Genomic DNA, 56,725 nt, shown 5'->3' on the forward strand with positions numbered 1-56,725 from the left:
ATGCCGCGGAGCGCACACGAGGCCAGGCTGACGAGGACGTGTTCGAGCCATCGGTCGGCCGGTCCGCGAGCAGGCTGGCCAATCTCGACGCCGGCCTTGCGCTCGGCCGGGCCTACACGGCGCACCTGCGAGGCGATGGCGAGGCCACGATCCGGTACGCCTCCCGGGCTATCGCCAGACTCCGACCCGACGAGTGGATGCTCCACGGGCTCGCACAGGTGAATCTGGCCTTCGCCGCCTGGATACGCGGCGAGGTTGGGGAGGCCGAACGGGCCATGGCGTCGAACGTCGCGCACTGGCGGGCGGTCGGTCAGCGTGACCTGGTCGTGTACATGTCGTCCTACCTGGGCCGCATCCAGTGCGCGCGAGGCCGGCTTGATGCGGCCTCGAGCACCTACCGGCATCCTCTGGAGGCGAGCTCGCTCCCCGCGTGGGAAGATCCGCCGGCCGCCGGCGTGTCGTACGTCGGCATGGCGGAGCTCTCGTACCAACGCGGCGACCTCGATACCGCCATGGATCACCTCGCCAGGGCTCTACCACTGTGCAGGATGTTCGTCTATGCCCAGTCTTTGGCTGCCGGTCTGGTGACGCTGGCGTGGATCCGGCAGGCCCGGGGTGACGCCGCGGGTGCGCGGGAGGCGATGGACGAGGCCGTCGAGTTCACGGATCCGGCGGTGACCGATCTGTTCAATCCGGTGCCCGCTCAACGCGCCCGCCTGCTACTCGCCCAGGGTGACCTGAGAGCGGCCGCCGAATGGGTAGCCAGCCGAGGCATTCGTGCTGACGACGAGCCCAGGTACGTGTACGAAGCCGGGTACCTCGTTCTGGCGCGGATCCTGATCGCCGACGACGAGCCCGGCCGCGCCCTGGAGCTGCTGAACCGCTTGTGGGCCGACGCGGCAACCCAGGACAGGACCGGCAGTGTGATCGAGATCCAGGCACTGAAGGCGCTGGCTCTGGCCGCGACGGGGAACGAAGCCGCAGCCGTGGATACGCTGGGCGACACCGTCGAGTTGGCTTGGCCGCAGGGCTTCGTCCGGGTGTTCGCGGACGAGGGAGCGCCGATGGCGATGTTGCTCGACCGGCTCTCGGCGGACCGGCCACACAGGCAGAGCAACAAAGTCCCCGCGTCTTATCGCCGCCGGTTGATCCACGCGTTCGGGGTCTCCGCAGACCGCCCGGTGACCGGATCTGGTCCGGCCGATCGGTTGAGCCCTCGTGAGCTCGAGGTCCTGCGCCTCCTCGCATCCGGTAAGCCGAACCAGGCGATCGCCGAGGATCTGTTCGTCACGCTCAATACGGTGAAGAAGCACGTGACTCATATCCTGCGCAAGCTCGGCGCCGGTAACCGCACTGAGGCGACCGTGCGGGCGAGGGATATCGGCCTGTTGCCATAGGACTCTCGGGTCCGCCTAGTGCCGGCCGGCCAGATCCGCTGTGAAGCCGTCTCGCCAGGACGGGTAGGTGGGGCGCCAGTCCAGCTGCGATCGGGCGTGGCGATTGTCGGCGCCACGAAGGCTCGTCATGAACGCTACGCCCCAGCCTCCGACGGCGGTGCGAGCCAGCCAGGCCGGTGCCTTCTTGGGTGCCGGGGCACCGAGCATCTGGGCCATCTGCGGCAGCCAGATCCGCATGGGGGTGGGATCGTCGTCGACCACGTTGAACGCACCCGTGGCCGGAGTGCTCAGAGCGGCGGCGATGGCGCTCGCCGCGTCGTAGGCGTGCGTGAACGAGAAGACAGACTTTCCACCGCCGACGATCGGCACTTTTCCACCCCTGACCTGCCGAGTGAACTCTCCGTCAGGTGCATAGGAACTGCCTGGCCCGTACAGGTGGCCGAAGCGCAGGACCAGACCGCCTGCTTCTCTGGTGAGCCGCTCGTGTTCGAGCAGGGCAGCGACAACTGGACGGAACTGCTTCGGTCCGTCCGTCCAGAACGCCGCGTCCTCGTCCGCGAGCTGCGCGCCCGCGGGGCGGTACGCATATGCCAAGCCCTGCGCGATCACGCGGATGGAGCCTGCCGGGCGCATCGCCTCGATCAGGTTCCTCGTGCCCTCCGTGCGGAGCCGGTTCGTCACCGCGAACTCCGAGGCCAGCCGTTTGGGATTGAGCTGTTTCGGAATGGCCGTGAGCAGGTGGACCACCGCGTCCGGTTCCGCCTTGTCCACAGCTGACGCGGTCGCCTTCGGGTCCAGCGCGTCAGCGACGACCGTCTCGTAGCCGGCATCCGGACCGCCGGGCGCGCGGGTGAGTGCCACCACATCGTGCCCGATCTCCTTGAGCATCGGGATCAGCTGGCGTCCGATGACACCAGTGGCTCCGGCGACTAGCACTCGCATGTCAGCTCCTCAATGGCGATCCGATCCGGTGCGCCGATCGTATGGCGCTGGTGGGCCGGGCCGAATCCGTCACGTGACTGGACCTCGTCGCGGTGCCGGACCGTGACAATCGTCATCGCCAGCACGCGACATTCGCGTCTACCGTGGCTGTGGCCCGGTTGTCCACACTGAAACCGTGATGCTCCACGGACGGGTGGCAGAGGCGGCTGAGATCGCCCGGGTCCTGGCAACCGCCGCTGCGGGCCACGGTACGGCGCTCGTCATTCGCGGCGAAGCGGGCATTGGCAAGAGCGCGCTGCTTGATCACGTCGCGCGGTCGGCCTCTCACATGCGGGTCCTGCGGGCGGGATGCGTCGAGTCGGAGGCGGGCATGCCTTACGCGGCGCTCCATCTGCTGCTTCGCCCAGCCTTGGACCGCATCGATGGTCTGCCCGAGCCGCAGGCCGCTGCCTTGCGCGCAGCGTTCGGGCTCTCCGGCACGGTGGTTCCTGACCAGCGGCTGGTCGGGTATGCGATCACGACCTTGCTGTCCCGGCTGGCGACAGAACGCCCCCTGGTGTGCCTGATCGACGACGCACACGGATTGGACCGGGAGTCGGCCGGCGCTCTTGCATTGGCCGCGCGGCGGTTACACACCGAAGCCGCCGCGATGGTTTTCGCCGCTGACGACGAGTGTCCAGGTTTTCCCGCCACAGGCCTGCGTGAGCTGCGGTTGGAACGGCTCGACGGGAACGCGGCGCGCGAGCTGCTCGCCCGATGCCCGAGCGAACTGAGCGCGCACACCCGTGAGCGGATCCTCGACGAGTCCGACGGCAATCCGATGGCGCTCCTGGAACTCGCCGCGGCCCTGTCACCGCGTCAGCGGTTCGGCCATCTTCCTCCGGAGGTGATCGGACTCGGTGCGCTTCCGGTCCGTGGCGATGCCTACGCACCGTTCACCAGTCGGATCGGCCGTCTGCCGCCCTCCACCCGAACGCTGCTCGGTGCCGTCGCAGCAGACGGCCGAGGCGAACTGACCGTGATACTCCACGCTGCGCACAGCCTGGGGACGTCTATCGACGATCTGGCGGTGGCGGAGCGGGCCCGGCTGGTCGTCGTCGCCGACGGCCGGGTCGGATTCCGGCATCCGCTGATCCGCCCCGCCGCGTACCACGGTGTGACGATCACCAGCCGAGTAGTTGCGCACACGGCTCTCGCTCAGGCGTACGAGGCTTTTGGTGACGAGCCGGCATCGGTCTGGCACCGGGCAGCGGCCGCCACAGGACCGGACGAGCGGGTCGCCGAGCACCTCGAGCAGCTTGCCGAATGCCGGCCGGCGGATCATGGGCGTTCCGTGGCTGCGGCGGCTTACCAGTGCGCCGCCGAGCTCAGCTCCTCCATGCCGAACCGCGGTCGCCGGTTGGCCGCGGCGGCGGTCGCCGCATCCGCGTCCGGGGATCTCCGGCGAGCGGCGGCATTGGCCGATCAGGCGTTGTCCATGACCGGCGACGACGGTGTGCTCGCGCGGCTCGCGATGATCCGGGCAGCGGCCGAGGCCGAGGCAGGCTTGCTAAGGGACGCGGCGTGGATTCTCCTTCAAGGTGCCGCCGTCGTGGCCGAGGCCGCACCGGACCTCGCTGCCGCCATGCTGATGACCGCCGCCCGGCACGCCTGGGCATGCGACTACCGCGAGGCCTTGGGCCTGGCGGCGACCAGGGTAGCGGTCCTCCGGACATCGGACACCGTCCGCGTCTGCGCGGCTGGGATTCGAGGCCTGGCCGGCCTCGCTGGTCATGACGCCGCACGGGGGATGGCCTCCCTCCGCCGAATGATCCTCGCCGCTGCGGATGGCCGGCCGTCACTTCCGATCGAGGTCCGGCTGCACGTGGCGGAGGCGGCTCTGCTCGTCGGTGACGACGGCACGGCGCGCGACCTCCTGACGCGGCTGGTCGCGACGTGCCGTGCACAGGGGCGCGACGACGTGCTTCCGCACGTGCTCGGTCTGCTGGCGCAGGCACAGCTGTTTCTCGGCTTGCACCAGGAGGCGCGGATCAGCGGGGAACAAGCCCTCGAGATCGCGCGGAGGACGGGCATCCGCCAGTTGCCCGGGCAGGTCCACGCGACGTTGTCCAGGATCGCCGCCGTTGAAGGCGACGAAGAGAACTCCCGCGACCTGGCGCAACGGGCCTTGTCCGAGGGTCCGACCTCGATACGCCAGTGGGCCGTGGGATCACGGGCATTGCTCGACCTCGGCCTCGGACGGGCCGAGGAGGCGATGGAACGGCTCAGCGAGGACGCACCAGGATGGCGCACCGTCGTCGGGCCCGCTCTCCTGGCAGATACGGTCGAGGCTTGCGCGAGGTCGGGTCACCGTAGCGCAGCCCGGGTACCGCTGGAGCGGCTCGACGAAGCCGCCACGCACTCGGGTACGGAATGGATCCGCGCTGTCGCCCTACGTTGCCACGCCATGACAAGCGACGACGGAGCGGCGGGCGACCTGTTCGCGCAAGCGGTGTTCCTGCACCGGCAAGCGCCCACGCGTCCGTTCGAACAGGCGCGCACGGAGTTGGCCTACGGAGAGTGGCTCCGGCGGAGCCGGAGGCGAACGGACGCGCGGGTGTACCTGCGTTCGGCGCTGGGTATCTTCGACCGGATCGGCGCGGCACCGTGGACGGATCGGGCCCGGGCGGAGTTGCGGGCTACGGGTGAGTCCCGGCCGCAACCACGGGGCGAAGAGGTGGGAGGCCTGGCGACCCTCACCGCGCAGGAGCGCATGGTCACGCAACTGGCGGCCACCGGGCTGAGCAATCAGGAGATCGCGGTCCGGATGTCCATCAGCCCGCGGACCGTCGGCTACCACCTCTACAAGGCCTATCCCAAGCTCGGGATCACCAAGCGGATCGAGCTGGCCAGGCTGGATCTCGCCGCGTCAGCATGATCGCCTGTCACCAGCGTAACGGCCGAGTACAACGAGCTCAGCGGGGGTGCGCCCAGACGATGCAGGCCGGGCTCGGCGTACTGAACGGGGAGCCCACTTGCTGGGGCACACCGGAGCCCGGGTCGATCTCGAAGGATGTGATGGTGTCGCCGAACTGGTTGGCGGAGTAGAGGTACGCGCCGTCCGGAGAGAGGACGATGTCCCGCGGGTGGTCCCCACCGCACGGCACTCCCGTCACGAGACTGAGCTCCGGTCCGCTGACGGCCAGGACGGCTATCTCGTCGACGAAGCGATTGGCCACGTACAGGTACGAGCCGTCCGCCGAGATCCGGATGGCCGACGGGTGGCTCGCTTCGCCGGCGCCGTCCGGTCGGGTGGAGACCGTGGACAGCACCGAGCCAGCGGCAAGATCGATGACCGTCACCGTCGAGTCGAGTTCGTTGGCCACGTAGGCGTACTGGTCCCGGATCACCAGGTGGCGTGGGCCGGCTCCGGGCGGGGCGTGCAGTTCGTCGACGAGATCGAGCGTTCCGGTCGCTTCATCTAGGGCGTATCTGTACACGGTGTCCGTTCCCAGGTCCGCAGCGAGCACGTGCCCGCGGCCAGGGCCGGTGCCGGGATCGGTGACGATCATGTGCGCGTGCGCCCTCTCCTGGCGCTCGCTGTTGGGTCCCGTGCCGGTGTGCTGGATCGTGTCCGACGCGGGGGCCAGCGCTCCGTCGGCGAGAATCGGGTGCACGGCCAGCGTGCCGGAGCCGTAGGAGGCGGTGAGCAGGTAGCGCCCACTGGAATGGACGGACAGGTGGCACGGTCCACCCCCGGTCTCCTGCGGTTCCCCGAGCGCGGTGAGGCACTCGCCGTCGATCTTCCATGCCCGCACCTGCCCCTGGGCACGCTCCGCGAGTGAGTACAGGACGGTGCCGTCGGCCGAGAGCGCGAGATACATGGGGTCCGACGTCTCAGCGACGCCCACCGGCGTGAACGTCGCGCCATCGATGTCCATCACGGTGATGCCGCTGGCTGGACTGCCTGGTCCTGTGGTCGAAGCTGCTCCCAGATATGCGCGCATGGCACGTATCCTGCCCGATGCGGGGCTCGCGGAGAACACTCGGGTCCGTGCCCGGGCAGGGACGTGACGGCCCGCGTCTACCGTCGTGCATTAGGGTCGTGGACGGCATGTGCCGGCGAACGAACGGTGAACGCATCGGCAGCCGAGCGCGTGGCCGCGACGCAGCCGAACGAGGGGAAGAGAGACCGTGACAACGGCCCGAGATCATATGGTCCGGCAGGCTGTGATCCTGGCCGGGGGCCAGGGATCGCGTCTCAAACCGCTCACCGACACCATCCCCAAGGCGATGATCGAGATCGATGGACGGTGCATCATCGACCATCAGATCGGGTGGCTCGCCGAGTCAGGCGTCACCGACGTCGTCGTGTCGGCAGGTCACCTGCATGAGCGTCTCGCCGAGCACCTGGCGGCCTCGTCCCAGCCCTTGCGCACCCAGACCGTCGTCGAAGAGGAGCCGCTCGGGCGAGGCGGCGGGCTGAAGTACGCGGGCAGGCACCTGCCGGACCATGACGCGCCCTGGTATGCCCTCAACGGCGATATCTGGACCCGGTTCAACCTCCTCGACATGACGGCCTACCACGCCGAGCGTGGGGCTACGGCCACCATCGGACTGGCTCGCCCACGTATCCCGTGGGGTGTCGTGGACCTCGACGAGTTCGGGCGGGTCACGGACTTCGTGGAAGCGCCGCCATCGCCCTACCCGGTGAACGGCGGTGTCTACGTCTTCTCCCAGGAGATGCTCGAGCTCTTGCCCGAGGTCGGAGACCATGAACGGGCGACGTTCCCCATGCTGGCCAAGCAACGCCGGCTGGCCGGATACCCCATCGAGGGATACTGGCGTGCCATCGATACGGCCAAGGACGTGTCCGAGGCGGCGAAGGAGCTGAGGTCCTCGCAGCCGTGAGGGCTACCGCACCGGCCCGGCGTAAGGTTCGCCAAACCTTGTGAAGGCTAGTCATGGCTTCGTGGAAATCGCAGGTGAGCTGGGCTAACGTCGGCTCTATGATGCTTAACGACACGCTAGCCAAAGCCTTTTCCGACCAGATCACCCTCGAGATCGAGTCCTCGGTCGCCTACCTTCAGCTGGCCATCGCTCTGGAGGATGCCAACTTGCCGGGTATGGCCTCCTGGATGCGGATTCAGTCCGACGAGGAGCGAGTCCACGCCGCGAAGTTCATCGACCACGTGACGGCCCGTGGCAACCGGCCGCAGATCGGTGACATCTCGGCTCCGCAAGACCCTGGCGCCGAGGTTGTCACCGCCTTCGAAGCGGCATTGGTCCACGAGCAGAAGGTGTCCGAGTCGATCCGTGCGCTCTACCGGTTGGCGCAGGCCGAAGGCGACATCGACAGCTTGCCGTTGCTGAGCTGGTTCATCGAGGAGCAGATCGAAGAGGAGTCCACCGTCTCGGAGATCCTCGGCCGGCTGCATCTTATCGGTGACGACGGCCCGGGCTTGCTGCGCCTTGACGGTGAACTGGGCGCTCGCTCCCCGGGCTCCGACGCCTAGAGTCTCGACGTCCAGGCGGTCAGCTTCCGCATCGATCGCACGGCGCTGGCCGTGACTGCTTCCAGCGGCCCGCGGCCGGCGTACCGACGCCACGGGACGGCTATGGCCAGCGCCACCGCCATGTGCAGCCCCGCCGCATACTCCACGTTCCCCGGGATAGCGGTGGCGAGCAGCAGCACGTGGACCGAGTAGAGGGTGAACGTCATACTGCCGACGGCCGCGAGTGGCGAGAGCAGACCGCTGAACCGGCTGGCGAGGAGCAGCGTCAGACCGAGGACGGCTGCCGCTGTGCCGATGGTGTGCAGCATGTCGAACGGCGTGGCAGTGTGGGGTGACGCCACCGTGAGCCACCACGCCGTAGTGGTGGGCGTCGTTCCGTAGAACGACGTGTTCAGGACGCCGTCGGTGAACGGCCGGCTGGTGGGATGCCCGCCGGTGCCGGCCTCGGTCAAGCGGTCCATCACACCCTGTCGGAGCAGCACCCAGGACAGCACGTAGGTTCCGACAGCCAGGGCGGCCCCGCCGGCGAAGATCCTGGCGGCCACGCTGGTCGACGCGAGGGTCAGCCTGCCGAGCGCAAGCCCGGCGAGGACATACGCGAGCCAGGGCAGCACCGGATAGTAGCCGGTGACCGTGAGCTGCCAGAACAAGCCGACCGGATCGGCGAGGGACTCCGTCGTGACGTTGCCACTGGTTCGCGGCAGCCCCTGGAGCCTGAGGACATGGCTCAGCACAGGTGCTGTGAGAGCCCAGAATCCGGCGAGTGCGAAGAGCGCAGGCGCGCGGAGCCCGAGAAACGGTATGGCTGCCAGGAACAGGACCCCGTAGTAGACGAGGATCACGGCCACGCCGGAGTCCGGGAGCCCGATGGCTAGGCCGACTACCACGAGGAAGCCGGCGCGCACGGCCGTGGCTGCCCGTGCTTGGCGCGGCGCCGTCCCCCTGGGCTCGGTGGAGCCTCCGCTGGCCAGTGCCAGCCCGACGCCGGCGAGCACAGCGAAGAGAGCCGAGGCTCGTCCACTGGCGACTAGATGGGCGGCGGTCGATCCGCCGTCAGCACCTACGGACGGGGTGACATGGACGGCGATCATGCCGAAGAGCGCCAGCCCGCGGGCGGCGTCGACGCCGACCAGCCGCCTCGGCTGCTGGCGCGTGGCCTCGTCCACGCCCTGCCTCGCTTTAGAAGACCAGGGAAGCGATGAACGGCGCCATTGTCAGCACCAGGCAGGCAACCAGGACGATGGCGACCAGGCGCTTGCGCGGGTCGGTCGGCCGCGGGGTGTCATCGGTCTCACGCATGCGATCCACCTTATGCGGTAGGTGTGATCCGGGGGAGGGCACGCGCTGCCAGGATGTGGCCGGACGCGGGAACACGCCGGACCGGCGGGGCGTTGTCTCGTGTGTGAGAAGTTGAGTCACCTACACTCAACACAGTTTGACAACCATGACAGCAGGACCATACTTGAGTCTGAGTGACTCAAGAGTCTCAAGGTTTTCACTACGCAGTATCTAGGAGGAAGCGCCATGGCACGAGCTGTCGGCATTGACCTCGGCACCACGAACTCGGTCGTCGCCGTCCTGGAGGGCGGCGAGCCCGCGGTGATCGCGAATGCCGAAGGTGCCCGTACCACCCCGTCCGTCGTCGCGTTCGCGAAGAATGGCGAGGTTCTCGTCGGTGAGGTCGCGAAACGCCAGGCCGTCACCAACGTCGAGCGGACCATCCGTTCGGTGAAGCGGCACATGGGCACGGACTGGTCCACGGAGATCGACAGCAAGGCGTTCACGCCGCAGCAGATCTCCGCCTTCGTCCTGCAGAAGCTGAAGCGGGACGCCGAGGCCTACCTTGGTGAGACCATCACCGACGCCGTGGTCACGGTGCCCGCGTACTTCAGTGATGCTCAGCGGCAGGCGACCAAGGAAGCCGGCGAGATCGCCGGGTTGAACGTGCTGCGCATCGTCAACGAGCCCACGGCCGCCGCTCTCGCCTACGGCCTGGACAAGGGCGACAGCGAGCACACCATTCTGGTCTTCGACCTCGGTGGTGGCACGTTCGACGTGTCCCTGCTGGAGATCGGCGAGGGCGTCGTCGAGGTGAAGGCCACCAGCGGTGACAACCACCTCGGTGGTGACGACTGGGACCAGAAGGTTGTCGACTGGCTGGTCGATCGGGTGAAGTCCACCCACGGCCTGGACCTGTCCAAGGACAAGATCGCCATGCAGCGTGTCCGCGAGGCCGCGGAGCGGGCCAAGATCGAGCTGTCGTCGAGCACCCAGACGTCGATCTCCCTCCCTTACATCGCGCAGGATGCCGAGAAGAACCCGGTTCACGTCGACGAGAGCCTGTCACGCGCGCAATTCGAGCAGATGACCGCCGATTTGCTGGCGCGTACCAAGTCGCCGTTCGAGTCGGTCATCCGGGACGCAGGCGTCTCGGTCGACCAGATCGACCACGTGGTGCTGGTGGGCGGTTCCACCCGGATGCCCGCGGTGGTCAATCTGGTCAAGGAGCTCTCCGGCAAGGACCCGCACAAGGGTGTCAACCCGGACGAGGTCGTCGCCGTCGGCGCCAGCCTTCAGGCCGGTGTGCTGCGCGGTGAGGTCAAGGACGTCCTGCTTCTCGACGTCACCCCCCTGTCGCTCGGAATCGAGACCAAGGGCGGCGTCATGACCAAGCTGATCGAGCGCAACACCACCATCCCCACCAAGCGGTCGGAGATCTTCACCACCGCGGAGGACAACCAGCCCACTGTGGGCATCCAGGTGTACCAGGGTGAGCGCGAGATCGCGGCGTACAACAAGAAGCTCGGCACCTTCGACCTGACCGGTCTGCCGCCTGCGCCGCGTGGCGTCCCCCAGATCGAGGTCACCTTCGACATCGACGCGAACGGTATCGTCCACGTCTCCGCGAAGGATCTCGGCACCGGCCGAGAGCAGTCCATGACCATCACCGGTGGCTCGGCCCTGGCCAAGGAAGACATCGACCAGATGGTCAAGGACGCCGAGCAGTACGCCGAGGAGGACCGTAAGCGGCGAGAGGCGGCCGAGAACCGTAACCAGGCGGAGTCGCTGGTCTACCAGACGGAGAAGTTCCTCGCCGACAACACCGAGAAGGTGGAGACTCTCTCCGCCGAGGTCCGGGATGACGTGAACTCCGCACTGGCCGACGCTAAGAAGGCGCTCGAGGGTGCCGACGACGCTGCCATCAAGTCGAGCTCGGAGCGGTTGCAGACCGCGTTCCAGTCATTGGGCGCGGCGATCTACGCCACCGCCGAGCCGCCGAGCGGCGATCCGGGAGCACAGGCCGATGCCGGTGCCGGTGAGAGCGCCGAGCCCACCGCCGACGAGGATGTCGTCGAGGCCGAGATCGTGGACGAGGAGAAGGACGACAAGTGACCGACCACGAGCACGACTCGGAGGAGTACGTCGAGGCCCCGGTTGTCCGGGACCGGCGGCGCATCGATCCGCAGACGGGCCAGCGGCGGGAACCTGACGACGTCCCTGAGCCCGAGCCGCCGCTTGCCCATGCGGCAGCGGCGGCGCCGGAAGACTACGCGCCGTCCGGTTCCGGCGATGACGCAGAGCTCACCCAGGCTCGAGCCGAAGCGGCGGAGCGGCTGGACGATTTGCGGCGGGTGCAGGCCGAATACACCAACTACCGGCGCCGGGTGGAGCGCGACCGGGAAGCGGTGCGCGAAGCCGCGAGAGTCGAGGTGCTGTCGGGAATGCTCAGCGTTCTCGACGACATCGGCAGAGCGCGCGAGCACGGTGACCTGACCGGGGCGTTCCGTGCCGTCGGCGAGGCACTCGAGGCGGCGGTCACCAAGGCCGGCCTTGAGCAGTACGGCGAGGTGGGCGACGAGTTCGATCCCACCGTGCACGAGGCGCTCATGCACGGTTATGCGGACGACATCACGGTGCCCACGTGTACGCAGATTCTGCAGCCTGGGTATCGCGTCGGCGAGCGGATCGTGCGTCCGGCCAGGGTTGCCGTGGCCGAGCCGACCGAGGCGCTTGGGCAAGCCGACTCTGACGCCGGTGCCGGAAACGCTGGAGATGCGGCAGAGCCCAGTTCAGAGGAAGAATAGCTTCAACAGCGTGAGAAGGGAGGGGCGCAGCACGTGAGTACCAAGGACTGGATCGAGAAGGACTACTACAAGATCCTCGGTGTGCCGAAGGACGCCGACGCGGCAACGGTGAAGAAGGCCTACCGCACCTTGGCTCGCGAGCTGCACCCCGACCGCAACAAGGACGACAAGACCGCCGAGGACCGGTTCAAGGACGTCTCCGAGGCATACTCGGTGCTCTCCGACCCGGAGAAGCGCAAGCAGTACGACGAGGCGCGGACCCTGTTCGGCAGCGGCATGCGCGTGCCCGGCGGCAGTGGTGGCTCGTTCAATTTCGATCTTGGGGACATCTTCACCGGCACTGGTTCCGGCCAGGGCGGCCTGGGGGATGTCTTCGGTGGGCTTTTCGGTCAGCGCACCCGTTCTCGGGGCACCGGAGCCCGCCGCGGCGCCGACGTCGAGACGAACGTGTCGATCGAGTTCGAAGAAGCCGTCGACGGCAAGACCGTGCCGCTGCGGATGACCAGCTCGTCGGCCTGCACGTCGTGCGCCGGGACCGGTGCTCGCGCCGGCACGGTTCCGCGGGTCTGTCCCACGTGCACCGGGACCGGATACACGAGTACCGACTCGGGTGGCTTCGGGATGGCCGAGCCGTGCCGCGACTGCATGGGCCGCGGCCTGGTGGTCGACGATCCTTGCCCGGTGTGCAGCGGCTCCGGTCGCGGCACCACCAGCAAGGTCATGAACGTGCGGATTCCAGCCGGCGTGGTGGACGGCCAGCGTATCCGGTTGCGCGGCAAGGGTGCGCCCGGTGAACGCGGAGGGCCGGCGGGTGACCTCTACGTCACCGTCAAGGTGGGCGAACATCCGGTGTTCGGCCGCAAGGCGGAACACCTGACTGTCACCGTCCCCGTGACGTTCCCCGAGGTCACTCTGGGCGCCGACATCAAGGTTCCCACGCTGAACGGCGTACCTGTCACGTTGAAGCTCCCGCCCGGCACTCCCAATGGACGCACCTTCCGGGTTCGCGGCCGAGGAGCCACCCGGCGGGACGGTACTCGCGGTGACCTGTTGGTCACGGTGGAGGTCGTCGTTCCACAGCGCGTCGAGCAGCCCGCCAAGGAGGCCCTGGAGGCCTTCCAGTCCGCAACATCGGGTGACGATATCCGCGCAGAGCTGATGCGCGAGGCTTCGAAGCGAGGTTGACGTGGACGAACGCACAAGATTCGTCGTGGCGATGTCGGGCGCTGCCCGGCGGGTCCGCGACGACGAGCCGTTGTACGTGATCTCTGTCGCCGCCGAGATGGCCGGCATGCACCCTCAGACGTTGCGTCAGTACGACCGTCTGGGCCTGGTCTCCCCGCGTCGTACAGGCGGAGGCGGTCGCCGGTATTCACTCCGCGATGTCGAGCAGCTCCGTGAGGTCCAGCGCTTGTCCCAGGAGGAGGGCGTCAACCTGGTGGGGATCAAGCGCATCCTTGAACTTGAGTCGCAGGTCGAGGCGCTCCGGGCGCAGCTGGAGATTCTGATCGAAGCCCAGGAGGAGAGCGGCTATCTTCCGGGCGGGCGTGGAAGCTCCGATTACCTTCCGGTACCGGCCTTCCACACCACCGCCCTGGCGATCTACCGCACCCGTTTGGCCACCTGATCGTCGATTGCGCATCTGATCGATCCCTGATTGGTGATCAGGTGACCTGAATCGCGGCGCGAGGCCAGTGTCGGTCACCTGATCATCTCCACTATGTGGACGGGAAATGATCAGGTGACCGACCGGCGCATTTACTGGCGGTTCGCGCATCTGATCCATGGTCCGCCCAGCCGCCCAGCCGCCCAGCCGCCCAGCCGCCCAGCCGCCCAGCCGCCCAGCTCACGCTGCCAGCAGGCCGATGCCCAGTGCGACGAGACCGGAGGCCAGGACGACGGCGCCGAGCCAGACCAGCGCGATCAACCCGTTGGGCTTAGTGCGTCCGGCGCCCATGGAGGAGAAGAAGAAGCCGGCCGGCATGAGGATCGCTGCCACCGCGACGCCGCTGCGCGCCAGCCATGCCGCAAACCCGTCGAGATCCGTGGCATCGGTCAGGACGGCAGCGATGATCCCAAGTGTCAGGAACATGCCTGCGTGACCGTGACCGGCACGCGCGAACGACTGCTGGAAGTCCGTGGCCGGCACCATTCGGCGGGCGATCCGAGTGAGGTACCAGCCGCCAGTCTCCACCGTGACAAGTGCCAGCAGCAGGATGCCGATCAACCGGCTGGCTTCCGCGCTCAATTCGAGCATGGCGATCTCCTTGAAGCGGGACAATGTTTACTAACGCTGTTATAAAACACTGTTACGATACTCTGTGTCAAGCCGGTGCGGAGCTGCTGAACTCTCGCCGCTGGGAGACGGAAGAACGAATGAGGGCGACGATGGCTAGACCGCGGATACACGACGACGCGATGGCGGGCAGACTTCTTGATCATGCCGCTCAGACACTCTCCACCGAGGGGGCGCGTGCGCTGAGTCTGCGGGCGCTGGCGAGAGAGGCAGGCACGTCGACGGCTGCGGTCTACTCCCTGTTCGGCGGCAAGTCAGGCCTGCTGGCCGCTCTGTACAAGAAGGCCTTCGCCCGGCTGGGTGACGCGCAGGTGGCGGTGGGTGAGAGTGAGGACCCGCTGGAGGACATCGTGCGCCTCGGCCTGGCCTACCGGAGCGTCGCGGTCAGCGATCCGCACGGTTACCGGGTCATGTTCGGCGACGAGTTGGTTCCCTCGGATCTGGATGCGGCGGCGGCGCGGATGGGAGCTCGTACGTTCGATCCGTTGCTCGCGGCCGTGCGCCGGGCGGTGTCTTCCGGGAGCTTTCCCACGTCGCCTGCGCCGGAGTCGATCGCCACCGCTCTGTGGGCAAACGTCCATGGTCTCGTCTCCCTGGAGCTTGGCCGCTTCATGCCGCCACAGGCCGGCGAGCCGGGCATGGTATTCGAGGCGTCGATCCGCGCCATGGTCCGCGGATGGGCCAAGGCTTGATCGGCCACAGCCGCCGCCACGGTCAGCGGGCACGGTCAGTGGCATCGAATCGCGGCCTCGTGGACAGCAGGTGACTCAGATCGGTGCCCGGTGAGATGTCGCGTGGCTCGGCACCGCGCTGGAAGAGTCTGGCGCCCGCATCGATCCCGCCCAGGGTGAGCTTTGCGTCGCTACGTTCCAGCCAGGTGCCCTCGCGCAGGCCGACCACCGGCACGTCGTTCTCCTCGAGGAACTGCAGCAGCCGTTCCTCGCGTGTCTCGCCCATATGGACGCGATCCGGCGGAGGGTCGATGTAGTGCGGGTTGATCTGAACGGGCACCAGATTCAGTGTCTCGAAGCTTGGCGGCTGGACGATGGGCATGTCGTTGGTGGTGCGCATGGTCGGTCCGGCCACGTTGGTGCCCGCGCTAGAGCCGATGTAGGGCAGGCCATCGGCCACCCGGGCTTTGATGATCTCCATGAGTCCGGTTCGGTACAGCGCTTGAACCAGCCGGAACGTGTTTCCGCCACCGACGAACACCGCCTCGGCGCGACGGACGAGATCGGCGGGCTTCGCCGTGTGCGCGCCGATCACCTTTACCCCCAATGGCCTGAGCCCGGTGGCGATGATCTCGGTGTAGGCATCGTGATCCTTCAGTGCGAACGGAATGAAGGTCACGGCGCCTACTCCGCCCAGTGTCTCGGTCAGCACCTCGTGTGCATGCTCGAGGTAGCCGCGTCCAGGCGCGATGGAGTTGGACATCAAAAGCAGTCTCATCAGGATCCCCCTTGTCATCCCGGCGATCATGGTACCGAGTGCCGGACAGGGCTGCGTGCGTGTGGACGAGGAGCCCGTGTGGGAGTCAGGACCCAGAGACGACGAGTGACGCGGGCAGTGTGAACCGGCCGCTGGCGGGGCATCGTAGGTGACACGGTGGACCAGAAGAAGGGGGTGCCGGGCCGTGAAGCGCCAACCAGTGTCGTCGCAGGCGATCGTGTCGCTCGGCTACGACACGGACACCCACACCCTGGAAGTCGAGTTCCGCTCGGGCTACGTCTACCAGTACTACGACGTGCCCCCGCCCGAGTTCCTCCGCCTGGTCAACTCCCCGAGTGTCGGCGGCTACATCAACACCCGCATCAAACCGCTGTACCAGTACGAATGCATACACACCCCGTAGAGCACACCGCCCGAGAACCACCGACTCGAGTACCGTCACTTGAGTGACGTCGAGCTCCATTCATTCTGCTGCTCGACTCGTGCACCGGATGACTGGCTGCTTCAGCGGATGCCGGTGCTCGTCGGACATACTTGAGTGGAATAGACTCAACTTTAGATGCGTTGTTCTGGATGGCAGGAACGCGGACGTGAGGGGAGAAACGGACCCAGATGAATGACCAGCTGACCACCAAGGCGCAAGAAGCGCTGTCGGTTGCCGTCCGGAGCGCGGCTACCGCGGGCAATCCGGATGTCGAGCCGGTTCACCTTCTGCGGGCTCTGCTCATCCAGCAAGAAGGCCTGACCGGGCCGCTACTCGAGGCTGCAGGAGCCGATCTGGGGGCTGTTCGCAGAGATGTGGACGCCGCGTTCGACGCGTTGCCGTCCGCATCGGGATCTACCGTCGCCTCGCCCAATCTCGCGAGGCCGACCTACGCCGCGCTGTCGCATGCCGGTGAGGTGGCCCGGGAGCTCGAGGACCAGTACATCTCCACCGAGCATCTCCTCGTGGGTCTGGCCCATGCCGAGTCCCCCGTACGGGACCTGCTCACCAGGCACGGCGCCACCGCGGACAAGATCCGGGCCGCCTTCCGCGACGTGCGCGGCTCGGGCAAGGTCACCAGCCCGGACCCCGAGGGCACCTACGACGCACTGAACAAGTACGGCGTCGATCTCACCGAACGCGCCCGCGACGGCAAGATCGATCCGGTGATCGGCCGTGACTCGGAGATCCGGCGAGTCGTCCAGGTCCTGTCCCGGCGGACGAAGAACAATCCTGTACTCATCGGCGAGCCGGGCGTCGGGAAGACCGCCGTCGTCGAAGGACTCGCTCAACGCATGGTCGCCGGTGACGTCCCCGAGTCCTTGCGGGGCAAGCGCCTCGTCGCTCTCGACATCGGCGCGATGCTGGCGGGCGCCAAGTACCGCGGCGAGTTCGAGGAGCGGCTCAAGGCCGTTCTCGACGAGATCAAGGCCAGCGAGGGGCAGGTTGTCACATTCATCGACGAGCTGCACACAGTGGTCGGCGCGGGCGCGTCCGGCGACTCCGCGTTGGACGCCGGGAACATGCTCAAGCCGATGCTCGCCCGGGGTGAACTCCGCATGGTCGGGGCTACCACGCTGGACGAGTACCGGGAGCGGATCGAGAAGGATCCAGCCCTGGAGCGCCGGTTCCAGCAGGTCTACGTCGGTGAGCCCAGCGTCGAGGACACCATCGCGATCCTCCGCGGGCTGAAGGAGCGTTACGAGGCACACCACAAGGTGCAGATCTCCGATGCGGGTCTGGTGGCCGCCGCATCGCTGTCCAACCGGTACATCACCGGCCGGCAGCTGCCGGACAAGGCCATCGACCTGGTCGACGAGGCTGCCTCCCGGCTGCGGATGGAGATTGACTCCTCGCCCGTCGAGATCGACACGCTGCGCCGTCAGGTCGATCGGCTCAAGATGGAGGAGCTGGCCCTCGAAAAGGAGCAGGACGACCCGTCGCGGGAACGGCTGGCGGCGTTGCGCGCGGAACTGGCCGACCGTGAGGAAGACCTCCGCGCACTGGAAGCACGGTGGGAACAGGAGAAGTCCAACCTGAACCGAGTGGGCTCTCTCAAAGAGCGCATCGACGAGCTGCGCGGCCAGGCGGAGCGTGCCCAGCGCGACGGCGACCTCGCCGGAGCCAGCGAAATCCTGTATGGGCAGATACCTGAGCTGGAGAAGGAGCTGGCCGCATCCGAGGTGGTCGAGAGCCCCACCGCGGAGACGATGGTCAAGGATGAGGTCGGTCCCGACGACGTTGCTGACGTCGTCGCGGCCTGGACCGGTATTCCCGCCGGGCGCCTTCTGGAAGGTGAGACCGGCAAGCTGCTGCGGATGGAGGACGAGCTAGGTCGCCGGGTGGTCGGGCAGCCGAAAGCCGTGGCCGCTGTCTCGGATGCCGTCCGGCGTGCCCGAGCCGGCGTGTCCGACCCGGACCGGCCCACCGGCACCTTCCTGTTCCTCGGTCCTACCGGCGTCGGTAAGACGGAGCTGGCCAAAGCACTCGCCGACTTCCTCTTCGACGACGAGCGGGCGATGGTCCGCATCGACATGAGCGAGTACAGCGAGAAGCACAGTGTGGCACGGCTCGTCGGTGCCCCGCCCGGTTACGTCGGCTACGAGGAAGGCGGGCAGCTCACCGAGTCGGTGCGCCGTCGCCCCTACTCGGTGGTCCTGCTCGACGAGGTGGAGAAGGCGCATCCCGAGGTCTTCGACATCCTGCTGCAGGTGTTCGACGACGGCCGGCTCACCGACGGACAGGGCCGTACGGTGGACTTCCGCAACACCATCCTGATCCTCACCTCCAACCTGGGGTCGGCGTTCCTCGCTGATCCGGCGCTGGACGACCAAGCCAGAGAGAAGGCGGTGATGGACGTCGTCCGGGCGTCGTTCAAGCCCGAGTTCCTGAATCGGTTGGACGACGTGGTCATGTTCCAGGCTCTCGGCACCGGAGAGCTCGCGCGGATCGTGGACCTGCAAGTGGACCGGCTGGCCGGACGGCTCGCCGACCGCAGGCTGGTGCTGCAGGTGACCGACGGCGCCAAGGAGTGGCTGGCGTTGACCGGTTACGACCCGGTCTACGGGGCGCGACCGCTGCGGCGGCTTGTGCAGACAGCCATCGGCGACCAGCTGGCCCGGGCCATCCTGGCCGGAGAGATCAGGGACGGCGACGTCGTGGCCGTCGATCTCGACGACGCCGCCGACAAGCTCACCGTCCGCGCCGCCTAGTCCGCTCGCCGTTCGGTCACCTGATCATCGAGTTCGCATCTGATCCGCCCGTGCTGGGCGATCAGGTGACCAAACCGCAGCGTGACGACCGTGGCGGTCATCTGATCGTCTCCACGATGTGGACGGAAAACGATCAGGTGACCAAACAGGGCATCTCCCGCCGGTTACGCCATCTGATCATCCCGGACCCGGCTGGTCATCCCGCCGGTTACGCCATCTGATCCTCGCCAGGATCCGCGTCCGAGCGCCGAAGAGCGCTAGTCGGGCGATCCGGAGCGGCCGAGTCGCCAGTAACCGTACGCGTGGATATCGGGGCGGGCCACGCCGCGCTCCGCGGCGGCGAACCGGCGCACCGCACGGACCTCCGAGGCTTCCCCGGCGACCCAGATCTCGACGCGCCCCTCCGGCCACGACAGTCTCCGCAGCGCACCCTCCAACGCACCGGTGGTACCGGCGGGCGCGCCGTCGCGAGGCAGCCAACGCAGGTCGACGTCGGCCGCTGACGCCAGCGTCTGCCGCTCCGCGTCGTCGTCTATCTCGATGAACGCGTACACGCGCAGCCCGCGGGGGGCTGCCTCCAGCAACGCCGCCACCGCGGGCAGACCGGTCTCGTCGCTCACCATCAACAGCGCGTCGCCCTGGAACGACGGCACCGCGTGGGGCCGGGGACCGGTGAACGCGATGGTGTCACCAGGCTGAGCCGACGATGCCCACCGCACGAACGGTCCCTCACCGTGGAGGACGACGTCGATGTCCAGGCTGGCCGACGCCTGGTCGTACCGCCGGATCGTGTAGGTCCGGCTCGGCGGGCGTGCGCCACTGGTGGGTCCGTCCGGGATCGCTGACGGCGGTGACAGCCGCAGCACCTGGTTCGGGCACGCCGGGTCCACCGCCAGATGGGATTCCTCGACGACGAGGGTCAGCCGCAGCATCTTCGGTGTTATCGGCTCCGCGCCGACGACGCGGAGCAGCCCGGCCGTCTGGCGTGCCTCTCTCCCGGAGGCCCGTCGCGTATCCACCACGTCAGGGAGCATAGCCAGCAAGCGGCGCACGTCGCATGGCAGGCCGCCGAGCCGCCGCCCCGTCGAGCCGTGGGCCCAGAGCCGTCAGCGCAGGGGCGTGCCGACGGAGACGCGCTCAAGGGTCTCGGCCGCGGCGGTGATCCGCTCGATCGGGTACGACGTCGTCGCGCTTCCGCCGCGAACCGACTCCACACCGTGGTCGCCGAAGACGTACTCCAGCGTCTCGCCGAACGAGCCGTAGCCGATGCCCCCGGCGATGCGCAGTGTGTGATCGCCTTCGACGGTCAACGGCGCGGCGCCCTGAGTGGGATCGTCCGACGTGGGGCGCAGGAGAAAGAGCTTGTGCCCCAGGCGCACGACGTCGACGACGCCCCACAGGGTGGCGAACCGGCCGGTGAATCGGTCTAGCCCGGCAGACTCACGACCGTCCCCGGCGCGGCCCTCGCCGCCTTGCTCGACGGCGAGATTGACCAGCCGCACCAGTCCAGCCGCCAGCGTCTCGGCTGGGCCGTCGATGGCGTTGGTGAGTACCGAGACCGCAAGGCGGTCGTGTGGATCGAACAGCGTCTTCGTGATGTGCCCGGGATAGCCTCCGCCATGTCCCAGGACCAGCCGGTCACCGATCTCGACTCGGGCCAGACCCAGGCCGTACTCGCCGTCGGCGCCTTTCACAGTCCACTCGGCGCGCTGCATCAGACGCTTCGAGGCGTCCGAAAGAAGGCGGGTGTCGCCGAAGAAATGCGCCGAGACATAGCGGACGACGTCCTCCGCCGTGCTGTAGAAACCCGTGGCCGCGGCCATGGCGGCGGTGTCGACGTGATCGATCGGTACTCGCCGGTCCGAGTAGGCGAGCGCGCTGTACCCGGTGGCGTACTCGTCCGCCCGGCTCGGGTCGTACTCCGGACCGGTGTCCTCCAAGCCGAGCCTGGCCACGATCTGCTCGCTGACATAGCGGTTGTACGGCATTCCGGACGCGGCGGCGATGATCTGGCCGAGCAGCGAGTAGCCGATGTTGGAGTATTTGAAGCGCTCGTTGGCCGGCAGGACGTCTGCCCGGTCCGTGGCGATCTTGCGCAGTGTGTCGTCGTCGGGAAATGCGTGGTAAAGCTGCCAGAAGTCCCCGTCGTGGCCGTCGCGGACGACGCCGGCGCCGTGGCCGAGGAGCTCCCGGATGGTCGCGGCCGCCAGCGGCGTGCCATCGAGGTAGGACAGCCATTGCCCGGCGGTGTCGTCGAGGCGAAGCTTGCCGAGCTCGGCAAGCTGAAGCACCGCGGTAGCGGTGAACGTCTTCGAGTGCGACGCGATACGGAACAGGTGCCGCGTCGTCAGGCGAGTCCCGGCGCCGATGTCAGCCTGGCCGTGTGCCGTCGACAGCAGAAGCTCATCGTCCAGCAGCACGGCGGCTTGTACGCCGGGTACACGCGAATAGCGCTGGCGGAAGGCGAGCCACGAGTCGAAATAGGCAACGGCGCTCTTAACGGCGGTCATCGACAGTTCGGTCACGACGCCTCACCCTATGGCATGTCGCTCACGCCGAAAGCCCGGCGGTATGCCGACGGAGACGTGCGAATCGCCCGGCTGAAGTGACGGCGGAACGTGACGGCCGCTGGCACCTGGTGTGCTCGGCGCGGTGGCGCTCTCCGCCGTCACGTACGGTCCTGCCTTCATGGCCGTGTCCGCATTGCTCGCCATATGGAGCTATCAGACCTTCCCCGATCGGCCTACCGCTGGGTTCAGTGCCACTGTCTTCTTCCTCGGCGCCGGCACCATCGCCGGACCGGCCATGGTGGGGGTGATCGCCGAGCGCCACGGGCTGAGGGCCGCGCCCCTGCTGGCCGCCGTCGTCGCCCTTCTGACCGTGCTGGTGCGGATGGATAGGTCCAGGACGCCGTCTCGCTACCAGCATTTGCCGTCGCCACGATCAGTGGTCCAGCTGCCGTCCGCCCTCGTCATCGAACGCACCTGCAGGCTCTTGTACTCCTCGATGAATGGCCCAGCCACCCATCGGCCCGTACGGGCGCTGTAGTGACGGCCCCTTTGGATGCCATGCCAGGAGCGGTACTCATTTACAGACTCAGTGAGCGCGTCGAACATCCAGTCACCGAGTTTGCCGAGGTTCGTCGTGCTGTGGCTCCACGAGTGTGAGACGTTCCGCACCGTTGAGCCATTGCCCTCCCAGTACTTTTCGACCGTGAATCGAAAGAGCCTGTGACCAAGCATGTTGTTATGGTCGCGCCGGGAGGTCAGCGTGCACCCGCGGTACGTCGAGTTGATAGTGGCCGAGTCGATGTGTTTGCTCTCCACGGCATCTTCGGCCACGACTTCCACCGGAACAGTCAGCACCAGGTCTGGATCGTGGTACGCAGCCCGAGCGTCAGACTCGGAGAGACCGCCGACTTCCATGGCTCCTACAACGAACTCTTCTTCACTCATCGGGACTTGCACCTCGGCGACATCGCCTCCTTCAACCCCCGCTGCGGCGATTGGAGCTGCAACCGTGCCGACTCCGACCGTCATAACCACGGCAAGCCCACACGCAGCCATCCTGGACTTGAGTTTGTTAGACATGTGTCGTCTCCCTTGCATTGTTGGCGACCCGCCGCCTCGTGGGCCGCACGATCGCCTGACCAGCCTGAAGCCTCAGCCTGCGTCAAGATCAACAACGCCGCATCCGTCACATGACTGGTGCGTGGCGCCACTCGCGACGGGGGCCGACCAGAGCGGCCGCCGCAGTAGGCGCTCGTTCAGGAGGCTCACGAGGTGGCGACCGGCACCTTCATCGGTGCCGGCAACCCGGAGCAGCACCGGGGTGCCGGAGTTTAGGGTTGGCCCATGCCTACAGCTTTGGTGACCGGACCCACCGCGGGGATCGGGCTGGCGTTCGCGCGCAAGCTCGCCGCGCGCGGCTTCGATCTCGTCCTCGTCTCCAGAGACGCGGACCGGCTGAGCTCTGTGGCCGATGAGCTGAGGGCCGGCCACGGCACGGCGGCCGAGGTGCTGCCGGCTGATCTGGCGAGCGACACCACCGCGGTGGAGGAGCGGCTGCGCGACACCGCGCGACCGGTCGACTTCCTGGTCAACAACGCTGGTCACGGCTTGCGTAAGCCCTTCCTGGCTAACGACATCGCTGACGAGGAAGGCCTGCTCGACGTGCACGTGCGTGCGGTGCTGCGGCTGACACACGCGGTTCTGCCCGGCATGATCGAACGGCGGCGCGGCGCGGTGGTCAATGTCAGCTCGGTGGCCGCTTGGGTGCCACGCGGCACGTACAGCGCGGCCAAGGCTTGGGCCACGTCCTTCTCCGAAGGTCTTGCCTCCCAGGTCGACGGCTCCGGCGTCAGGGTGATGGCGCTGGCCCCGGGTTTCACCCGGACCGAGTTCCACGAACGAGCCGAGATGTCCATGAGCGGCCTGCCATCATGGCTGTGGCTCGACGCCGACAAGCTCGTCGACGCCGCACTGCGGGATCTCAACCGCGGGAAGGCCGTCTCCGTGCCCGGAGCGGTGTACAAAGCCGCTGCCGCGGCGCTGCCCCGGCTTCCGCGCCGGCTGGTGCGGGCCACCGGCCGGCGCCATCCGGACCGGCATCGTCGGTGACAGCAGAACACATTCGCCAGCACTAGCCCGGCAGGTGGTCGAGGCTCGCTCGGACTCCCTGCAGAGGATCAGGCTCCTCGGTCACCGGCCAGCCACGCGACCGCGCGGACCGGGCCCAGAAATCCACGTCGCCGCAGCCCGGGGCGGGCTGGCCGGTGTGCACATATGCGCAAGGCGCGTCCGGCCAGTCGATCGCCGGCGGCAGAGTCTCGGACCAGAACTGGTGGTCCCGGGGGCGAGCCTGCGGCAATCCTTGCGCCGGCCCCTGAGCTGTGTGCGGCACTGTTCCCCGCGACTCTCCTGGAAACGGCTTCTCGGAATCTGCGAGCGCCGGCCACACGCCACCAGGAGCGTGCAGATGCTCGTGCGCCAGCCGCTCCTCGTCCGGTGCTGCCGCCTTGAGGAGGTCGAGATGGCTCGTGGGTCCCGGCCGGGGGAGGGTGGCGTCGACGAAGACATAACCGGCGATGTGCCGTCCTCCGGCGCGCTGGGTTCTGGCGAGCGCGGGAAGCAGCGGACCGGCACTGCCGTGACCAACGACGACGAGTGGGTCGGCGGGCGCCGCCAGCTGTAGGTGTTGCGCCACCGAGGCTATCCACGCGACGCTGAACGGAGGCGCGTGGCAGGCGTCGACCGGAGTGATGACCGGAAATCCGGGGCGATTCGGCGAGTCTCCCTCATGATTCCACCAGTCCGCCGGATCGAGGGGTCCACTTACGAGAATCACTGCGCCAGGTTTCACGTCTCCACTCTGCCGCACATCAGTGATCACCGGCACGTCGCCTCGGCCGTTGCCGGGGCCGTCCACTTTCACCTTCCTGCGCTCCTCTACTCTCGGCGTGTGGACGCGCGCGACGAACTCAGACGGCACATCATCGACAAGGCCATCATCCGTGGCAAGATCACGCTCTCCTCGGGCCGGGAGGCCGACTACTACGTCGACCTCCGGCGAATCACTCTGGATGGCGCGGCGGCACCGCTCGTCGGGGACGTGATGCTGGAGCTCGCCGACGGTCTGCCTTTCGACGCCGTGGGCGGCCTGACGCTGGGCGCCGACCCGGTGGCGACGGCCATGGTGCATGCCGCCTACCATCGCGGGCGCCGGATCGACGCCTTCGTCGTCCGCAAGGGCGAGAAGCAGCACGGCCTGCGCCGGCAGATCGAGGGTCCCGACGTCGCAGGGCGGCGGGTACTGGCGGTCGAGGACACGTCGACCACGGGCGGCAGTGTCCTGACCGCGGTGGAGGCTCTGCGTGCCGCCGGGGCGAACGTGGTGGCGGTGGCCGTCATCGTCGACCGTGACACCGGCGCCCGGGAGCGGGTCGAGGCAGAGGGCCTGGAATATCGGGCCGCGTACGGTCTGACCGATCTCGGCCTGTAGGCGCGCTTCGACGGCTGCCGAACAAGCCGGCACCCACCTGCGACGCGCACAGGGGCACGTCAGTCGCCGATGGCTCGGCGGCAGGCCTTCTCCAGTTGACGCTGCTGGCGCAGCCGTTGCCTTACGCCGGGTACCGGCTCGAGCGTGGTCCGGCTGGGCCGGTCGGTGACCCGGATGGTTCCGCTCTCCAGGTGACCGCGCGTGACCCACGGCGTCCAGCGTTCGAGGTCCGGAACCGAGAAGTCATGTCCGAGCAGCGCGGCTGTGCCTTCGGGCAGCTCGTCGCCGGCCAGGCTGCGCAGGGTGAGCGCCGCCGCGTCGCCGGTGCTGGATGCGACGTCAACGGTGTCGACGACGAGCCGGTGGTGCGACACGACCGCGAGGACCTGATGTGTAGGGGAGACCCTCGGTGGCAGCGGCGCGGACGAGGCGTCGTCGAGGAGAATCAGCAGTCGCGGTAGATACCACCAGTGCTCACGGCGGAGCAGGGGCGAATCGGCGAGGGCGCGCGACGGTGGGTACTTCCGGAGTTCCTGGTCGAGCAGCTGCGCCGAGAACACATCGCCGTCCCGGTCCGCAACGAGACGCGGTTTACCGGTGATGGCCAGTGATCGCCAGCTCGACCCGGTCATTCTGGTGTCGGTAAGGGTCAGGGCGGCGTCCGGCGACGCGGCGAGAACCCGTGCCAGGTCCTCGTACGCAAACGGGAGAGCCAGCACCGGCTGCCCGGCGAGGACAAGGGGCGTCACCGGATGGACGTCGGGTCGGCCGGCTTCGGTCCAGGCGATCTCGGCAACGGTGGCCGACTGGATCGCCCGCTGTACTTCAACGTTGGATAACAGTATGACGTCCTAGGGTTTCGGAGCGGCGTCGTTAGGTGAAGACTCTAATCACGCAGGATAATGTGAGCCACGTCATATCGGTACGTCACAAGTCCAACCGCACGCGGCCCTGGGGAGGCCGGGTTCGATCTTGGGAGGCCGGATGCCCGCCGTCGTCGTCGCCATCACCGTGTTCGCTCTCTTCGCGCTCGGCTACATCTACTATTCGCGATATCTCGCGGAGAAGGTCTACGCGCTGGATCCCGCGTTCGTGACTCCGGCGCACGAGCTGGCTGACGGGATCGACTACGTGCCCACGAACAAGCACGTGCTGTTCGGGCACCACTTCACGTCCATCGCCGGCGCCGCGCCGATCGTGGGGCCCGCCATCGCCGTCTTCTGGGGCTGGGTGCCGGCGTTGCTCTGGATCGTCATCGGCACGATCTTCGCGGCCGGTGTTCACGACTTCGGCGCGCTCGCCGTCTCGGTTCGGCACAAGGCGCGCAACATCGGCTCGCTCACCGCCGACGTGATCAGCCCGCGATCCAGAATTCTGTTCCTCTGCATCATCTTCTTCCTACTCACACTGGTGAACGCCGTGTTCGCGGTGGTGATCGGCAACCTGTTCGTCGCCTTCCCGGGCGCCGTCATCCCGATCTTCGTGGAGATACCGCTCGCGATCGCCATCGGGCAGTACATTTACCGGACGAAGTCGCCTGCGCTCGTGCCGTCGATCGTCGGGGTCATCGCGCTGTACTTCCTGATCTGGGTGGGGCATCACAATCCGATCGAGCTCACGGCACTGGCGGATGCGCTGGGCATGGCGCCGCGAGACGTGTGGATCGTGATCATGTTCGTCTACACCTTCATCGCCTCCCGGCTGCCGGTGTGGCTCCTGCTCCAGCCGCGGGACTACATCAACTCGCACCAGCTCTTCATCGCTCTGGGCGTGACCTTCATCGGCGTGCTCGTCGGCATGGACCGGATCGTGGCGCCCGCCTTCCGCGGCGACCTTCCGGAGGGTTCGCCGAACATCTTCCCGTTCCTGTTCATCACCATCGCCTGCGGGGCGATCTCCGGCTTCCACTCATTGGTGTCGTCGGGGACCACGTCCAAGCAATTGGACAAGGAGACCGATGCTCGTCACGTCGGCTACGTCGGCGCCCTCGGTGAGGGCAGCCTGGCGATGGCCTCCGTGCTGGCGGTCAGCGCCGGTGTGGCGGCCACCCGAGTCGAGTGGGACGCCCTCTATCCCACCTACGGCGACGCGTCGGCTGGAGCTACCAGCAATTTCGTCAACGGGATAGCGCAGTTCGCCAGCAACCTCGGCGTCGAGTTCACGCTGGCGACGGTGTTCGCGGCCGTCGTCGTCGTGTCCTTCGCTGCCACCACCATGGACACCGGGGTGCGGCTCCAGCGCTATATCGTGCAGGAGATCGCCACGATCCTGAACTGGAAGCGGCTGTCGCGAAGTCTCACGGCGGCGGGATTGATCGCCGTGGCCGTTCCGCTTCTGCTCGCGCTGATGCCGGGCAGCGACGATCGAGGGTTCGCCTTCGGTACCCTGTGGCGGCTCTTCGGCACCACCAACCAGCTCACCGCGGGCCTGGCTCTCGCGGTGGTGGCCGTCTGGGTGACCAAGCGGATGCGCAACCCCATCGCCATCCTCGCGCCGATGGTGTTCTTGCTGGTGATGACCACCTGGGCTCTGATCATCCAGCTCGGCGAGTTCTGGGACGCCCCGGAACGCTGGGTTCTGGTTCCGTTGGACCTGGTGATCCTCGTCTTGGCCTTGTGGCTGATCGTCGAGGCGGGAATTGCTCTTCGGCGCTCACTGGCGGACCGGCGAACCGGCCCACGGGCCGACGCGGGCGAGGGCGACGCGATGGACACGACTCGCCCCTCCGCACGGGACGATCAGGGATGACGCCGGCGATGCCGAACTCGCCCGGGACGTCGCCGTCACACCGGATCCTGCTGGTCCGGCCGTGGAACATGCCGGATGGTGTGGGCGCCGGGTGCTGCGGCGGCGGTTCCACGAAGGGCTTGTGCGTGGCGACTGGCCACGAAGCGCCGCATGGTGACCCGCGGTTCCGTGAGCGGGCCGGATGGGACGCGTTCGCCGAGATGTACCTGGCGGTGAAGGACACCGTGCGCGGGCGGGCGGATCTGGAGGTGGTCGACCCGCGCAACCATCTCTATCTGCTTCCCGTGCTGTTCGGCGATGCTCGTCGCCGCGGCGTGGAACGGTGGCAGGCGCTGCGGTCGGCGCTGCGCTCGCCGGGCTATGCCGCGATCATCGTCGACGGTCGCACCGTCAGCTCGGGGACGCTGCGCACGCCGGAGGAGGCGGTCAGGCTCATCGAGGCGGCGTTGGCCGACGCCCTGGCAGCCGGGGACCGGCGCCGGGTCTAGAGTGCATGCTGGCGGGCGCGAGCCACGGCGCTACCGGCGATGATCGGCGGCTACGGTGTGTGCTGTGACTGTAGAACGCGAGCCCCCACCGGGTTCGAGCCGGCCGCCCGGGGCCGTCGGCACCGCACCCGAGCTCGCCGCCGACGAGCTTCCCCACGGCGTCGGCCCCTGGGCGGGACCGTGGCCCGACGATCCCCGCTACGACCCCGAGCTCCTTGCGAAGGGAGACCGGCGCAATGTCGTGGATCGCTACCGCTACTGGCGGCGCGAGGCGATCGTCGAGGATCTCGATCTGCGGCGGCACGGGTTCCACGTCGCGATCGAGAACTGGCAGCACGACTTCAACATCGGCTCGGTGGTGCGTACCGCCAACGCCTTTCTCGCCGCGGAGGTGCACATCGTCGGCCGTCGTCGCTGGAACCGGCGCGGCGCGATGGTCACCGACAGATACCAGCACGTACGCCACCACCCGGACATCGCCGCCTTGGTGTCATGGGCGCACGAGCACGAGCTGCCGGTGATCGGCATCGACAACCTGCCGGGCGCGGTTCCCCTGGAGACCTATGAGCTGCCAGCGGCATGTGTGCTGCTCTTCGGCCAGGAAGGGCCAGGATTGTCCGACGACGCGCGCCAGCAGGTCGACGTCTACCTGTCGATCGCCCAGTTCGGGTCGACGCGTTCGATCAACGCCGGCGCGGCGGCCGCCATCGCGATGCACGCCTGGATACGCCGGCACGCGACGCCCGGCGGCCGGTAACGACGACGGGCCGTGTCGTCTGAGGTGGCCGGAGCTACGCCGCCGGGTCCGTCTGGGTGACCTTCGACAGGCCACGCGGCGCGTCCGGGTTGAGCCCGAGGCGGCGAGCCAATGCCTCCACGATGAGCTGGGCCGGCACGATCAGCCCGAGGGGCGCTACGAGTTCGGGGAGGTCCGGACCAGGCACGGCCACGTCGACGGCGCCGGCGAAACCGGAGTCGCCCCCGATTCCAATCGTGGCCGCCGCGCCGCGCCGGCGAAGATCGTGGGCGAGGTCGGTCATGCCGGAGACCATCGGACCGTCAGCGGCGGACACCAGGAGCGCGACGTGGTCGGCATCGACAACGGCGATCGGCCCATGCCGGAGGTCTGCGTAGGACAGCCCGCGCACCGGACGCAGGCAGGTCTCCTCGAGCTTGAGAGCTGCTTCCAGTGCAGTTCCGAACGCGATGCCGCGCCCGCTGACCAGGGCTTCCGCTGTGGACGACAGCCGCTCGGCAGCCTCCGCCACCCCTGCCCGTGTCTCGATGAGCCGCTCGACCTCGCCGGGCACGCGGTCGAGGACCGGGTCGAGGGCCGTGGGCTCGGGGGCCAGGGCTCCGGCCAGGATGGTCATCGCGGCAAGCTGGGCGGTGTAGGACTTGGTGGCGGGTACGGCTAGCTCAGCACCGGCAGGAGTGACGAGCGCGACGTCCGCGGCGTTGGCCAGCGAGCTGCCGCCGTCGTTGGTCACGGCAACCGTCCGCGCGCCGCGCTGCGCGGCCCAGCTCTGGGTCTCGACGATCTCCTGGGTTTCTCCCGACTGCGACACACTCACGACGAGTGCATCGGTGAGGTCGAGATCGGCGTGGTAGTGCGTGGCGACGCTCGGGGCGGCGAGGCCGCTCGCCCGGCCGGCGTGCACTTCCAGCAGGTACCGGCCGTACACAGCGGCGTTGTCCGACGAACCGCGGGCGACGAACAGCACGACCCGCCGGTCTTCGGCCAGTTTGCGCAGTGCCGCGCGCTCGGGCCGCAGCGAGCTGAGGGTGCGGGCGAGGGCCGCCGGCTGCTCGGCGATCTCGCGGGCCATGGTCGTCTCGGTCACGAGGTTCCCCTTCGGGTCAGGGCGAGGTGAACGGCCGGGCAGCCGCTCACACTCCGCGCGCCTAGCCGTGCCCGGGCGGCATGGTACGGCCCGGCGGCATTGAAGTGCGCCTACATCTTGACATCGGCTGTGCGCGGACTCATCGTAAGGGGCACCTGAAGATGTCAGAACCAGTCCAGACCACTGTCTCGGCGGCCGGGTTGCGGTACTTCCGGCGGCCGCGACCTATCAGGAGGGATCCGCGAGAGGTGAACGTCGTCGACGGTCCGGTCCCCAAGCATCGCCAGCTGCGACAGATTCTCCTGGCGATGGTCGAGGGAGAGCTCGTGCCAGACGCGCCGATCCCGTCGGAGCGTGAGCTGGTCACCAGGTTCGGAGTCAGCCGGGCCACCGTGCGCGAGGCGGTCGGCCGTCTCGTCGCGGAAGGCCGCCTCTACCGAGTCCGCGGCAAGGGCACGTTCGTGGCCGCGCCGAAGGTCGAGTCGCAGATGCATCTGGCGTCGTTCACCGAGGACATGCGCCGCCGGGGGCACAAGCCCTCGACGGTGGTGCTCGGGGCGGACGAGACTGTGGCGCCGCCGCCGGCACGGGCCGCCCTGGGCATCGACGTCACCGACCGGGCGTTCCGGGTGGAGCGGCTGCGTTCCGCCGATGGCGCGCCGATGGCGCACGAGGTGTCCTGGCTGCCGGCGGCGCCCTTGCCGGGCATGCTGGAGCGGGACCTGACGAGCTCCATCTACTCGATCCTCGCTCACGACTACGGCCGTGTCCTGGACTCCGCGGCGCAGACCGTCTGGGCGGAGGGCGCCGACCCGCTGCGGGCCCGGCTTCTCCGGGTGCCGCCCGCGGCGCCGCTGCTCGTGTTCCGGAAGACGTCGTATGCCGCTGGCCGCCCGCTCGAGCACGTCACCTCCTGGTATCGAGCAGACCGATACCAGGTGCACATGACCCTGGACAGCGCCTTGCACGGTCACCGCCAGCACTGAATTCGCTCCCACCACGGCCCGCGCGGTCCCACTGCCCGCCGGCTTGCGGCTCCGCCTGCCTATGAGGCCAGGTGCGAACCGACCTGTCGGCTGCGCTCGTGCACGTGAGAGGCTTGTCTTCCATGGGCTTATTTCGACGTAGGGTCAACCGCGTCGCCGACCCACGACCGGCGATCACTCAGTTCTGGTCCTGGTGGGCCGGACACCGCGGTGACGTCGTCAAAGCGGTCGATGAGCACCGCATCGACGATGCCCTGCGGATGCTGCAGGAGCCGGTCACGACGATCGACGCCAGGCTCAACTGGGAGATCACCGGTGGTCGGGACAAGAAGTTCGGTCTGGTTGTCTCCGGCGCGGGCGAGCTGGACCTGCGATCCGTGGCCGAGCGGTGGGTCCTGGCGGCACCGGACGACCCGGAGGTCGAGTTCATCTCCTCCCGCCGTCGTGACCCTGAGTTCCTCGCGTCCGGTGTGCAGAAGGTCGACGACTACGACTTCGCCATGAGTGAGCTCGTCGCCGGGGTTCGGGCGGATGCCTCAGCCGGCAAGGTGCACGTCGTCGTGCATCACCCTCTGTTCACCCTGATCGACCATGATCATCGGCTGCACGTGGCGTTCCTCGGGCTCGACGCGGCGCTCGGCGAGGAAGGCGTACAGCGCTGGATCGGCTCCATCGAGGTGTCCGTCGACCTTCCTATCGACGCGATCCAGCTCGGCTCGTTGTACGACGTCGTGGAACAGCTACGTGCGCCCGGTGGCGGTGAGTGGGCCGCGATGGAAGGCCGTGGCCCGCGCGGGCCGGTGTTCGCGATCGTGCGCAGGGCGGCCAGCCGTTACACCCATCCGCTGGTGGACACGCACGTGGCCGTCGTGCTCGGCTACGACGCCGAGGGCAACGGCATGCCCGCCGACACGTCCATCTCGGCCGAGGTCGAGGAACTGGAATCCACGATCATGGCGGCATTCGGCGGAGACGGCCCGCATGCGGTGCATGTCGGCCACATCACCGGAGGTGGTCACGTGGTCGCGCACTTCTACGTGGACGGTTTGGAGGTCCAGCCGGAGGTGGCCAGGCCACTGCTGGACACCTGGAGCCGGGGGAAGGCCACGCTGGCCACGGCACACGACCCGGGATGGGAACACGTCGCGGCCTTCATGGGCTAGCTTCGCTTGTGTCCCGCACCGGAACCATGGGCGCCCATCCGGGCGAGTTGTGCGCCTCTGCCGGTCGCGTGCTCTAGAGTCGCCTAGAGGCCGACAATCTCGGTGAGCTTGAGCAGCGCTCCTCCTGCTCAGCTCAGCATCGGCCGCGAACAGACTGACTGAGGAACCCAAGCAACAGGAGACTCGGGATGACCACCAGGTCGACTACCGACGGCGTTGAGATGTCCACCGGTCAACTGGTCAACGCGATCAAGGACGACGTCACCGGGCTTCTCCGGGACGAAATCGATCTCGCCAAGGCGGAGTTGCGCGAGGATGCCAAGGCCGTGGGGACGGGCGTCGCGCTCGTCGCCGTGGCGGCGGTGCTCGTCATCCTCGTGGTGATCTTGCTGTCCATCGCGCTCGCGTACGGCCTGACCGCCTTGGGCCTGGCGCCCGGCTGGGCGTTCCTGATCGTCGCGGGCGTGTATCTGCTCGCTGCGGGGGCCCTCGGCCTGGTGGCCAAGGCCAGGATCTCGGGCATGAGCGGGACCACTCGAGCGAAGCAGGGCGCGCAGAAGATCGCGCAGACGATACGGACGTCATCAGAGTCGTGAGCCAGATCGCAGAAGTGTTCGACGACAGAGTCGAGGTCGCGGGGCCGTGGAGCCATCGCCGAGTCTCGGCGAACGGTGCCCAGTTCCACGTCGCCGAGCTGGGGGACGGGCCGCTGGTCCTGCTCCTGCACGGCTTCCCGGAGTTCTGGTGGGCCTGGCGGCATCAGCTGCCGCGGCTCGCGGAGGCCGGCTGGCGGGCGGTCGCCATGGACCTACGCGGATATGGCGGAAGCGACAAGCCTCCGCGTGGCTACGACCCGGCGACGTTCGCCGCAGACATCACCGGAGTCATCCAGTCGATCGGCGAGCGGAGTGCCGTCCTGGTCGGACATGGGTGGGGCGCTTTCGGCGCCTGGACGGCGGCGACCTTCCGGCCGGCGCACGTGCGCGGCGTGGCGGCGCTGTCGATGCCGCACCCGGTCACCCTGCGCAGGCATTTGATGCGCGGACACGTGATCCACGCCGGTGGTCTGCTGGGCGCTCAGACGCCATGGGTCCCGGAGCGCCGGATGATGGCGAACGAGGCGGCGGTGGTCGAGGACTTGCTGCGCAGCTGGGCATCACCCGGTAGCGGTTTCCCCGATGAGGAGGCCAGCGCCCGGTACCGCGCGGCGATGCGCATCTGGCCCGCGCCGCACTGCGCGCTGGAGTACCAGCGGTGGGCGGTGCGGTCTCTCTTCCGCAGTGACGGCAGGCGCTTCGCCAAGCGAATGGAGGCGTCGATCGACGTTCCGGTACTCCAGATTCACGGCGGTCAGGACCGTAACTTCTCCTCGGCGCTGGCGAAGTCATCGAAGCGGCGTGTGTCCGGCCCGCACCAGTGGGTGCAGCTTGAGGGCGTGGGACATTTTCCGCACGAGGAAGCGCCTGAGCTCACCAGCGACATTCTGGTGGAGTGGCTGACCCGGTTCCGCTGAGCGAGTGAGTCACCCGTCGTCGGCCACTGGTGCGGACGCTTCGCCGGTGGCGAGCTCGTCGTAATTGGTCTGTGCGGCCAGCGGGCTCTTCGATCGATACGCCGCCCGGCCGAGCGCGAACCCCCCGACGGGGGCGGTGAGGAACTGGAGCGCCGCCGCAAGAGCAAGGGTGATGAACGCGGTCCACGACGGTTTGAGAAAGAACGCGCCCGCGAGTATGAGCACGACACCCAGGGTGGCGGCCTTGGTCACCGCGCTCAGCCTGGAGTAGACGTCGGGCAGACGCAGCAGCCCTACGGCCGACATGATGATGAAGAACACGCCTAGCGCGACGAACACGCTCCCGACGACGTCCCAGCCGTTCATCGGTCCCTCCGATCCACCAGCCGCGCCAGAAACACAGTGCCGAGAAACCCGACCAGGGTGGCGATCAAGACAACGTCGAAGAGCATGGGCGTGTCCAGCCGCACTCCGAGGAGCGCCGCCACGGCGACGAACAGGAAGAAGGCGAAGTCGCCGGCGGTGGCGCGGTCCGCGTCGGTGGGGCCCCTGACGATCCGCCATATCGCGGGCAGGAACGCGAGCGCGAGGGCGGCTAAGGCCAAGTCGACAAGTGTCACGAGACCTCTCCGTTCGGCACGTGCCGGTCCTTGAGCCGGACGGCCGCAAGCATGCGCCGCTCGAACGTGCTGAGCTCTTTCCGGAAGGCCTCGGGATCTTCCGCGTACATTCCGTGTACGTAGAGGACTCCTGGATCCCGATTCACGGTGACCGTCAGCGTTCCGGGAGTCAGGGACACCAGGTTCGTCAGCAGCGTCATCTCGACCGGCGTGCGGCTTGCCAGCGGAAGCGCGACGATGCCGGGTTGTAGGCGGCTTCGCGGAGTGAGAACATCCCAGGCGACCTCCAGGCTTGCGACGACCAGCTGATAGCTGAAGTAACCGCCGAAGTAGACGAGGCGGCCCGCTCGTGCCAGCTCGGCGCCGAACCGCCGCAGAACGTTGTTCATCGCCCTATCACCGCCTCCACGTATCGAGTGGTGTCGACCAGCCCCTCCGCGGCCGTCTCGACCAGGGAGAGCAAGATCTCCGCGCCCACGCCGAGTGAGACTGTCACCAGGGCGAGGACGACGCCAGGGATGATCAGGGTGCGGCGGATCCGGGTCCGGGTGGTGGTCATGGCGCCGCCCTTGGACGCGTCGTTAATGGCCATGTCTGCGGTGCCGGCTGGAACATCCGGACCCCAGAAGGTGGAGTTCCAGATCTTGAGCATTGACAGCAAAGTGAACAGGCTTACCGCCACCGCCACTCCAGCGGCGAGGTACTCCCCGGCATCCATGGACGCCCGGATGAGCGTGAACTTGGCGAAGAAACCCGAGAACGGCGGGATCCCGGCCAACGAGAGCGCGGCGGCCAGGAAGGCGGCGGCCAGCAGCGGTTCCCGGCGAGCCAGACCACCGAGACGGTCGAGCCGGTCGGTGCCGTAGTGAGTCTCGATGGCTCCCGCGGACAGGAACAGACTTGCCTTCACGATGGTGTGGTGCAGTAGGTAGAAGATCGACGCGGCCATGCCCGCGACGCCGAAGAATCCGAGACCCAGTGCGATGTATCCGACCTGGCTCACCATGTGGAAGGCGAGGATGGCACGCATGGAGTTCTCACCCAGCGCGCCGAAGACGCCCACGACCATCGTCACCACGGTGACCGCGAGAATGATGCTCTGCACCTGGCTGGCGCCCTCGAAGTACACGGAGAAGACCCGGAAGAGGCCGTAGATGCCGATCTTGGTGAGGAGACCCGAGAACAGCGCGGTGACGGCGGGCGACGCGTGCGGATACGTCCGGGGAAGCCAGCCGTGCAAGGGAACGAGGGCACCTTTCAGCGCCAGGGCGAGCAGGATGATCCCGCCAGCGAAGGCCGCGATTCCACTCGCCTGCCCGGCACCGGCGAGTTCGGCCAGATTGACGCTGCCGTTCACCGCGTACACCAGCGCGATACCGCCCAGCAAGAGCGACGAGCCGAACAGATTCACCGTCAGGTACACCCGGCCGGCAGCGAGCGACGCGGGCCGCCCCGATTTCGACATGAGGACGTAACTGGGGATCAGCGCGACCTCGATCATGACGAACAGGTTGAACAGGTCCGTGGTCAGGAGCGCGCCGAACACCCCGCCCGACAGTACGAGGACAAGAGGTGCCATCAGAGGGTCGTCGTCGTCCCCGGCCGCGACGACGAATGTCGAGCAAACCAGCGTGAGAAGTGACATCACCACTAGAACCAGCGCGCTGAAGAGGTCGGCGGCGAACGCGATGGCGATTCCGGCTTCCCATCCGGCGACCTGTTCCACCAGGACGTCGCCGTCACGCGTCTCGATCACCAGCAGGATGCCGAAGGCCAGCACCAGGGCGGGTGTCCCCAGCAAAAGTGTCCGGCTGAGGCCTTTGCTCTCCCGGGTCAAGGGTGTGGCCGCCGCGGCCAGCAATGGCAGCGCGACGACGAAGGGGAGCAGGTTGTTCATGTCGGAGGCTCCTCTTCCGGCACGTCGTCGGCACCGGAGCGGGCCAGGCCGAGGAGATAGACGGTGATGCCGAACGTGATGACGATGGCGGTGAGCGCGAATGCCTGGGGCAGAGGATCGGCGGCCTGGTCCGGCTCGGACGTGCCGATGAACGACACGGCCCGCCAACCCATGCCGCCCGCCGCCACCAAAAGGCTGTTGAGCGCATGCCCGATCATGACGAAGCCGATGGTCACCCGGATGAGACCTGGTTGCAGAACCAGGTAAACGCCGCCGGCCACAAGAAGACCGACGATGATCGCGGCGGTCATCTCTGGTCACCTCCGTGCAGCTCCAGCACCCGTTCCGGGCCCGGCCGGTGGGATGCCTCCGCGACGCCGCGGCTGAGTCGTTCAATCGCGGCCACCGTCATGCCGAGCACCACCAGGAAGATGCCGAGATCGAAGACGAGGGACGAGGACAGCGAGAGGTCTGCGGCGCCGATGCTGAGATATCCGCGCATCGGCCGGAGGAAAGAGCCCTCGAGTAAGCCCAGGGCTCCCACCAGAACCGCGAGGGCCAGACCACTCTGGATGAGTGGAATCGCTTGCAGCCTGGGCGGGCGGTCGAGCCCGTGCGGAAGCTGGACAACGGCGACAGCGACGCCTGCTACCAGGGCCGCGATGAACCCGCCCCCGGGCATGTAATGGCCGCGCAGCAGCAGATATGCCGATACAGCGGCTATGCCGGGCAGGAGCAGACGCGAGGCGACCTGGAAGATCACCATGTTGCCTTCACGGTCTGACGGTGGGAGCGAGGAGTCGTCTCTCCCGGCTGTTTCGGGGGTGCGGGTCCCGCGGAGCAAAGCGATGAGGCCCAGGCCCGCGATCGCCAGCACGGTGACCTCCCCCAGAGTGTCGAGGCCTCGGAAGTCGACCAGGACGGTGTTCACGACGTTGCGGCCGCCGCTGTCCTCCTCAGCCTCGGACATCAGATAGCCGGCGGCGGGAGAGCGCTCGCGCCGGCCGGTGAGCAAGAACGTCGCGGCTCCAGCGACCAGACCGCTGGCGACGGCGATCGCCGCCGTGGCCAGCGTCCTGCTGCGCCGCACCTGGCGGAACACGGGCGGCAGCCGGCGGAGCACGAGGACTGCGACGACGACGGTGAGAATCTCGACTAGCAGTTGCGTGATGGCCAGATCAGGAGCACCGGCGATCAGGAACCAGATGCCCACGACGAATCCCACCACGCCGAGCAGGACGATGGCGGTCAGCCGTGATTTGGCCAGACACAACGCGAGGATGGCGGCAGCCAGGACGCCGACTACGGCCCAGTCCTCGGGCCGTGTGGTGGGCAGGGCGGGCGGCGCGACATCAGGCCACAGCGCCACACCGGTGACGCCGATTACCAGTAGTGCCCCGAGCGGCCACGCGATGTGTGCGGCGATTCCGCTGGCACGGGTGGGTGCGCCGGTCCACTCGCCCAACCTGAGGGCGCCGCCGTAGGCGGCGTCGAACACCTTCGCGCCCGTGGCGGGGAACTGGTGCCGGTAGAGCAGCCGGTCGACCGGCTCGCGGAGGAAGAACAGCAACAAGCCGGTGAGGATGGTCACCATGGAGAGCACCAGCGTGGTGCTGATCCCGTGCCACAGGCTCAGGGTCGCGTCGACATCGGTGAGCATGGTGTCTTTCACCGTGCGGTTGATCAGGGGAGACAAGATGCCCACGCTCAGGCCGAAGAGCAAGCCCAACCCCGCCGGAATCGCGGCAGGAGCGAGAAAGGACGGGCGGGGTTCGTACAGGCCTCGCTGCGTGGTGGGCCCCGCGAAAGCGCCGTAGAAGATGCGGAATCCGTAGGCGAAGGTGAGACCGGCGGCAGCGACCGCGGTGCCGGCGGCCAGCCAGCCCGTCCAATCCGCTCCGGGCGCGTCGAGCAGCGAGTCGAACGCTTCCTCCTTGCTGACGAAACCGATGAACGGCGGTATCCCGGCCATGGACATGGCAGCCAGCCCGGTGAGGGTGGCCGTGACCGGCATCACCCGGCGCAGACCGCCGAGCTCGCGGACGTCCCGGCTACCGGCCTCCCGGTCGATGATGCCGACCAGCATGAAGAGGGTGGCCTTGAACAGGGCGTGAGCGAAGGTATGCAGGGCTGCGGCGGCGAGCGCTTCAGGGGTGCCCACTCCGACAAGCGCGATAAGAAAGCCGAGCTGGCTGACGGTGGAGTAGGCGAGCAGCGACTTGAGGTCGTGTTGCTTCAGGGCGATCGCCGCACCATACACCGCCGTGACGAGGCCTACCGACATAAGTGTCGCGGTCCACAGAGCTGACTCGGCGAACAGCGGCGAGAACCGCATGAGCAGGTAGATGCCGCCCTTGACCAGGGTCGCCGCGTGGAGGTAGGCGCTCACCGGCGTGATCGCCACCATGGCGTCGGGCAGCCAGAAATGGAAAGGTAGCTGCGCCGACTTGGTGAACGCGGCGACGATGACCAGCACCGCGATCACCGGCGCCTGAGGCGAATCGATCACCCGGCTGGGGTCGTCCATGATCACGGAGATGTTCGTGGTGCCGGCAGCCAGGCTCATCAAAATGACTGCAGCCAGCAGCGAGAGTCCGCCTGCTGCGGTCACCACGAACGCGCGGGTAGCGGGCAGGCTGGACTTGCGTCCCGTACCTCCGATGAGGAGGAACGACGAGATGGTGGTCATCTCCCAGAAGACGACGAGCAACAGCAAATCCCGGGCGAAGACCAGCCCGAGCATCGACGTGGCGAAGAGGGTCAGCAGGGCATAGAACCGGCCGTGCCGCTCGTTGTCCTCCAGATACCGGGGGCAGTACGCGAGGATCAGCGAGCCGACACCGAGGACGAGCGAGGCGAACAGCAGAGATACGCCGTCGAGGTGGAGCCGGAAGTCCACGCCGATGCTGGGCATCCACGCCCAGTCCACGGCGACGGTGCCACCCGCCAGCACGCCGGAAGCCTGACTGGCGATCAGCCCGCCGACGATCAGGAAGACCGCGGCGATGGGATATCCCGTATTCCTCCCGAGACGACGGGCGAGGCCCGGTGCGATGACGGCCGTGGTCGCCAGGGCCGCAAGGGCGAAGGCGAGAATCATCGGCCGTCCTCGCGTGCGATTGCCTCGGTCACCGGGCCTTACCTTTCGTGCATGAGCGCGCTCGGGCATCGACTGGCGGACGCCCACCGATGTACCCGCAGGGTGCAGAAAGACAACGGGCGTCAGTTTCCTGACGCCCGTTGTGCTTCACGATGTGGCCACAATTCTACATGTCTGGTCAGCGGTGCGATGGCCGGTCGGCGGTGTGCGAGCGCCAGTCACGTGCACCGGCCCGTGTCCACGGCTTCCGTGGCCTCCGGGGCCTGGGTGATCAGGTCTTCGACCTCGCTGAGTGCGAGCGCGTAGCCGGTGTCCGGGTCGGTCAGCGATGCGGCGAAAATCACACCGTAGACGGTGCCGTCGGGGGAGACGACAGGGCCGCCGGAGTTGCCCGGCCGGACCCGGCCGCGCAGGCCGACCACTTCCCGGTTCACCTGCCCCTGGCCGTAGATGTCATGGCCCAGCAGCTCGTACTGACCTCGAACCCGGACGGCGGTGGCCGTGAGCGGATTCCCGCCGGGGAAACCGACCGCGACCGCGTCGTCACCCTGGCCGGGATCGTCCTCGGCGAGCTCCAGCGCGGACAGCGGAAGGTCGGGCACGGCGAGGACGGCGACGTCCGTATCCGGATCGAAGAGGACTACCTGCGCTGCCAGTGGATCACCGTCGGGAAAGGTGATCACGGGTTCGCTGACGCCGGCTACGACGTGCGCGTTGGTCATGACCCGCTCCGGGGCGATGACGAACGCCGTGCCTTCGAGCACTCGGGCACATTCTGACGCGCGCCCGGTGACCTTCACGACGCTCTGTGTGGCGGCACGGACCTCAGGATCACGCGGCAGGGTTCCTGACGGCGGATCCACGCCCTGGATGGGTTCCGGGACCCAGGGGACGACGACCTCGGGGAACCCGCCGGCAACCACTACCTCCTGGAAGGCCTGGCGCAGGTTGTCCGGCGACACGGGAACGACATCGTCGACGGCGCGCAGAATGGCCGATTCGCGCACCGACTTGGAGGCGTAGGGGATGGCGGCCGTCGAGATCGCCAGTCCGCAGGCCCACGCCGCAAGGAGCAGGCCGGCGACGGCCAGCAAGGTGCCGCCCACGGCATCGACGTGCCGTGCCGGCCGGGAGGAGACCTTCGACCGGACCCAGCCGCCTGCCCAGGCGAGCACACCCTGGCCGATGGAGGCGATGGCGAGGACAAGGAGCACGGCGAGGATCGAGACGCCCAGGCCTGGCTCGAACCCTCCCAGAAGGACAGGTACCAGGAACAGTCCCGCGGCCGCTCCGCCGACGAAACCGGCGAAGGACAGCAAGCCCACCACGAATCCGTGGACCCAGCCCGTGTAGCCGACGACGATCGCCAGGGCTATGACGATGAAGTCGACTACGTTCAATCCGAAGATCACTGCTCACCTCGCCGCTGTCTCACCAGAGCCACGTCTGGATGGATACGCGTACGATCCCACGGTTTGTCCATTCCGGCGACCTTGAACAGGCGGGCCAGAACCCCGGCCGTAAAGCCCCACACGAGCAGGGCGCCGACCTGAAAGGCCGGTCCGATCATGCCGCTGGGATGCCGGATCTGGAACCGATTGGCGGGGTCGAGGAGGTCGTCGAGGCGAATTCTGTGCACCGACGCGACCTCGGCCGGGTCCACGACCCGCACAGGAGACGGCTCGCGCCACCACGCCAGCACCGGTGTGACGGCGTAGTTGGTGACGGGTATCCATTGGGTCGGCAGCGTACCCAGAACGTGGACTCCGGCGGGCTCGAGCCCGGTCTCCTCGGCCGCCTCCCGGAGCGCGGCGGCGGCCGGTCCGTCGTCGTCCGGGTCGATGGCACCGCCCGGAAATGACACCTGGCCAGCGTGACTGCGCAGGCCACTCGCTCGCTCGGTGAGGAGGACATCCGGGGCACCGTCCGACTCACCGAACAGCAGTAGCACCGCTGACGGGCGGGCAGTGGCGCCGGGTGGCAGCGAGTAACGGCGGAACTGCTGAGTACGGCTCTGAGCGGCGATGACAGGGCGGAGCCAGTCCGGCACGGTCATCTCCGGGGGCCATCCCGGACGAGCTTTGCGGCCTCCGCGGGATCCGTGGGGCCTTCGCCGTAGGAGGGACACAGCCGGGCCAGCGGGCATGCTCCGCATGCCGGCCGGCGGGCGTGGCAACGACGCCGGCCATGCCAGATGACGCGATGCGACAGCATGGTCCAGTCCCGCTTCGGGAACAGTGCGGCGACGTCGGCCTCGATCCGGTCAGGGTCGGTGTTCTCGGTCCAGTTCCACCGCCTGACCAAGCGATTGAAATGCGTGTCGACGGTGATGCCGGGGACGTCGAAAGCGTTGCCGAGGACCACGTTGGCGGTCTTTCGGCCGACTCCCGGCAGAGTCACCAGATCCGCGAGCGTGCCGGGTACGTCGCCGCCGAACCGATCGGTCAATGCCTGCGACAGCCCGATCACCGACTTGGTCTTGGCCCGGAAGAAGCCGGTGGGCTGAATCAAGGCCTCGACCTGGGAGGGATCCGCCACGGCGAGGGCGGGCGCGTCGGGGTATGCGGCGAACAGTGCCGGCGTGACCGAGTTGACGCGCACGTCGGTGGTTTGGGCGGACAGCACCGTGGCGATCAGCAGCTCGAAGGGCGTGGAGAAATCCAGCTCACAATGGGCGTCGGGATAGGTAACCGCCAGCTCCCGATTGATCTTGCGGGCTCGTCGAACGAGCGCGGTACGAGTTTCAGCGTTGGCCGAGGACACATGGTCACCCTATGTGCACCCTCCGACATCTGCGGGGACCAGATGACACGTACGTCGCGTGAGGGCGCACATCGGTCACCGGATCCAGGGAGTTCCGGGTCCGCTGCGGCTGGGACGCGGGGGGCGAATCATGGGTCATGATGGTGTCCGGGCACAATAGGTGTCGGCATAACGTGAGACGGAACACTCAGCCTTGCGGCTGTGTTGACAGGGAGCACGGTGGACGAGTTCGACCAGCTGACTAGAAGGAGCCAGGTAGTGGTTGACGAGGCGCTGCGGAGCGCACCGCTGTTCCGGGAGCTCAACGACGAGGCCGCCGCGGCATTGCGTGCCTCCATGATCGAGGTTCACCTCGATCGGAGCGAGGTGCTGTTCCGCGAGGGTGACGAGGGCGACCGGGTGTACGTCGTCACAGCCGGCAAGATCAAGCTGGGGCGCACCGCACAGGATGGCCGCGAGAACCTGCTGGCGCTGCTGGGTCCTGGCCAGATGTTCGGTGAGCTCTCCCTGTTCGACCCTGGGCCGCGCTCGGCCACAGCCACCGCTGTCACCGAGACGAGCCTGCTGGGTCTCGGCCACACAGATCTCGTCCCGCTGCTCTCGGGCCGCCCGGAGGTGGCCCGTGGCCTGCTCCTTCAGCTGGCATCCCGGCTTCGCAGGTCCAACGACACATTGGCGGACCTGGTGTTCTCCGACGTCCCGGGCCGTGTCGCCAAGCAACTTCTGGACCTCTCCAGCCGGTTCGGCGTTCCGTCGGACGAGGGCGTGCGCGTCGTCCATGACCTGACTCAGGAAGAGCTGGCCCAGCTGGTGGGCGCCTCCCGGGAGACGGTCAACAAGGCGTTGGCGGATTTCGTCGGGCGGGGGTGGATCCGGCTTGAGCAACGCTCAGTCGTCCTGCTCGATGTGGAACGCATCCGCCGCCGGGCGCGTTGAGTCGCCGCTGTGAGTAAAAGCCGCTTTCCATGGAGCTCGGCCGAATCCGAACGCAAGAGTGCGCACGACTCCGGTATCTGGCGCACCGGTCCCATCTGGATGGCCAGCGACCGTAAGCTTGCCCGCTTCGTAGGCCGCCCCGTAGCCGCTTTCCTCCGGGTCGAGGCGTCCGGGGGGATCCTTCTCCTTGCAGCCGCGTTGATCGCCTTGTTCTGGGCGAACTCAGCGTGGGCAGAGTCCTACGAGGCGTTCTGGCACACCGAGTTCTCGGTGCAGTTCGGCACGTTCGAGCTGTCGGAGGACCTGCGCCACTGGGTCAACGACGCCTTGATGGCCATCTTCTTCTTCGTGGTCGGCTTGGAGATCAAGTACGAGATGGCCGCGGGGGAGCTTCGCGACCCCAAGGCCGCGGCTGTGCCGATCTTCGCCGCGTTCGGTGGCATGGTGGTCCCGGCGGCGATCTACTTCGCCTTCACCATGGGAACCGAAGGAGAGGCCGGCTGGGGTATCCCCATGGCCACGGACATCGCCTTCGCCCTGGGTGTCCTGGCGGTGCTGGACAAGCGGATTCCGTCGGCGGCGCGGGTCTTCTTGCTCACCCTGGCCATCGTCGACGACATCGGTGCCATCACGGTCATCGCCATCTTCTATACCGACGAGCTGTCGGTGCCCTGGCTCGGCATCGCCGCTCTGGCGATCCTCGTGATTCTGGCGCTGCGCCGGGTTCAGGTGTGGTCCGCGTACGTCTACGTCCTCCTCGGTATCTTCGTGTGGCTGGCGACCTATCAGTCCGGCGTGCACGCGACCATAGCGGGTGTGATCCTGGGTCTGCTGACGCCGGCCAAACCGCTGCTCGACCAGGAACAGGCACGCTCCTACGCCAAGAATTCGATGCCGGAACAGCTCGGGCCCGACGAGCTGAGACGCTATAGGTTCCTGCTCGGCGAATCCGTGTCCATAGCCGAGCGTCTCGAGCGGTCGCTTCATCCGTGGAGTAGCTACGTCGTCCTTCCCATCTTCGCCCTCGCCAATGCGGGCATCGACCTGCGTGGTGGCGTCCTGGGTGACGCCCTGGGATCTCCGGTGACTCTCGGGGTCGCGGCGGGCCTGGTGATCGGGAAGGCCGTCGGCGTGACGTTGACCTCGTGGATCGCGGTGAGATTCGGTTGGGGGAGACTGCCGGTCGGCGCCTCATGGCTGACTATCGTCGGGCTAGCGATGGTTGCCGGTATCGGATTTACCGTCTCCCTGTTCATCACCGGCCTGGCGTTCGGGGACGGCACGCTGCTCAGCAACGACGCCAAGGTAGGCGTTCTCGGCGGCTCGATCATCGCCGCCGCGCTAGGCGCGCTCTTCCTGGTCTTCGCGCACAAGCGGCAGCCGGTAGTGATAGGGCCGCGGCCGGTGGAATCCGGGAACCAGAGAGTGGAGTCCGAGGATCAGGCGTAGCTGAGCCGGCCGGGATGCTCGTCAGCGAATGGTCAACGCTGAGCGGCGCTGTGAGCCCGCCGGGGCGCCTAGTGTCACAACCATGGAACCAGTGATACGCCACGCGTGGCGGACAGAACGCCGTTCGGTCGGGCGGGTAACCACCCTGCTTGCCATGTCGCTGGGCCTCGCCCTCAGCTCCTGTGCCGGTGACGACGCACCGCCGTCGACCGAGTCCGTCGCCACCGCTGAATCTCCAGCAGAGACGGAAGAGCCGATGGACGACGAGCCGACGGACGACGAGCCGGCGGCCGACGAGTCGATGGATGACCAGCCGACGGACGAGTCGGCAGACGACACGGCCGACGGCGTGTATCGCGCCTATTCCGACGAGGCGGTGGCCGAAGCTGGATACCCGACGACCATTCTCTTCTTCCACGCGTCCTGGTGCCCTGAATGCCGCGCGTTCGAGCAGGCCATCGAGGATTCGGAGATTCCGGCCGGAGTTCAGATCCTGAAGGTCGACTACGACTCCGCCACGGAACTGAAGCAACGCTACGACGTCACCATGCAGACCACGTTCGTTCGCGTGGACGACGGGGGCGAAGCCCAGGGAACGTGGGTCGGCTACGGCAAGGACAGGTCCCTCGAGGCCATTCTGACCGAGCTGGGCTGATCGAGTGCCCTTCGTCGTCGTCGCGGTCGTCGCCGGCGCGGTCTCGGTCCTGGCGCCGTGTGTCATCGGTCTGCTGCCCATACTCGTCGGCCGGTCGGTCGGCCCGGAGAGCCGGTCACGGAACGCGTGGCTCGTGGTGGTCGGGCTGTGTGCCTCCATCTTCGTGTTCTCGCTGCTTCTCAAAGCGTCGACGTTGCTCATCGCGGTGCCGCAACAGGTGTGGCAGACGGTGGCCGGCGTGATCCTCGTGCTCTTCGGGGTGATCACGCTGGCACCGGGGCTCTGGGACGCCGTGGCGGGGCGGCTGCGTCTGGCCGAGCTCGGCGGCAGGGGTGCACAATACGGCTCGGAACGCAGCGGCGTCGTCGGCGACCTTGTTCTGGGCGCCAGTCTCGGTCCCGTCTTCAGCGCATGCAGCCCCACCTATGCGGTGATCATCGCCGGGATCCTGCCCGCGGAACCGTTGGAAGGCATGCTGTACCTCGCCGCCTTCCTGGCCGGGCTCGCCGCGATGATGCTGGTGGTGGTGATGGGCGGCCGGGGGATGGTGGCTCGGCTCGGCTGGGGGGTCAACCCGCACGGCTGGTTCAAGCGTGCATTGGGAGTCCTGTTCATCGTGATCGGTGTCGCCATCGCCACAGGACTCGACAAGGAGCTTCTGGGATGGTTGGTGCAGAACGGCTGGTTCGACTGGCAGCTCGACCTTGAGGACAGCCTCCGGTGACAACTGGTTGCGGCCGCGGCCCGACAGGTGGACGCTGAACGGTGATGGATACCTCTCGGGTGCTGATCGTCGACGACGACCTCACGGTCTCGTCGGTCGTCTCGGCCTACCTGCGGCGGGCCGGGATCGACTCCCGGACGGTCTCCGACGGAAGCACGGCCGAGCGGGCCTGGCAGGAGTGGAAACCACATCTGGTCGTGCTCGACGTGATGCTGCCGGGGATCTCCGGTCTCGAGTTGCTGCGCCGGCGACGGGCCGACGCCGACCACACACTGGTGGTGGTGCTGAGCGCCCGTGGCGACGAGGACCACCGCATCGAGGGTTTTGAGGTCGGCGCGGACGACTACGTCGCCAAGCCGTTCAGTCCTCGCGAGCTTGTGCTGCGTATCTCGGGGCTGCTACGCCGCGACGACCGGATGCGCAGCCCTGCCGGGCTGCCGCCGGAACTGCGAGCCGGGCCGTTGTTCATCGACACGGCCGCACGGTCGGTCCGGCTGCGCGGCGAAGCCGTGCCGCTCACCACTCGTGAGTACGACCTCCTCGTCTTCCTCGCCGCTCATGCGGGGCAGACGTTCGGCAAGCGAGAACTCCTGCGCCGTGTCTGGGGATGGGACTACGGCGACAACTCCACTGTCTTCGTGCACATCCGGCGAGTGCGCGAGAAGATCGAGCTCGATCCGTCCGATCCGCGGATGGTGCTGACCGTGCGGGGTGTCGGATACCGCTTCGCCACTCCGGACGAGATCGATGTTCCGGATGTGCCGGTGTGAACGCCGACATGTGGTTCATGCTCTCCGCCACCGCGGTGAGCTGCGTCGGCGTGGGAGCTCTGGGCCTGCTGGCCTTGCGCGCGCTCCGTCGCCACTCGATCGTGCTGTCCCTGGTCGTCTGCGCGCTGATTCCCGTGATCGCCGTCATCGTGGCGGTTCAGGTCAACGTGCGGGCGATGTTCATCTCGGACCACGATGCCGACGTCATCGCGATCGTCTCCACCACGGCCGGCGTGCTCGCCGTGCTGATAGGCGTGGTGATGGGCCGCCGGCTGGCGGCCGGCTCCCGCATGGTGGGCCGGGGCCTGAGCCGCCTGACCGAGGTCTACGAGAACGCGGACGGGGACGGCGGCCCGGCCCGTCGCCGGCGCTCCCCGGGCGGCCGGCCGGTCTCGGCGGAGATCGCTCAGCTCACGACCCAGCTCGACGACGTCCGGCGTCGCCTCGAGGAGTCGAGAAACCGTGAACGTGCCCTTGAAACCGGGCGCCGGCAGCTGCTCGTGGCAATGAGCCATGACCTGCGTACTCCGCTGGCCGGACTGCGGGCTCTTGCGGAAGGGCTCGAAGACGGCCTTCTGGACGACCCGGACGCCGCCTATGCGCAGATCCGTACCACCGTCGAACGGATGACGGCGATGGTCGACGACCTGTTCGAGCTGTCCCGGCTCCAAGGCATGCCGTCGCAACGCGCCCGGGCACGCGTGAGCGTACGCGAGATCATCGAGGACGTGACGGCCGAGGCGCTCGCGGCGGCCCGGGCCCGTGGCGTGCGCCTGGATGTCGACGCGGGCGGCCGGCTGCCGATGCGGGGAGACGGAGACGCATTGGCCAGAGCGCTGTCGAACCTGGTGGCCAATGCGGTGCGCTACACCCCCTCCGGAGGATCGGTGCGGGTCACCGGTACCGCGCGCAACGGCGAGGTGAGCGTCGAAGTGGCCGACGATTGCGGAGGCATCCCCGAGGAGCACATGCCCCGGGTGTTCGACACGGGATGGCGTGGAGAGCCGCAACGCAGCCCTGGTGAGCACGCCGGGCTCGGCCTGGCCATCGTGCGTGGGGTCGCCGATTCGCACGGCGGCACGGTCTCGGTCCGCAACACCGGGCGCGGGTGTGCGTTCGAGCTGGTGCTGCCGGCGGGATGATGACGACGGTGTCGCTCACCGGGGTTGCCCGGTCTCACGCAGGTACTCGAGCGCGGCCGCGACGGTGCGTTCGGCGGCCGGCCATACCGACCGGTCCACGTCGGCGTAGACGATCGCCACCACCTCGGCCGCGGTTCGTGCTCCGGCTACCAGCGCAGAGCGCACCTCGTCCAAGCGCGCGTACCGGTGCTCCAGGTATCCGGAGACCACGCCGGCCGCGGCGGTTCGGACCGGCCCATGGGCGGGCAGCAGGGTCCACTCGTCGGTGAGCCGGTCCCGAAGCCGCTCGAGCGTTCTCAAGTAGTCGGCGAGCCGGCCGTCCGGATGGGCCACGACCGTCGTTCCCCGGCCGAGCACGGTGTCCCCGCTGAGCAGGCCTCTCCATGGGGCGAGCCCGGTTACCGCAGGCGGCCCCGACACCTCGAAACACACCGAGTCCGCAGTGTGTCCTGGCGTGTGCAGGACCCGCAGCTCCAGCTCCGGCACATCGATGAGGGCGTCGTCGTCGGCGAGAGGCGGGGCGTCGATGCACAGCTCGGGCTCGCGAGCCCGCACGGGTGCGCCCGTCAGCTGATGGAACCGGGCCGCACCTTCGCAATGGTCGAGGTGATGATGTGTCAGGAGGGTCAGCAGCACCGGCCCGAGCTCCGCCACCGTGGAGAGATGCTCGTCGAGCAACGGACCCGGGTCGACGACGACATTCCCGCCGACGGTGGCGAGCACATAGGTGTTGGTCCCGTCGAGCGTCATCGGCCCCGGATTGGCGGCGCGTACGGTCCGGCACCACGGTGGCAGCGCCGCCCCATGATCCTCGACGATCGACCGCGTCATGGCCCGGTCCGTCGTCGACGACCATGGGAAGGGGTAGGGTCGTCGCCGGGGTATCGCGGGTCGTCGGGAGGCAGGGAGTAGACGTGTTCGCCGTCGTCGATCCAGCCCGGCGTGATCGTGTCGATGCGCCGCTCCGCCCCGAGGACGGCCCCGGCCGAGGAGTATGCGGACAGCTCCTCCAGAACGGTCCAGGTCGGTAGCAGCATCAGCCACTCGCCCCGTACAGCGCGATCAAGCGCCTCCCGCGGAGCGATCCACGCCACCGCCGACGCCTCACCAGAGATGTCCTGCGGCTCCTGGTCACGCGGTGCAGCGGCCACGAAGAACCAGGTGTCGTACCGGCGCGTCTCGAATCGCGGCGTGATCCAATGGGCCCAGGGGCGCAGCGCCGACGCGTGGAGCCGTACGCCGGTCTCCTCCGTCGTCTCCCGGAGAGCGGCGTTCACGAAACCGGTAGCCGCCTGTGGTGTGGTGCCCAGCCGTCGAGCCCAGTGGTGCTGATCGAGGTCGGCCGGAGCGACCGTGTCCGCGGGATCGACACGTCCGCCCGGGAACGCCACCATCCCGCTGGCAAAGGCCATGCTCGTGTGCCTGCGCTGGGTGTACACCTCGAGGCCTTCGGCGCCGTCCCGCACCAGGACGACGGTGGAAGCCGGCCGGGCCGGTACCGGGGCGGTGCCCGTGGCGAGGAACGCCCGGGCGCGCTTACTGGCGTCGTCCGGCAGCCGGCCGCGATCGGTCAACGGACCTCGACCACCAACTCGATCTCCACCGGCGCGTCGAGTGGCAGCACAGCCACGCCGACCGCACTGCGAGCGTGCCGGCCGGCATCACCGAAGACCTTCCCGAGCAGTTCGCTCGCTCCGTTGACGACCTGTGCCTGCGCGGTGAAGCCGGGAGCGGACGCTACGAAGCCCACCACCTTCACGACACGGGTCACGGTGGACAGCTCGCCGACCTCAGCGCGGATCGCCGCTAGGCCGTTGAGCAGGCATTGCTGTGCGCAGTCGTATGCCTCCTCCGGGCTGACTTCCGCGCCGACCTTGCCGGTGCGGATCAGGTCTCCGTCGCGTAGGGGCAACTGTCCCGACGTGTAGACGTAGGATCCGGTGCGCAGCGCCGGGACGTAGGCCGCTATCGGCGCGGCCACCACGGGCAGTTCCATCCCCAGTTCGACCAGGCGCTTCTCGGGCGTGATCGCTTCATCGCTCATGGTGCGCTCCTGTTCAGGCGGCCTTGGGACGTTTGAAGTATGCGACCAGATTCTCCGGGTTGGCGCCCGGAACGATCTGGACGAGCTCCCAGCCGTCCTCGCCCCAGTTGTCGAGGATCTGCTTGGTCGCGTGGATAAGGACAGGTGCCGTTGCGTATTCCCACTTGGTCATGGCGCCGAGCCTACTGGCGTGCCATAGGGTGCGTCTCGCGGCTGCCCTAGTCAGATCTGGCGGCGTTGGTGCGACGACCGTCCGGCACCCCGGCGTCGTGGTCTGATCAGGTGCCCCACGGCGCGCCGCGGCCGTCGTGTTCGTCGAAGATCAGCCAGGTCCTGGTACTGCGAACCCCTGGAATCTCGTGGATGCGCTCGAGGACGACGTGCCGCAGTTCCGCGTTGTCCGGAGTGCGTACCAGGGTAAGCACGTCGAAATCTCCGCCGACCAGCGCGTAGTGCTCGACGAACGGCAGCGTGGCCAGCGCGTCTGCCACCTCGCGCCAGGTGTTCTGCTCGATGGAGAGCAGGACGTAGGCGCTGGTACCCAGACCGGCTCGCTCGGCCTCGATCTCGGCGGTGAAGCCGGTGATGACGCCATCGGCGAGGAGGCGGTTGATCCGGGCGTAGGCGTTGGCTCTGGACACGTGAACGCGGTCGGCGAGCGTCCGGATCGAAAGCCGGCCGTCTTGGCGGAGTTCAGCCAGGATCGACCGGTCGATGTCGTCCAGGGCGCTCGGCGATCTGTGCCCGGTGCGCCAATTGTGACGCGTGTCATGTTGAGATGTTCGGTCGCCCATGCCCGATCTCCTCAGCCGAATGTCGTCCATTCTGCGCGAATGGCGAGAAGCCCATCTCACCGAGCAGGCGAATTGAAGTCAAGGCCAGAGCAGTGTGTGATTTTCACCGCCTTCGCGGCCGGTTACGTCCCGGGATCGCCTCCGCGCGCTTCCAGCATGGGTCCGAGCCTTGCCGCGCGCGCCGTCTGACCTGATAACGCGTGCTCTCGGGCCAGTGCAAAGGAGCTGGCGTGGCCACTCGTAAACCCACAGATTCACAAGTTTGTGAAAGTACTGTAACTTCTCCGGTATGGAGTCGGCGGCGACCGAGCAATGGCGTGGTGAAAGGATTGCCGCGTGGATGCCTGGGGGGTAGCGGTCGTGCTCTCGTTCGGCGCGGCCCTGGTTCATGCCGTCGCGGCGGTTTTCCAGGAGCGCATGGTGAGCCGGTCGCGAGGGGCCATGCCGAGACGGCTTGGGACGCTTCGCGTGCTCTGGCTGCCCCAGTGGTGGTGGGCGGTCGTACTGACGGGTCTGGCCTCGTTGCTTCACGTCGCGGCACTGAAGTTCGGGCCGCTGACGGTTGTCCAGCCACTAGGCGCCCTGACTCTGGTCCTTGCCCTGTCCCTCTCAGCCGTGCTGGCCGGCCGGCGAGTCACTCGCACGGAATGGTGGGGCTTGGCGTTGACGGTGGCCGGGCTCGCTGCCCTTCTCCTCGTGACCTCGTCCGACGCGCCGAGCGTCACGCTCTCGCCGCGTCAGGTTTTGTGGGTCAGCCTGGCGACCTGCGTGATCATGGTCGGCTTGGTCGGATCGGCCACGCGCTCACGCAGGCTGGTGTCCCGCAGCCTGCTGCACGCCGCCGCGGCCGGGGTGGCTTTCGGTGCCGCGTCGGCCCTGGTGCAGACGGTGACGTTGCGCATGTCCGCCTCCGGATGGGGGGAGATGATCACACCGGCCGCGGCCGTCGTCGTCGTTCTGGCATTCGGCGGATTGCTCCTGGCTCAGGCTGCGTATCGGGCCGGGATCGGTGCGCCGCTGGCAACGCTGACCATCGTCAACCCGATCGTGGCCGCGGCGATCGGGCTCCGGCTGCTCGGCGAGCGCCTGGAAGGCGGGGTTGGCGGCGCGATCCTGGCCGTCATGGCGGCGGCGGTAGCTGCCACCGGCGTGACCCTCCTGGCCCGCGCCCGCCAGAAGACGAAGGCGCCCGCGCCCGAGCCGGCCCTCGTCGGCACGTAGTCCGTTGCCGGAGATATCAGCGTTGGGGGCCGTGCCGGACGATCTCGATGGCGCTGTCCGCGAGAGCCAGGCCGGCCTCCTCGTAGAGGTTGAAAACCGCATGAGCACCTTGCTCGCTGAGCCGGTCGATCTCCTCCGCACGGGTCACGATGGCCGCGATGATGCCAGGGAACTCCCGGTGGCGTAGCTGGTCCAGGGCGAACACGTTCCCGGCGTGATGTGGCATGGCAAGAAGCACCAGCTCGACCCGGCCGGAAAGCAGCAGCTTCTCCCAGAAGTCGGCGTCGGTGGCGTCGCCCTCGATGACGCTGTAACCGCGTGATCGCAGATCGGAGATCTTGGCCGGATCGGTGTCGATGCCCAGCACGGCCATGCCGTGCTGATCGGTGAGCCGATCGTAGGCTCCCTGACCCACCCGGCCCATCCCCAGGATCACCGTTCGGGCATCGCCCAGCACGATCGGCTGGTCGCTGGGGTGGAGATTGGCGGGATCGCGTTCCGGAAGCAGCCCGTCGGTGCGCCGGTGCAGGGACGCGCTACGTGCGTTGAGCAGTGCCGCCACGACGAAGCTCAATGCCACCGTCAACGAGAGCACCACCAGCCATTCGTCGTCCATCCACCCCAGCCCTGCCGCGAGCACGGCGACGATCAGGCCGAACTCGGAGTAGTTGCTCAAGCTGAGCGTGGCCAGCAACGACGTCCGGTAGCGGAGCCGGAAACCGGATAAGAGGAAGAGGAACACGATGCTCTTCAAGGGGACCAGCGCCACCAGGATCGCCGCCAGCGCCACCGATTCCCACGTAGGCAGGGCGGTCAGGCCGATGGAGACGAAGAACCCCACGAGGAACAGTTCCTTGATGTTGAACAGCGCTTTCGACAGCTCGTTCGCCGCGGGGTGGGAGGCGAGCAGCATGCCGGCGATCAAGGCACCGAGGTCACCTTTGATGCCCACCTGTTCGAAGAGGGCGTATCCGAGGACGAGAGCGAGGACGACGCCGTAGAGAATCTGCATCTCCCCGCGGCCCAGCCGAGCCAGGATTCCGCGCAGCACCGGTGCGGCCGGGATCAACAGCACCAGCCCGAGGGCCCAGGCGCTGGGCAACTCGCCCGTCGACGCGGTGAGGAACACCACCGCGAAGATGTCCTGCATGATGAGGATACCGATGGCTGTGCGGCCGTAGAGTGACCGGCTTTCGTTCCGCTCCTCCAGGATCTTCACCGCGAAAACGGTGCTGGAGAAGGACAGCGCGAAGGCGAGCACGGCGAACGTCTGCAGATTCGCCGTCTGCAGGAGGGCGATCCCAAGGATTTTCAAGACCGCAAGGAGGGCGGCGAATGTGACGGCCGAGGTGATCATGTGTAGCGACGCTGTTCCCCACACCTCGCGTCGCAGCAGGGTCCGAATGTTCAGCTTGAGGCCGATGGTGAACAGCAAGAGCGTGACGCCGAGGTCGGCGACCACCTCCAGTGCGGGGATGGACTCATAGTCCATGGCCTTGAGCGTGAAGCCTGCGGCGAGGAAACCGACGAGCGGCGGCAGGCGAAGCGCCATGGCGACGAGGCCGCCGAGGAAGGGTGCTAGCAGGTATACAGGCTCCACCGACGGTTCATCGCTCCTCAGCCGCGGGATTCACGACCTGAGATTACCGACCGGCGGGGCGGGGAGACGGCGGCGGGGCTCAGTCTTGGCCCGGCTCGGTGGCCGCGTCGTCCTGCTGCTCTAGCCAGCGGCGCCGATGTTCTCTCCAGCGCTCGATCAACAGCAGCAGGTCCTCGTTCATGAAGCGATAGAACTCCAGTGTCTCCTCGACTCGCCGCCCGCCTCGCCGGTCACGACCCAGCTGTGCGACGCCCTCGGCCATGACCTCTTCGTAGCGGTCCAGTACCGGCCGCCGTTGCAGCATGATGGCCGACCAGACGTCGTCGTCGTAGACTCGATAGTGATCTACCCGGCTGCCGGGATCACGCTCTTTGGCGAGCATGCCGGCCTGGACGAGCATCCGGACCGCCCCCGAGATGGCCGCGGGGCTCACCCGCAGTCCTTCGGCGAGCTCGCGGGCGCTGTAGCTCTCGGCGTCGTCGGCCAGCACATAGGCGAACACCCGCGCCGACATCCGGGGGAGACCTGCCTCATTCAGCAGCAGCGCGAACCGTTCGACGAAGCGCAGCACGGCATCGTCGTGAGCCGACGTGCTCTTCGGTGTGGTGCCGTACATGCGACGGGTTGGTGCGCCCTCATGAGACATCTCGACGGTAACCCCCACGTGCTTGTGCTCGCGTTCATGAAACTGCCTGACAGGCGTGTGATCGGCGTGCGACGACTTGTCGTCGCTCCCGTGCCGGCGGCGACGATCTGAGCCGATCACGGCTTCGCTGACCTTCATTGTCTCAGGAGCCGAGAATACCGCGATTCAGCTCTTTCACAAAAATATGAATCTTGTGTATTGTGTCCGGCATGACAACAGCGATCGATGTGGCCGGGGTGGTCAAGACCTTCGGTCAGACACGTGCCCTGAACGGCTTAAACTTGCAGGTGGCGACAGGTGAGGTGCATGGATTCCTCGGGCCGAACGGTGCGGGCAAGTCCACCACCATCCGGGTGCTGCTCGGCCTGCTTCGAGCTGACGCGGGCCGTGCAGTCCTTCTCGGCGGCGATCCCTGGGACGACGCGGTCGAGCTGCACAAGCGGCTGGCATACGTGCCGGGCGATGTCGATCTCTGGCCGAACCTCACCGGAGGCGAAGCCATCGACCTCCTGGCTCGTCTGCGCGGCGGACTCGACGAGCGGCGCCGCAAGGATCTGATCGAGCGGTTCGACCTCGACCCCACCAAGAAGGGCCGGACATACTCCAAGGGCAATCGCCAGAAGGTGGCGATCATCGCCGCTCTCGCCTCCGACGTGGAGCTGCTCATCATGGACGAGCCCACGGCGGGCCTGGACCCCCTCATGGAGACGGTCTTCCAGGACTTCATCGGCGAGGCGAGGAAAGAAGGCAAGACCGTCCTCCTGTCCAGCCACATCCTTGCGCAGGTGGAGAAGCTCTGCGACAAGATCAGCATCATCCGGCGAGGTGAGGTCGTCCAGAGCGGCACACTGGCGGAGATGCGAGCGCTAACCCGGACCACGGTCGAGGCCGAGACGAGCACCGATGCCACTGGCCTGGGGGAACTGCCCGGTGTGCACGGGCTGGAGCAGCTGGATGGCCGGGTGCGTTTCGCCGTGGACGGCGAGCACCTCGACGTGGCCGTGCGCAAGCTCGGCGAACTCGGTGTGCGCAGCCTCCAGGCACACCCGCCGACACTCGAGGAGCTCATGCTTCGCCACTACGGTGACGAACTCAAGGAGAACGGAAGTGAGACCGGTGCACAGGCTGCCGACCGTGCCGGCGCGCAGGACTCGGGGGTCTCCCGATGACCACAGCCACAGCAGCACCGGCGGCGCCGGAGGTGAGCTCGGGCCGCGGCAAGACCCTCGCCGGCACCGGCACCATGGTCCGGTTCATGCTGCGTCGCGACCGGATCCGGATCCCGGTGTGGATCGCTGCCCTGGGGATCAGCTCGATCTCGACCTTGAGCAGCTTCGAGACGACGTATCCGACGGCGGCTGACCGGGAGTCGGCGGCCGAGATGCTCGAGCTCCCGGCCATGGTGGCCATGGTGGGGAGGAACTACGCACCAGATAACTACACGTTCGGCGCCATGGTCGGCCACCAGATGTTCATCATGGTGGCTGCGGTCTTCGCGCTGATGAGCGTCTTGCTCTTCGTCCGGCACACCCGCGCGGAAGAAGAGGCCGGCCGGAGTGAGCTGATCCGCTCCAGCGTCCTCGGCCGCCACGCCCAGATGACAGCGGCGATCATCGTCGTCGTCGGGACAAACCTGCTCGCCGGCCTGTTCACGGCCGTGGGCCTGGGGAGTTCCGAACTCGAAGGCGTGACGATGGAGAGTGCGTTCCTGTACGGGACGAGCCTGGCGCTTGTGGGCAGCACCTTCGTCGGCATCGCGGCGGTGACCGCACAGATCACCGAGTACGGGCGAGGTGCCTCCGGAATGGCGCTCGCCGCCTTGGGCCTGGCGTACGTCGTGCGTGCGGTGGGCGACGTCGCCGACAACGGCCTGTCCTGGCTTTCCCCGTTGTATTGGGGGTTCACCACCAGATCGTTCTCCGAAGGTCAACGGTGGTGGCCGCTGCTCCTGCTCGTCGGGCTTACGGTGGTGCTCATCGCGCTGGCCGTGAACCTGAGCACGCGGCGCGACGTGGGTGCGGGCCTCCGCCCTTCACGCCTGGGCTCCCCGACAGCGTCCCATGCCCTCAGCACGCCGCTGGGACTGGCCGTCCGGCTGCAGCGGGGCAGCATCATCGGCTGGGGTGTGGCGATGATCGTCTTCGGTATCGCCTACGGATCGGTGCTCGACGGCGCCGAGGAGATGTTCGCCCAGATCTCGGCGCTGGAGGACATGATTCCGGACATCGAGGGTGCGGGCCTGGTCGAGTCGTGGGTGTCGAACCTCATGAGCTTCCTCGCCATGATCGTCTCCATCTTCGCGATACTCGCGGTGCTGCGACTGCGCACCGAGGAGGTCGGTCGCCGGGCCGAACCGGTGCTCTCAACGGCCGTCTCGCGGCAGCAGTGGGTCGGCAGCCACCTCACGGTCGCCTTCGGCGGCAGCGCGGTGGTGATGCTTCTGGCCGGGGCGAGCTTCGGTCTCTCCGGTGCCATCGTCACGGAGGACGGTGGGTTGTTCGGCCGGATTCTCGGCGCCACGGCAGCTCAGATCCCGGCCGTCTGGGTAGCCGCCGGCCTGGCCGTCGCGCTGTTCGGCCTGATCCCGCGGTTCATCAATGTCGCCTGGATCATCCCGGTGTATGGCGTTGTCGTGGTCTACATGGGCGGACTGTTCGGGCTCGACCCGTGGACACGCAACCTCTCCCCGTCAGGCCACGTGCCCGAGCTGCCCGCGGCAGACTTCGAGGCGCTGCCCCTGGCGATACTCCTCGTCATCGCCGC

General features: G+C 67.7%; 57 protein-coding genes (2 of these 57 cut by a window edge). 31 read left to right on the forward strand and 26 right to left on the reverse strand.

Translation table 11 applies throughout. The features are described 5' to 3' along the window. Positions 1-1,397: the 3' portion of a winged helix-turn-helix domain-containing protein gene (locus G1H11_RS10655; RefSeq protein ID WP_163818555.1), read on the forward strand. The gene continues 1,354 nt to the left of window position 1, outside the view; only the last 1,397 of its 2,751 coding nucleotides appear in the window; its start codon lies off the left edge, out of view; it ends in the stop codon at positions 1,395-1,397. 15 nt (positions 1,398-1,412) lie between these two features. Here G1H11_RS10655 and G1H11_RS10660 read toward each other — a convergent pair whose 3' ends face one another. Further along, positions 1,413-2,339 (reverse strand): NAD-dependent epimerase/dehydratase family protein, encoded by a 927-nt coding sequence (locus G1H11_RS10660; RefSeq protein ID WP_163818556.1) that lies wholly within the window; start codon positions 2,337-2,339, stop codon positions 1,413-1,415. 178 nt (positions 2,340-2,517) lie between these two features. Between G1H11_RS10660 and G1H11_RS10665 the strand changes: the two genes are divergently transcribed. Beyond that, entirely contained in the window at positions 2,518-5,256 is a 2,739-nt protein-coding gene (locus G1H11_RS10665) for a helix-turn-helix transcriptional regulator (protein ID WP_246211279.1), read from the forward strand. A 37-nt stretch (positions 5,257-5,293) separates the two neighbouring features. Here the strand turns inward: G1H11_RS10665 and G1H11_RS10670 are convergent, their stop codons facing one another. Continuing rightward, positions 5,294-6,325 (reverse strand): lactonase family protein, encoded by a 1,032-nt coding sequence (locus tag G1H11_RS10670; RefSeq protein ID WP_163818558.1) that lies wholly within the window; start codon positions 6,323-6,325, stop codon positions 5,294-5,296. Between the two features lie 208 nt (positions 6,326-6,533). On the opposite strand from G1H11_RS10670, the gene G1H11_RS10675 reads away from it, so the two are divergent. Continuing rightward, entirely contained in the window at positions 6,534-7,229 is a 696-nt protein-coding gene (locus G1H11_RS10675; RefSeq protein WP_163818807.1) for a nucleotidyltransferase family protein, read from the forward strand. Between the two features lie 98 nt (positions 7,230-7,327). Continuing rightward, on the forward strand, positions 7,328-7,834 hold the full coding sequence (locus G1H11_RS10680) for a ferritin (protein WP_163818559.1): 507 nt from the start codon (positions 7,328-7,330) through the stop codon (positions 7,832-7,834). On the opposite strand, the gene G1H11_RS10685 is transcribed toward G1H11_RS10680, so the two are convergent. Further along, positions 7,831-9,000 carry a heparan-alpha-glucosaminide N-acetyltransferase domain-containing protein gene (locus G1H11_RS10685; RefSeq protein WP_163818560.1) on the reverse strand — a complete coding sequence of 390 codons (1,170 nt, stop codon included), beginning with the start codon at positions 8,998-9,000 and terminating at the stop codon, positions 7,831-7,833. The two genes, G1H11_RS10680 and G1H11_RS10685, sit on opposite strands and share 4 nt — an antisense overlap. Positions 9,001-9,358: 358 nt before the next feature. On the opposite strand from G1H11_RS10685, the gene dnaK reads away from it, so the two are divergent. The 4 genes from dnaK to G1H11_RS10705 are packed head-to-tail and all read left to right on the forward strand — an operon-like array spanning position 9,359 to position 13,546. Continuing rightward, the gene (gene dnaK / locus G1H11_RS10690) at positions 9,359-11,227 is read left to right on the forward strand and encodes a molecular chaperone DnaK (protein WP_163818561.1); all 1,869 of its coding nucleotides are present in this window, start codon (positions 9,359-9,361) and stop codon (positions 11,225-11,227) included. Continuing rightward, complete coding sequence (gene grpE / locus G1H11_RS10695; RefSeq protein WP_216843647.1) at positions 11,224-11,919, forward strand: nucleotide exchange factor GrpE; 696 nt, start codon at positions 11,224-11,226, stop codon at positions 11,917-11,919. The genes dnaK and grpE overlap by 4 nt, the downstream gene beginning before the upstream one ends. A 33-nt stretch (positions 11,920-11,952) precedes the next feature. Then, positions 11,953-13,104: a molecular chaperone DnaJ gene (gene dnaJ / locus G1H11_RS10700; protein ID WP_163818562.1), complete on the forward strand. Its 1,152-nt coding sequence runs from the start codon at positions 11,953-11,955 to the stop codon at positions 13,102-13,104. 31 nt (positions 13,105-13,135) lie between these two features. Beyond that, positions 13,136-13,546, forward strand: a complete 411-nt coding sequence (locus tag G1H11_RS10705) for a heat shock protein transcriptional repressor HspR (RefSeq protein ID WP_163818809.1) — start codon at positions 13,136-13,138, stop codon at positions 13,544-13,546. A gap of 219 nt (positions 13,547-13,765) precedes the next feature. Here the strand turns inward: G1H11_RS10705 and G1H11_RS10710 are convergent, their stop codons facing one another. Further along, positions 13,766-14,176, reverse strand: coding sequence for a hypothetical protein (locus G1H11_RS10710; protein ID WP_163818563.1), 411 nt, complete (start codon positions 14,174-14,176; stop codon positions 13,766-13,768). Between the two features lie 131 nt (positions 14,177-14,307). On the opposite strand from G1H11_RS10710, the gene G1H11_RS10715 reads away from it, so the two are divergent. Then, the gene (locus tag G1H11_RS10715) at positions 14,308-14,907 is read left to right on the forward strand and encodes a TetR/AcrR family transcriptional regulator (RefSeq protein WP_163818564.1); all 600 of its coding nucleotides are present in this window, start codon (positions 14,308-14,310) and stop codon (positions 14,905-14,907) included. A 22-nt stretch (positions 14,908-14,929) separates the two neighbouring features. On the opposite strand, the gene pepE is transcribed toward G1H11_RS10715, so the two are convergent. Beyond that, positions 14,930-15,664, reverse strand: coding sequence for a dipeptidase PepE (gene pepE, locus G1H11_RS10720; protein ID WP_163818565.1), 735 nt, complete (start codon positions 15,662-15,664; stop codon positions 14,930-14,932). Positions 15,665-15,848: 184 nt separating this feature from the next. On the opposite strand from pepE, the gene G1H11_RS10725 reads away from it, so the two are divergent. The 3 genes from G1H11_RS10725 (at position 15,849) to G1H11_RS10735 (ending at position 19,080) form a co-directional block, all read left to right on the forward strand. Beyond that, entirely contained in the window at positions 15,849-16,067 is a 219-nt protein-coding gene (locus G1H11_RS10725; RefSeq protein ID WP_163818566.1) for a KTSC domain-containing protein, read from the forward strand. Between the two features lie 209 nt (positions 16,068-16,276). Beyond that, the gene (clpB, locus tag G1H11_RS10730; protein ID WP_163818567.1) at positions 16,277-18,859 is read left to right on the forward strand and encodes an ATP-dependent chaperone ClpB; all 2,583 of its coding nucleotides are present in this window, start codon (positions 16,277-16,279) and stop codon (positions 18,857-18,859) included. A 50-nt stretch (positions 18,860-18,909) separates the two neighbouring features. Beyond that, the gene (locus G1H11_RS10735; RefSeq protein WP_163818568.1) at positions 18,910-19,080 is read left to right on the forward strand and encodes a hypothetical protein; all 171 of its coding nucleotides are present in this window, start codon (positions 18,910-18,912) and stop codon (positions 19,078-19,080) included. Positions 19,081-19,116: 36 nt separating this feature from the next. Here the strand turns inward: G1H11_RS10735 and G1H11_RS10740 are convergent, their stop codons facing one another. Beyond that, the gene (locus G1H11_RS10740) at positions 19,117-19,881 is read right to left on the reverse strand and encodes an SIP domain-containing protein (RefSeq protein WP_163818569.1); all 765 of its coding nucleotides are present in this window, start codon (positions 19,879-19,881) and stop codon (positions 19,117-19,119) included. A gap of 84 nt (positions 19,882-19,965) precedes the next feature. Further along, positions 19,966-21,384 carry a serine hydrolase domain-containing protein gene (locus G1H11_RS10745; RefSeq protein WP_216843649.1) on the reverse strand — a complete coding sequence of 473 codons (1,419 nt, stop codon included), beginning with the start codon at positions 21,382-21,384 and terminating at the stop codon, positions 19,966-19,968. Between the two features lie 127 nt (positions 21,385-21,511). Here G1H11_RS10745 and G1H11_RS25215 point away from each other — a divergent pair, with 127 nt between their 5' ends. Next, a complete protein-coding gene (locus G1H11_RS25215) occupies positions 21,512-21,907 on the forward strand; it encodes a hypothetical protein (RefSeq protein ID WP_216843650.1) in 396 nt (131 codons plus the stop codon). 806 nt (positions 21,908-22,713) lie between these two features. After that, entirely contained in the window at positions 22,714-23,478 is a 765-nt protein-coding gene (locus G1H11_RS10755) for an SDR family NAD(P)-dependent oxidoreductase (protein ID WP_163818570.1), read from the forward strand. 22 nt (positions 23,479-23,500) lie between these two features. On the opposite strand, the gene G1H11_RS25220 is transcribed toward G1H11_RS10755, so the two are convergent. Then, positions 23,501-24,292 (reverse strand): hypothetical protein, encoded by a 792-nt coding sequence (locus tag G1H11_RS25220; RefSeq protein ID WP_163818465.1) that lies wholly within the window; start codon positions 24,290-24,292, stop codon positions 23,501-23,503. 27 nt (positions 24,293-24,319) lie between these two features. On the opposite strand from G1H11_RS25220, the gene pyrE reads away from it, so the two are divergent. After that, a complete protein-coding gene (gene pyrE, locus G1H11_RS10765; RefSeq protein ID WP_163818571.1) occupies positions 24,320-24,859 on the forward strand; it encodes an orotate phosphoribosyltransferase in 540 nt (179 codons plus the stop codon). A 59-nt stretch (positions 24,860-24,918) separates the two neighbouring features. On the opposite strand, the gene G1H11_RS10770 is transcribed toward pyrE, so the two are convergent. Beyond that, entirely contained in the window at positions 24,919-25,704 is a 786-nt protein-coding gene (locus G1H11_RS10770) for a pyridoxamine 5'-phosphate oxidase family protein (protein ID WP_343074849.1), read from the reverse strand. 139 nt (positions 25,705-25,843) lie between these two features. On the opposite strand from G1H11_RS10770, the gene G1H11_RS10775 reads away from it, so the two are divergent. The 3 genes from G1H11_RS10775 (at position 25,844) to G1H11_RS10785 (ending at position 28,852) form a co-directional block, all read left to right on the forward strand. Beyond that, positions 25,844-27,607: a carbon starvation CstA family protein gene (locus G1H11_RS10775; protein WP_163818572.1), complete on the forward strand. Its 1,764-nt coding sequence runs from the start codon at positions 25,844-25,846 to the stop codon at positions 27,605-27,607. Further along, positions 27,604-28,095, forward strand: coding sequence for a hypothetical protein (locus tag G1H11_RS10780; protein WP_163818573.1), 492 nt, complete (start codon positions 27,604-27,606; stop codon positions 28,093-28,095). The genes G1H11_RS10775 and G1H11_RS10780 overlap by 4 nt, the downstream gene beginning before the upstream one ends. 64 nt (positions 28,096-28,159) lie before the next feature. Continuing rightward, positions 28,160-28,852: a TrmH family RNA methyltransferase gene (locus tag G1H11_RS10785; protein ID WP_163818574.1), complete on the forward strand. Its 693-nt coding sequence runs from the start codon at positions 28,160-28,162 to the stop codon at positions 28,850-28,852. A 34-nt stretch (positions 28,853-28,886) separates the two neighbouring features. On the opposite strand, the gene G1H11_RS10790 is transcribed toward G1H11_RS10785, so the two are convergent. Then, positions 28,887-29,924: an SIS domain-containing protein gene (locus G1H11_RS10790; RefSeq protein WP_163818812.1), complete on the reverse strand. Its 1,038-nt coding sequence runs from the start codon at positions 29,922-29,924 to the stop codon at positions 28,887-28,889. 176 nt (positions 29,925-30,100) lie between these two features. Between G1H11_RS10790 and G1H11_RS10795 the strand changes: the two genes are divergently transcribed. The 4 genes from G1H11_RS10795 (at position 30,101) to G1H11_RS10810 (ending at position 33,601) form a co-directional block, all read left to right on the forward strand. Further along, positions 30,101-30,925: a GntR family transcriptional regulator gene (locus tag G1H11_RS10795; RefSeq protein WP_163818575.1), complete on the forward strand. Its 825-nt coding sequence runs from the start codon at positions 30,101-30,103 to the stop codon at positions 30,923-30,925. 122 nt (positions 30,926-31,047) lie between these two features. After that, positions 31,048-32,088, forward strand: coding sequence for a hypothetical protein (locus G1H11_RS10800; RefSeq protein ID WP_163818576.1), 1,041 nt, complete (start codon positions 31,048-31,050; stop codon positions 32,086-32,088). 188 nt (positions 32,089-32,276) lie between these two features. After that, entirely contained in the window at positions 32,277-32,684 is a 408-nt protein-coding gene (locus G1H11_RS10805) for a phage holin family protein (protein ID WP_163818577.1), read from the forward strand. Then, positions 32,681-33,601 (forward strand): alpha/beta fold hydrolase, encoded by a 921-nt coding sequence (locus G1H11_RS10810; RefSeq protein WP_216843654.1) that lies wholly within the window; start codon positions 32,681-32,683, stop codon positions 33,599-33,601. The genes G1H11_RS10805 and G1H11_RS10810 overlap by 4 nt, the downstream gene beginning before the upstream one ends. 9 nt (positions 33,602-33,610) lie before the next feature. Here G1H11_RS10810 and mnhG read toward each other — a convergent pair whose 3' ends face one another. The 9 genes from mnhG to nth form a co-directional block, all read right to left on the reverse strand. Next, positions 33,611-33,967 carry a monovalent cation/H(+) antiporter subunit G gene (gene mnhG / locus G1H11_RS10815; protein ID WP_163818578.1) on the reverse strand — a complete coding sequence of 119 codons (357 nt, stop codon included), beginning with the start codon at positions 33,965-33,967 and terminating at the stop codon, positions 33,611-33,613. After that, positions 33,964-34,221 (reverse strand): monovalent cation/H+ antiporter complex subunit F, encoded by a 258-nt coding sequence (locus G1H11_RS10820; RefSeq protein ID WP_163818579.1) that lies wholly within the window; start codon positions 34,219-34,221, stop codon positions 33,964-33,966. The genes mnhG and G1H11_RS10820 overlap by 4 nt, the downstream gene beginning before the upstream one ends. Further along, entirely contained in the window at positions 34,218-34,610 is a 393-nt protein-coding gene (locus G1H11_RS10825; protein WP_163818580.1) for a Na+/H+ antiporter subunit E, read from the reverse strand. The genes G1H11_RS10820 and G1H11_RS10825 overlap by 4 nt, the downstream gene beginning before the upstream one ends. After that, entirely contained in the window at positions 34,607-36,118 is a 1,512-nt protein-coding gene (locus G1H11_RS10830) for a monovalent cation/H+ antiporter subunit D family protein (RefSeq protein WP_163818581.1), read from the reverse strand. The genes G1H11_RS10825 and G1H11_RS10830 overlap by 4 nt, the downstream gene beginning before the upstream one ends. Next, the gene (locus tag G1H11_RS10835) at positions 36,115-36,429 is read right to left on the reverse strand and encodes a sodium:proton antiporter (RefSeq protein ID WP_163818582.1); all 315 of its coding nucleotides are present in this window, start codon (positions 36,427-36,429) and stop codon (positions 36,115-36,117) included. The genes G1H11_RS10830 and G1H11_RS10835 overlap by 4 nt, the downstream gene beginning before the upstream one ends. Then, entirely contained in the window at positions 36,426-39,218 is a 2,793-nt protein-coding gene (gene mbhE, locus G1H11_RS10840) for a hydrogen gas-evolving membrane-bound hydrogenase subunit E (RefSeq protein ID WP_163818583.1), read from the reverse strand. The genes G1H11_RS10835 and mbhE overlap by 4 nt, the downstream gene beginning before the upstream one ends. Positions 39,219-39,436: 218 nt before the next feature. After that, entirely contained in the window at positions 39,437-40,630 is a 1,194-nt protein-coding gene (locus G1H11_RS10845) for a MarP family serine protease (RefSeq protein WP_163818584.1), read from the reverse strand. Further along, positions 40,627-41,274, reverse strand: coding sequence for an NUDIX hydrolase (locus G1H11_RS10850; protein WP_163818585.1), 648 nt, complete (start codon positions 41,272-41,274; stop codon positions 40,627-40,629). Before G1H11_RS10850 ends, G1H11_RS10845 begins: the two co-directional genes overlap by 4 nt. Further along, complete coding sequence (nth, locus tag G1H11_RS10855) at positions 41,271-41,981, reverse strand: endonuclease III (protein WP_163818586.1); 711 nt, start codon at positions 41,979-41,981, stop codon at positions 41,271-41,273. The genes G1H11_RS10850 and nth overlap by 4 nt, the downstream gene beginning before the upstream one ends. Before the next feature lie 258 nt (positions 41,982-42,239). Here nth and G1H11_RS10860 point away from each other — a divergent pair, with 258 nt between their 5' ends. From G1H11_RS10860 to G1H11_RS25740, 6 genes are all read left to right on the forward strand, one after another. Then, on the forward strand, positions 42,240-42,917 hold the full coding sequence (locus G1H11_RS10860) for a Crp/Fnr family transcriptional regulator (protein ID WP_343074850.1): 678 nt from the start codon (positions 42,240-42,242) through the stop codon (positions 42,915-42,917). Between the two features lie 9 nt (positions 42,918-42,926). Beyond that, positions 42,927-44,366, forward strand: a complete 1,440-nt coding sequence (gene nhaA / locus G1H11_RS10865; RefSeq protein ID WP_216843656.1) for a Na+/H+ antiporter NhaA — start codon at positions 42,927-42,929, stop codon at positions 44,364-44,366. 82 nt (positions 44,367-44,448) lie between these two features. Further along, positions 44,449-45,021 carry a thioredoxin family protein gene (locus G1H11_RS10870; protein ID WP_163818587.1) on the forward strand — a complete coding sequence of 191 codons (573 nt, stop codon included), beginning with the start codon at positions 44,449-44,451 and terminating at the stop codon, positions 45,019-45,021. 4 nt (positions 45,022-45,025) lie between these two features. Next, positions 45,026-45,745 carry a cytochrome c biogenesis protein CcdA gene (locus G1H11_RS10875; protein ID WP_163818588.1) on the forward strand — a complete coding sequence of 240 codons (720 nt, stop codon included), beginning with the start codon at positions 45,026-45,028 and terminating at the stop codon, positions 45,743-45,745. A gap of 44 nt (positions 45,746-45,789) precedes the next feature. Then, positions 45,790-46,515, forward strand: coding sequence for a response regulator transcription factor (locus tag G1H11_RS10880; protein ID WP_163818589.1), 726 nt, complete (start codon positions 45,790-45,792; stop codon positions 46,513-46,515). Beyond that, positions 46,512-47,657, forward strand: a complete 1,146-nt coding sequence (locus G1H11_RS25740) for an ATP-binding protein (RefSeq protein ID WP_163818590.1) — start codon at positions 46,512-46,514, stop codon at positions 47,655-47,657. Before G1H11_RS10880 ends, G1H11_RS25740 begins: the two co-directional genes overlap by 4 nt. A gap of 15 nt (positions 47,658-47,672) precedes the next feature. Here G1H11_RS25740 and G1H11_RS10890 read toward each other — a convergent pair whose 3' ends face one another. From G1H11_RS10890 to G1H11_RS10910, 5 genes are all read right to left on the reverse strand, one after another. Next, complete coding sequence (locus G1H11_RS10890) at positions 47,673-48,488, reverse strand: MBL fold metallo-hydrolase (RefSeq protein ID WP_163818591.1); 816 nt, start codon at positions 48,486-48,488, stop codon at positions 47,673-47,675. Then, positions 48,485-49,231, reverse strand: coding sequence for an NUDIX hydrolase (locus tag G1H11_RS10895; RefSeq protein ID WP_163818592.1), 747 nt, complete (start codon positions 49,229-49,231; stop codon positions 48,485-48,487). The genes G1H11_RS10890 and G1H11_RS10895 overlap by 4 nt, the downstream gene beginning before the upstream one ends. Then, positions 49,228-49,701 (reverse strand): RidA family protein, encoded by a 474-nt coding sequence (locus G1H11_RS10900; RefSeq protein ID WP_163818593.1) that lies wholly within the window; start codon positions 49,699-49,701, stop codon positions 49,228-49,230. The genes G1H11_RS10895 and G1H11_RS10900 overlap by 4 nt, the downstream gene beginning before the upstream one ends. A 13-nt stretch (positions 49,702-49,714) precedes the next feature. Then, positions 49,715-49,873, reverse strand: a complete 159-nt coding sequence (gene sp36, locus G1H11_RS10905) for a Sp36 family protein (RefSeq protein WP_163818594.1) — start codon at positions 49,871-49,873, stop codon at positions 49,715-49,717. Positions 49,874-49,979: 106 nt separating this feature from the next. Then, complete coding sequence (locus G1H11_RS10910; protein ID WP_163818595.1) at positions 49,980-50,495, reverse strand: Lrp/AsnC family transcriptional regulator; 516 nt, start codon at positions 50,493-50,495, stop codon at positions 49,980-49,982. A gap of 336 nt (positions 50,496-50,831) precedes the next feature. On the opposite strand from G1H11_RS10910, the gene G1H11_RS10915 reads away from it, so the two are divergent. Further along, positions 50,832-51,716, forward strand: coding sequence for a DMT family transporter (locus G1H11_RS10915; RefSeq protein WP_163818596.1), 885 nt, complete (start codon positions 50,832-50,834; stop codon positions 51,714-51,716). A 16-nt stretch (positions 51,717-51,732) separates the two neighbouring features. Here the strand turns inward: G1H11_RS10915 and G1H11_RS10920 are convergent, their stop codons facing one another. After that, positions 51,733-53,316 (reverse strand): cation:proton antiporter domain-containing protein, encoded by a 1,584-nt coding sequence (locus tag G1H11_RS10920; RefSeq protein ID WP_163818597.1) that lies wholly within the window; start codon positions 53,314-53,316, stop codon positions 51,733-51,735. A gap of 79 nt (positions 53,317-53,395) precedes the next feature. Continuing rightward, complete coding sequence (locus G1H11_RS10925) at positions 53,396-54,100, reverse strand: GbsR/MarR family transcriptional regulator (protein ID WP_216843657.1); 705 nt, start codon at positions 54,098-54,100, stop codon at positions 53,396-53,398. Between the two features lie 71 nt (positions 54,101-54,171). Here G1H11_RS10925 and G1H11_RS10930 point away from each other — a divergent pair, with 71 nt between their 5' ends. Then, complete coding sequence (locus tag G1H11_RS10930; RefSeq protein ID WP_163818598.1) at positions 54,172-55,131, forward strand: ABC transporter ATP-binding protein; 960 nt, start codon at positions 54,172-54,174, stop codon at positions 55,129-55,131. After that, positions 55,128-56,725: the 5' portion of an ABC transporter permease gene (locus G1H11_RS10935; protein ID WP_163818599.1), read on the forward strand. The gene runs 58 nt beyond the window's last position; only the first 1,598 of its 1,656 coding nucleotides appear in the window; the start codon lies at positions 55,128-55,130; its stop codon lies off the right edge, out of view. The genes G1H11_RS10930 and G1H11_RS10935 overlap by 4 nt, the downstream gene beginning before the upstream one ends.

The sequence above is a fragment of the Phytoactinopolyspora alkaliphila genome, from assembly GCF_010550695.1.
GTDB lineage: Bacteria > Actinomycetota > Actinomycetes > Jiangellales > Jiangellaceae > Phytoactinopolyspora > Phytoactinopolyspora alkaliphila.

Coding starts and splice junctions, on each gene's coding strand:
- G1H11_RS10665 (WP_246211279.1), top strand. CDS start 2,518: ATGCTCCACGGACGGGTGGCAGAGGCGGCTGAGATCGCCCGGGTCCTG.
- G1H11_RS10930 (WP_163818598.1), top strand. CDS start 54,172: ATGACAACAGCGATCGATGTGGCCGGGGTGGTCAAGACCTTCGGTCAG.
- G1H11_RS10900 (WP_163818593.1), bottom strand. CDS start 49,701: ATGAGCGATGAAGCGATCACGCCCGAGAAGCGCCTGGTCGAACTGGGG.
- G1H11_RS10660 (WP_163818556.1), bottom strand. CDS start 2,339: ATGCGAGTGCTAGTCGCCGGAGCCACTGGTGTCATCGGACGCCAGCTG.
- G1H11_RS10800 (WP_163818576.1), top strand. CDS start 31,048: ATGGGCTTATTTCGACGTAGGGTCAACCGCGTCGCCGACCCACGACCG.
- G1H11_RS10780 (WP_163818573.1), top strand. CDS start 27,604: ATGACGCCGGCGATGCCGAACTCGCCCGGGACGTCGCCGTCACACCGG.
- G1H11_RS10680 (WP_163818559.1), top strand. CDS start 7,328: ATGATGCTTAACGACACGCTAGCCAAAGCCTTTTCCGACCAGATCACC.
- clpB (WP_163818567.1), top strand. CDS start 16,277: ATGAATGACCAGCTGACCACCAAGGCGCAAGAAGCGCTGTCGGTTGCC.
- G1H11_RS10775 (WP_163818572.1), top strand. CDS start 25,844: ATGCCCGCCGTCGTCGTCGCCATCACCGTGTTCGCTCTCTTCGCGCTC.
- G1H11_RS10705 (WP_163818809.1), top strand. CDS start 13,136: ATGTCGGGCGCTGCCCGGCGGGTCCGCGACGACGAGCCGTTGTACGTG.
- G1H11_RS10835 (WP_163818582.1), bottom strand. CDS start 36,429: ATGACCGCCGCGATCATCGTCGGTCTTCTTGTGGCCGGCGGCGTTTAC.
- G1H11_RS10795 (WP_163818575.1), top strand. CDS start 30,101: ATGTCAGAACCAGTCCAGACCACTGTCTCGGCGGCCGGGTTGCGGTAC.
- pepE (WP_163818565.1), bottom strand. CDS start 15,664: ATGAGACTGCTTTTGATGTCCAACTCCATCGCGCCTGGACGCGGCTAC.
- G1H11_RS10710 (WP_163818563.1), bottom strand. CDS start 14,176: ATGCTCGAATTGAGCGCGGAAGCCAGCCGGTTGATCGGCATCCTGCTG.
- G1H11_RS10755 (WP_163818570.1), top strand. CDS start 22,714: ATGCCTACAGCTTTGGTGACCGGACCCACCGCGGGGATCGGGCTGGCG.
- dnaK (WP_163818561.1), top strand. CDS start 9,359: ATGGCACGAGCTGTCGGCATTGACCTCGGCACCACGAACTCGGTCGTC.
- G1H11_RS10880 (WP_163818589.1), top strand. CDS start 45,790: ATGGATACCTCTCGGGTGCTGATCGTCGACGACGACCTCACGGTCTCG.
- G1H11_RS10825 (WP_163818580.1), bottom strand. CDS start 34,610: ATGAACAACGTTCTGCGGCGGTTCGGCGCCGAGCTGGCACGAGCGGGC.
- G1H11_RS10670 (WP_163818558.1), bottom strand. CDS start 6,325: ATGCGCGCATATCTGGGAGCAGCTTCGACCACAGGACCAGGCAGTCCA.
- G1H11_RS10805 (WP_163818577.1), top strand. CDS start 32,277: ATGACCACCAGGTCGACTACCGACGGCGTTGAGATGTCCACCGGTCAA.
- mnhG (WP_163818578.1), bottom strand. CDS start 33,967: ATGAACGGCTGGGACGTCGTCGGGAGCGTGTTCGTCGCGCTAGGCGTG.
- G1H11_RS10675 (WP_163818807.1), top strand. CDS start 6,534: ATGGTCCGGCAGGCTGTGATCCTGGCCGGGGGCCAGGGATCGCGTCTC.
- sp36 (WP_163818594.1), bottom strand. CDS start 49,873: ATGACCAAGTGGGAATACGCAACGGCACCTGTCCTTATCCACGCGACC.
- G1H11_RS10715 (WP_163818564.1), top strand. CDS start 14,308: ATGGCTAGACCGCGGATACACGACGACGCGATGGCGGGCAGACTTCTT.
- G1H11_RS10925 (WP_216843657.1), bottom strand. CDS start 54,100: ATGAAGGTCAGCGAAGCCGTGATCGGCTCAGATCGTCGCCGCCGGCAC.
- G1H11_RS10790 (WP_163818812.1), bottom strand. CDS start 29,924: ATGGCCCGCGAGATCGCCGAGCAGCCGGCGGCCCTCGCCCGCACCCTC.
- G1H11_RS10870 (WP_163818587.1), top strand. CDS start 44,449: ATGGAACCAGTGATACGCCACGCGTGGCGGACAGAACGCCGTTCGGTC.
- G1H11_RS10890 (WP_163818591.1), bottom strand. CDS start 48,488: ATGACGCGGTCGATCGTCGAGGATCATGGGGCGGCGCTGCCACCGTGG.
- G1H11_RS10910 (WP_163818595.1), bottom strand. CDS start 50,495: ATGGGCGACCGAACATCTCAACATGACACGCGTCACAATTGGCGCACC.
- G1H11_RS10830 (WP_163818581.1), bottom strand. CDS start 36,118: ATGAACAACCTGCTCCCCTTCGTCGTCGCGCTGCCATTGCTGGCCGCG.
- G1H11_RS10850 (WP_163818585.1), bottom strand. CDS start 41,274: ATGACCGTGCCGGACTGGCTCCGCCCTGTCATCGCCGCTCAGAGCCGT.
- mbhE (WP_163818583.1), bottom strand. CDS start 39,218: ATGATTCTCGCCTTCGCCCTTGCGGCCCTGGCGACCACGGCCGTCATC.